This is a genomic window from Halorubrum sp. C191 (genome assembly GCF_002727095.1).
Taxonomy (GTDB): Archaea; Halobacteriota; Halobacteria; order Halobacteriales; family Haloferacaceae; genus Halorubrum; species Halorubrum ezzemoulense.
In genome coordinates this window covers 1-55,286 of record NZ_NHNZ01000110.1, presented here as the reverse complement: position 1 = coordinate 55,286, position 55,286 = coordinate 1, and the positions used below count along the sequence as shown (strand labels likewise).

Here is a 55,286-nt window from a genome sequence, read left to right as displayed (position 1 = left end):
CTTCGCGGCGACCAGTATCGGGTCCCACACCGGACTGAACGGCGGCGCGTACGCGAGGTCGAGGCGCTCTACCTCGGGAACGGTCATGTCCGCCTCGATCGCGGTCGCGAGCGTGTCGATCCGGATCGCCGCGCGGTCGGTGCCGACGACGCTCCCGCCGAGGAGTCGCCCCGTGTCGCGGTCGGCGACGAGCGTCACCTCGGTCTCGGCCGCACCGGGGTAGTAGCCGGAGCGCGACCCCGCGGTCACCGTCTCGCTGACCGGGTCGAACCCGGCCGCCTCGGCCGCCTCGGGGTCGAGGATCCCGACCCGGGCCCCCTCGGTGTCGAACGCCTTCACCGCCGCCGTGCCCGCGATGTCCCCGACCGGCGCGGGATCCCCCGCGACCGTCGCACCGATCGCGCGACCGGCGCGGTTCGCGGTGAGTCCGAGGGGCATCCAGTCGGGCTCGCCCGTCACCGCGTGGCGCGCGGTCGCGCAGTCGCCCGCCGCGTACACGTCCGGGAGGCTAGTCCGGCCGTGGTCGTCCACCCGGACCGCGCCGCCCGGTCCGAGGTCGACCCCGGTGCCGTCGAGCAGTTCGGTGTTCGGTCGAATCCCGACCCCGACGACGGCCATGTCGACCGGAACGCGGTCGCCGCCGACGTCGATCGCCTCGATCCGCTCGTCGCCGACGAGCGCCTCGACCGGGGCGTCGGTGCGAACGCTGACGCCCTCGGCCTCGAGCGCGGTTTCGACGCGGTTCCCGACCGCCTCGCCGAACGGCGAGAGGAGGTGCCCGGACCGGTGGAAGACGCGGACGTCGACCCCGCGCTCCGAGAGCGCCTCGGCGACCTCGACGCCGACGTACCCGCCGCCGACGACCGCGGCGGTCTCGGGGGCCGGCATCGCCGCGTTGCGCTCGACGCGGTCGCGGTCGACCGCGCTCACGTCGACGCGGTCCGAGTCGTAGTCGTCGGGGTCCGCGACGTACGCGTCGATGGCGGCCGCCGCGTCCATGTCGTGAAGCGTGAACGCGCCGTCGAGGCCGCGCACGTCGAAGGGGCCGGAGTCGGCGCGCGCGCCGGTGGCGACGAGGAGGTCGCCGTACGCCTGCTCGACTCGATCACCGTCGGCCGTCTCGACCGTGACGCGCTTCGCGTCGGGGTCGACGGCGACCACCTCCCGGCCGCGTCGGAGGTCGATCCCCCGCTCGTCGACCTCGCTCGGCGACAGCGACAGGAGGTCCGACATGCGGTCGACGTAGCGGGCGATGAAGTACGGCATCCCGCAGTAGGCGTACGAGATCCAGCGACCCTTCTCGAAGACGACGACCTCTCGGTCGGGCGCCTCGCGACGGAACTTGCTGGCCGCGCTCAATCCAGCCGCGTCGGCGCCGACGACCACGAACGGATCGGTCATGACGTGACATCAACGGGACAGGTGAAAAAGTCACGCCGCGGGTGCGGCCGGGGCACGCGACCGGGAGAGCGCGGCTCGATCGCGCGGCCGTCGTCGATCAGTTGTCGCCGAGCAGTAGTCTGTCAGTCGTCGTCGGCCAGCCGCGAGAGCGTCTCGCGGGCGTTCGCGACTGCCTTCTCCTTCTTCGCCGGGTACGCCTCGACCTTCGTGCGGACGGTGAGACCCGGGCCGAGGCGGACCTCGTCGCGGAACGCCGCCTGTTTGTCGAGGCGGAGGAACAGCGCGCAGTTGTCGTCGACCCGCTCGTCAAGCTCGTCGAGGACGCGGTCGAGGTCCTCCAGCTCTGCGAGCCGGTCTAACACGTGTCGCATCTCGTCGGCCCGCTCGACCCGCGCCGAGAGCACGACGATGCGGTCCCCGTGGTGCCCCACGTTCTCGACGCGGTCGAGTTCGACCTCGTCGGGGAGGAGGGAGTACAGCGCCTGCTCGACCCGTTTGACGTCTTCGGTGGCGTACGAGAACGCGCGGAGGTCGACGTAGTGGAAGGGGACTTTCGGCATGCGGGACGGGTGGGGGCGGCGTTACTCCTCGCTCTCGACGGCGTCGAGCGCGTCCTCGGGGACGCCCGTCTCCTGGCCGTCCTCGAAGCTGACCGTGTACGTCGCGTCGCCGAACATGGTCTCCATCACCTGCGTGATCGTGCCCGACTCGCCGTCGTACTCGCTGTGTTTGTCGTGGAGCACGACCTCGTCTTCCTTCTCGAAGCTCATGGCGTCTCGTTCCGCCGGGACGGTTAAAAGCGCGCGGATCCCGACCGAGAGGACGCGGACCGCGCGCGGGGGAACGGGCGGGACGGCGACCCGCGTCGCCTCACGTCACCGCGAGCAGCACCGCGCCGAACGCGGTCATCAGCGCGACCCCCACCGCGAGCCAGACGACGGCGCTGTCGGCGGCGAGCGCGACTCCCACCGCGGCGACGACCGCGATCAGCCCGAACGCCGCGCCCGCGACCCCGCCGCGCCGAACGAGTCGGTCGAGCGCGTTCACCGCGCGCTGCCCGGGCGGCACCTCCGGGGTCTGCTCCGGGGGGGCGGAGAGCGTCTCGTCGACGGCGACGGGCTCGCTCGGGGAGTCGGGCGACGGATCGACCCGCACGTCGACGTAGCGCGTGTTCGACCCGTAGCCGGTGACGATCTTCAGCTTGCCGCGGACCCGCTCGTCGACGTCGGCGGTCGACACGTGGACGTGACGGGTGGCCTCGTCGGCGACGAAGTGGTTCCCCTCGTCGAGCGTCGCCACCCGGTCCAGCTCGTCGTCGAAGTGAAGGTGGACGTGCGTCGAGCGGCCGCTGTTCTCGAGCACGACCGGGAACGGCCCGTCGGTGACGAACGAGTCCGGCGCGTCGATGTCGTGGACCGCCTCCCCGTTCAGTTCGACGTCGAGTGTCGGCACGGGTGGAACCACGACCCCGCACTAAAAAAAGATTCACACGAGCGAGGAGTTCGGGCGGCGGCGTCGACCGCCGGAGGCCGTCGCCGCGGTCGGCGCCTCGGGGCGGATCCGCTCCCGCCGCTCCGGAGCGGAACCCCCTACGCAGCCGCCTCCTCGCGCATGTCCGGCGGGAGGAGGTTCGGGATCCCGTCTTCGATGGGGTACGTCTCGCCGCACTCCGTACAGGTGAGCGTCCCGGCGAGGACCTCCTCGTCGTCCGCGTCGTCGACGTCGAGTTCGAGAGTCGCCTTGTCGAGCGGACAGCAGATCACGTCCATCAGGGATTCTTTCATATCACTCGGTTGGGTCGGACCGATAAAAAAGCGTGCGGGTCCCGGCCGGCGCCCCGCGTCCGGAGCGTCGGCACGGTCCGGGCGGCCGCCCCGCCCGACCCGGATAACAACCTCTTTGACGCCGCGCGCCGCCCTCGGTGACATGGGCATCCCGGCGGAGCGGATCGAGCGGCTGTTCGCGCTCGCTCGCGAGGCCGTCGTCGACGACGAGTACGATCGCGCCCGCGAGTACGTCGCCCGCGCCCGCCGGATCGCCGAGCGCAACCGCTGCGGCGTTCCCGCCGAGCTCTCACGGCGCGCCTGCGACGACTGCGCCGTCTACCTCCGCCCCGGCAAGACGAGCCGCGTCCGGACGCGACCCGGGCGCGTGGTCGTCCGGTGTACGGAATGCGGGTCGACGGCGCGGTACCCGTACGGTGAGGAGTGATCGCAGCGGTCGCTGGCCGACGACGCCACCCTCTCGACGCGGCCGCCGTGTGGCCGGTCGAACCGGGACACCGAAACGACTAATCCGAATTTCGGGAAACACGGAGACGTGACCGGATACGACGCGGTTCTCTTCGACAACGACGGCGTCTTGGTCGAGCCGCCGGCCCACGAGACGGCGGTCGAAGCGACGCGGGAAGCGTTCGAAGCGGTAGGCGTCCGAGACCCGGACCAAGCGCACGTCGACGACGTCGTACGCGGGACGACCGTCGAGAGACTGCGTGAGATGTGCGCGGTCTACGACGTGGACGTGGAGGCGTTCTGGCGAGCCCGAGAGCGGCTCGACGAACGGTCTCAGTTCGAGAAGTTCGAGTCGGGGTCACGGGCGCTCTACGACGACGTTCAGAGCGTCACGAACCTCGATCGACCCCGTGGCGTCGTGAGCAACAACCACCACAGCACGGTCGCGTTCGTGTTGGACTTCTTCGGCCTGCGGCACGCGTTCGACACCTATCACGGCCGAGAGAAGAGTGTCGAGAGCCTGGACCTGAAGAAGCCGAACACGCACTATCTCGACCGGGCGCTCGCGGAGCTCGGCGCCGAGTCGGCGCTCTACGTCGGCGACAGCGAGAGTGACGTGAGAGCGGCCCACCGGGCCGGGCTGGACTCGGCGTTCGTCCGACGGCCACATTGCCGGGACACGACCCTCTCCGTCGCGCCCACCCACGAAATCGACTCGCTCCGCGAACTCGCGGCCGTGACGGACGCGTGAGCGGAGACCGACCCCGAGGGCGATGCCCCCGAATCGAACTGATGACCCGTACGCGTCCCCCGGAGTCGCCGGGACGAGCTGAGCAGAGCGGACGCGCTCCGCCGCCGGATACGGACTACTCGGCGCGCTCGCGCAGCCGTTCGAGCACCGAGACCGTCCCGTTCATGTACCCGTCGTCCACCACCTCGTCGGCGGCATTGCGGGCGGCGGCGTCGGCGTTGGCGACCGCGTACGACTCGCCGGCGACGCCGAACGTCGACGCGTCGTTCTCGCTGTCGCCGATCGCGACGAACGCGGCGGGGTCGACGCCGAGCGCCTCGGCGACGACGCGGAGCGCGCGACCCTTGCTGACCCCCACCGATTTTACGTGGTAGGCGTAGCCGGTGTCGACGATCTCCACGTCGTCGCCCGCGGCCGCGGCGACCTCGCGGAGCAGCCCCGCGTCGACGTCGGGTCCGAGCGCGACCTCCGTCTCGCGCCAGCGGTTCACCGTGTCGCCGTCGCCCCAGCCGATCGCTCCGCCGCGCTCGCGGAACGCCTCGACGACGGCCCACGCCGCGTCCGGGTCGCCGACGAGCGTCGTCTCGCCGCCGACGTACGCGACGCCGCCGTTCTCCGCGATCACGGTCTCGTCGCGGCCGAGGAAGTGCGCGAGCGCCACCGGGTACGGGAACGCCTTGCCGGTGGCGAACACGACCGGCGCGTCCCACCCGGGCAACAACTCGAAGACTCGCGGATCGATCCGGCCGCTCGGCGTCGTCAGCGTACCGTCGATGTCGAGCGCGAGGGGCGGAACCATACCATCGGGTCGGCGGCACGGCGACAACTGTCTTCCGTTCGAACGGAGGCAGGGCGGACCGGACGGCGGCCGCCCGCGCGGCGCCTACCCGGAGCGGGTGCGACGGTCGAACAGCTCGCTGAAGACGACCGTCGGGAACAGCGGGACGAGCCGGCTCGGCGGTCGGCCCTTACCGTCGGTCTCGCGGACGGTGACTCGTTCGAGCAGGCCGGCGTCGGCCAGCTCGTAGAGCACGCGCCTGACCGTCGACGCCGAGAGGTCGACGCCCGAGCGCGCCGCGATGGTCTCCGTCGCCACGCCGACGGTCGAGCGCTCGTCCTCGGAGAGCCCGGCGAGCTCGTAGAGGAGCCGCTGGCGGCTCTCGGGGAGCGCGAGCACACGCCCCAGCGCCACGCAGGGCCGGGGAACGCCGTCGACGCCGGCGTCGACGTCGCCGGATCGGATCGTCGACGCCCCCGACCGCTCCGCGTTGACCGCCGCGCCCATCACGGCCGCGAGGGCGTCGTGGGCGTCGCCCGCGGCCCACTCGACGACCTCGCGGATCTGGTCGTGGCTGAGCGCGTCTCGGCCGAGCCCCGTCGAGCACCGGCTCGTCAGCAGCTCGACGAGCACGTGTCGGCGGTACTTCGCGAACTCGACGGTCGTCTCCGGCTCCCAGCCGATCGCGTCCGGCGGATCGCGGCCGAGGAACGCGGGGACGAGCCGCTCGCCCACGTCGTTCAGCCAGTCGATCAGCGTCGCCGCCGTCGGCGTCTCGGCCTCGTTCGCGTGGTCGACAGCGACGACGAGGTCCGGACCGGTGCGCATCGCGTCGCGCAGGGAGGCGGCCAGCTCCTCGGTCCCGATCCCGTGGTCGGGAACGGAGTCGTCGCTCATGGCGGCCAGCATCGCGTGGTACAGTCGGAAGCGGGTCGACGCCCGCCGGGCGTCGACGTAGACGAACCCGGGGATCGTCGGTTCGACCGCCCGCGTCGTCGTCTGGATGGCCCGACGGGGGCCGCTGTGCGCCGCGAGCCGGTCGAACAGCGAGGAGACGACGGCGGACTTCCCGCTCCCCTTCGGGCCGTACACGTAGACGCTCGGCGGGAGCGACCCGGAGAACGCGGGCTCGAACACGTCGAGCAGGCGCTCGATAGCCGGGCCGCGGCCGACCGGCGAGTCGACGTGGGTGACCGGGGAGACGGCCTCGAAGTCGGCGAGAACGCTCATGCCCGCGTCGTAGCCGAGCCGTCGCTCGATCCGGTCGTCGATGTTCACGGGCCCCCCTCCGTGATCGCCGAACAAAACTGTCGCGACTCGCGGAGCGCGCGCGGCGGCGCGGTCGGGCGGGTTCGGCGCGCCGACCGGCCCGTTACCAGTGTTCGGGTTTGTATCGGTTGATGAGCGCCGTGGAGACGACAAAGACGACTCCGCTGATGAGGCCGGCTATCACGCCGACGACGAGCCGAACGGAGATCGTTCCCGCCGAGACCACCGCCGTCACGGCCGCGACGACTGCCATCACGACGAGGAGGTTCCGCCGATCCCGCCGGTCGAGCCCGAGCCGGTCCAACATACCACCACCTCCTCGGCGCGGTGATTAAATACCCCACGTTCGCTCCGTGGCGAGGGCTCACCGGACGCGCGCCCTCGACGGCGCCGACCGCGGTCGCGGGAGCGAGCGCGGGACTCGCCCGATGGAAACCTATACCAGCGTCGGGCGAACTACGACTGGTATGTCGAACGACCCGGGCGTGGAGGCGCTCCACACGGTCGACGACCGGAGCAAAGTTGTCGCCGTCCTGACGACCGTGGCCGCGTTCGGTGCCGGCATGTTCACCGTCGGCGACATCGAGTTCGTCTCGATCGCCGCCGCCGCGATCGGGATCGGCGCCCGGTTCGGCTCGGTGTGGTGGGGCGCCCGGATCTTCGTCGACCGCGACTCGGCGGCGGTCGCCGACCAGCCGACTGCGGGGCGCTACCACCACGGCGCGGTCGGAGTCGCGCTCGTTCTGGCGGGCGCGCTCGCCCTGGTCGCCCGGTACCTCGGCGTCGAGGTGACGACGGTCGCCGTCGCCGCGTCCGCGGTCGCCGCCGGCGCGTTCCTCGCCTTCTCCGCGTTGCTCCCGGACTGACGGTCGCACCGGGGCGCCGTCACCGAGACACCGGTCGCTGTCCGGGCGATTCCGACCGACCGCGGATGAGCGATGTGCCATAATAAAAGACCCCTGCCGAAAGTGAGGACGCGTTAGATCCCCGTGCCGGGGATCCAGACGGCCCAGTTGAGCAGTCCGGCGATGACGAGCAGGCCGAGCGTCAGCGACCAGACCACGATGGCGGCCGCCGGCGGGTCGAAGTGCGTGTCGGAGTGCGCGTAGAACACGCGCTGCGACGCCTCACCGACGACCGCGGCGAACACGCCGAACAGCGCGCCGAACAGCAGCGCGGGCGCGGCGCCGAACGCCAGCGGCGCGGTCAGGTCGGCCGCCGAGAGGTCCGTGAGCGTCGTGATGCCTCCCTGCCACACGGAGAGGAAGGCGGTCGACCCCGCCAGCGTCATGTGGTGGGTGACCGGGATCCGGTCGACGCCGAGGTTCAGGAACAGCAGCGACCCGGCACTGATCCCGAAGCCGGCGAACACGGCGATGAGGCCGTGCCCGCCGGTGATCATGTTGTACGTGATGACGGCCGAGGCGAGACCGGCGAAGAAGCCGATCGCCGCGACGTGCGACCACTTGTACATGTTCGGCAGCCACGGCTCGACGGCGAGGCGGTCCTCGCTGGCCTTGCCGCCGTCGCCCACCACTTCGCCGGGCTCGCGCATCTGCTCGCGCTCGAACGGCCCCATGTCGAAGTAGCCGTTCGCTTTGTCGCTCACCTTGCCGACGATGCTGTATCCGAACACCGCCCGAACGACGAGGGCGCTGATGACGATGCTCACCGGGATCGGGTCGACCGGGATCGCCAGCTGCCGGGAGAGCTGCTCGATGAGGACGCCGAAGACGCCGAAGACGGCCCCCACGGCGAGGATGTCGGGTTTACTCCCCAGCGCGAAGCCGATGTCCTTCGCGTTGTGGTAGTCGAATCCGGACTCCATATAGCCCTTGTTGGCAGCGTAACCGGCGGCCGCGACACCTCCCGCGAAGGAGATATGCGGGCCGAAGACGGGACCGAACCCGACGTCCACGCCGAATCCACCGCCGCCGAGCGACCCGCCGATCACGAGGAAGCCCGTGAAGATGAACGCCGGCAGGGCGCCGAGCGCCGCCCCGAAGGCGCCGCCCGCGAGCGCCCCGAGAAGGATCGCTGGATTGGTCAGGCTCTGGATCACGTCGGTCGGCGCGCCCGGGTCGTAGCCGACCTGTAGCACGGTGTCGGCCGTGACGGCCAGTTCCGGCAGCAGTTCGACGCTCATCTATTCGTCCTCCTCGTCGATCGCCCAGTTCTTCGAGCGCTCGACCGCGTCGTCCCAGCGGCCGTAGAGTTTGTCGACATCGGCCTGGTCCTTCTCGGGCGTGAACTCGCGGTCGATCTGCCAGTTGTCGCGCAGCTCGTCGACGTTGTCCCAGTAGCCGACCGCGAGCCCGGCGGCGTACGCCGAGCCGAGCGCGGTGGTCTCGTCGACCTCGGGCCGCGCGATGTCGGTCTGGATGATGTCGGACTGGAGCTGACAGAGGAAGTTGTTCTTCACCGCGCCGCCGTCGACGCGGAGCGTCGTGGTCTCCACGCCGGAGTCGGCCTCCATGGCCTCGGCGATGTCGCGGGTCTGGTAGGCGATCGATTCGAGCGTCGCCCGGACGATGTGCTCCTTGCTCGTGCCGCGGGTCATCCCGACGATGGTCCCGCGTGCGCGGCCGTCCCAGTGCGGCGCGCCGAGTCCCGTGAACGCCGGGACCATGTAGACGCCGTCGGTCGAGTCGACCGAGCGCGCCAGCTCCGCGGTCTGTGCCGCGTTGTTGATCAGGTCGACGTCCTCGAGCCACTCGATGGCGGCGCCGGTGATGAAGATGGACCCTTCGAGCGCGTACTGGACGGGCTCGCCTGACATCTGGAACCCGATCGTCGTCAGCAGTCCGTGGTCGGACTCGACGGCGTCGGTCCCGGTGTTCATCAGGTAGAACGAGCCGGTGCCGTAGGTGTTCTTCGCGTCGCCCTCGTCGAAGCAGGTCTGGCCGAACAGCGCGGCCTGCTGGTCACCGAGCGCGCCGGCAACCGGGACCTCCTCGCCGAGGAAGCCGTCGGCGTCCGTGTGGCCGTAGTAGTCCTCGTCGGAGGAGGGGCGTACCTCGGGCACCATCTCCTTGGGCACGTCGAACTCGTCTAAGAGCTCGTCGTCCCACTCCAGTTCCCGGATGTTGTACAGCATCGTCCGGGAGGCGTTCGTGACGTCCGTGATGTGGTTGCCCGTCAGGTTGTAGATGAGCCACGAGTCGATGGTGCCCATCACGAGTTCGCCTGCGCGAGCGCGGTCGCGGAGGTCGCCGCCGCGCGAGCTCTGCATCTTGAGCGGCTCCGCGTTGTCGAGGATCCACTCGGTCTTGGTCGCCGAGAAGTACGCGTCGGCCTCGAGGCCGGTCTTCTCGCGGATCTCCTCGACCTTCTCGTCCTCTTGTAGCTCCTCGACGCGGTCGGTCGTCCGACGGTCCTGCCACACCAGCGCGTTGTGGACCGGCCGTCCGGAGTCTTTGTCCCAGACGATGGTCGTCTCGCGCTGATTGGTGATGCCGATGGCCTCGAGCTGATCGGCGTCGAGCCCGGCCTCGGCGAGCCCGTCGAGGACGACTTCTTGGGTGTTCTCCCAGATCTCGATCGGGTCGTGTTCGACCCAGCCCGGGTTCGGGTAGATCTGTTCGTGCTGTTCGTAGGCGTTCGCGACGACCTGGCCCTCATGGTCGAACACCATGAATCGAGTCCCGGTCGTCCCCTGGTCTATCGCACCGACGTACTGTGTCATGTTGTGGATCCCTCCTGTGGCGCTGGTCCGCGTGCGTCGGCGACCGGCTCGGCCTCGTCGTCGAGGGCGCATCCGGGGTCGCGTTCGCCGTCACGGCGTCCGACCGTCGAGGCCGACCCGTCCGGAGCCGGACCGAAACGGCCGGAAGACGCACCGCCGCCGCCGCGACATATCTTCACGGAAGCTACCACGCCGATCGTGAACATAATGTACTACCATAATAATCTTCCTGTTGAAATCCGGACATCGGCGCGAATGAAAAAGTCTAGTATATAAATAAATCGGCGCTGGCAGGGATTACACTACTTGAATATCCGTGATAGTTATGGGTGGGGCACCTCGGGAGGTAAAGTAAAGTGGTCGGGGTCCAAGTGGCTCGCATGGACAGACAAGTGGACGTCGTCGTCGTCGGTGGGGGCTCGACGGGGTGCGGCGTCGTCAGGGACCTGGCGCGACGGGGGCTCGACGCGGTCCTCGTCGAGAAGGGGAACCTGACGCACGGCACGACCGGACGGATGCACGGGCTCCTCCACAGCGGGGGCCGCTACGCGGTCTCGGACCAGAAGAGCGCGGAGGAGTGTATCGAGGAGAACCGAGTTCTCCGCGACATCGCGGCCCACTGCGTCGAGGAGACGGGGGGAATGTTCGTCAAGCGACCCGAGGACTCCGAGGAGTACTTCCAGGAGAAGCTGGAGGGATGTAAGGCGTGTAACATTCCCGCCGAGGTGATCGACGGCGAGGAGGCGCGCCGTCGCGAGCCGTACCTCGCGCGCGACGTCGAGAAGGCGATCGCCTTACCAGACGGCGCGATCGACCCGTTCCGGCTCTGCGTGTCGAACGCCGCGGACGCCCGCGAGCATGGCGCGCGAATCGAGACCCACGCACCGGTGACCGACGTGCTCGTCGAGGACGGCGAGGTCGTCGGCGTCGAGATCGAACACGAGACGGGACCGGGGAAGCGCGTCCACCGCGAGCCGGGGACGACCGAGGAGATCCGCGCGCGGCACGTCGTCAACGCGACCGGCGCGTGGGCGGGGAACGTCGGCGAGATGGCCGGCGTCGACGTGGAGGTGCGCCCCTCGAAGGGCGTGATGACAGTGATGAACACCCGGCAGGTCGACACCGTGATCAACCGCTGTCGGCCGAAGGGCGACGCCGACATCATCGTCCCCCACGAGACCGCCTGTATCCTCGGCACGACCGACGAGGAGGTCGACGACCCCGAGGACTACCCCGAGGAGGACTGGGAGGTCGACCTGATGATCGAGACGCTCTCGGAGCTCGTGCCGGCGCTCGAAGACGCCCGCACGCTCCGCTCGTTCTGGGGGGTCCGCCCGCTGTACGAGCCCCCGGGGACCGGCACCGAGGACCCGACCGACATCACGCGCGACTACTTCCTCCTCGACCACGGCGACCGCGACGACCTTCCGGGGATGACGACCATCGTCGGCGGGAAGCTCACCACCTACCGGATGATGGCCGAGTCCATCTCCGACCACGTCTGCGAGACGCTCGGCCACGAGGCGACCTGCGACACCGCCGAGGCGCCGCTGCCGGGCTCCGAAGACCCGGCGCGCATGGAGGAGCTGATGGACGAGTTCGGGCTCCGGTCGCCCGTCGCGCGGCGCTCGGGCCAGCGGCTCGGCTCCCGGGCCGACGACGTGCTCGACGAGTACGACCCGAACCCGATCGTCTGTAACTGCGAGAGCGTGACCCGCGCGGAGGTCCAGGACGCTGTCGACGACGCCGGCTCCGACCTCAACGCGGTCCGGCTGCGGACCCGCGCCTCGATGGGGAACTGCCAGGGCGGCTTCTGTACGCACCGCATCGCGTCGGAGCTCGCCGAGGAGTACCCCGAGCCGGTCGTCCGCGACGCGGAAGACGAGCTGTACCAGGAGCGCTGGAAGGGCCAGCGCCACGCGCTGTGGGGCGAACAGCTCTCGCAGGCGATGCTGAACCACCTGCTCCACGCGACCACGATGAACCGCGACGGCGACCCCGCGAACCTCGACGGCGAGGTGGACTTCGGCGCGTTCGACGCGGGCGCCGACGCGCCGGGCGCCGACGGCTCCGGCGGCGACACAGGGACCGCGGCCGCGGACGGTGGCCGCGCAAGCGACGACGCGGCGACCGACGGGGGTCGCGCAAGCGACGACGCGGCGACCGACGGGGGCCGCGCAAGTGACGACGCGGCCACCGACGGAGGGCGCTGATGGCGATAAACAGCGACGTGCTCGTGATCGGCGGCGGCCTCGCCGCGATCACGGCCGCGGTTTCGGCCGCCCGCGAGGGCGCGGACGTGCGGCTCGTCTCGCACAAGTCGAGCACGCTGCGGCAGGCCTCCGGGCTGATCGACGCGCTCGGCTACGTCCCGGCGACCGAGCCCGCGAAGCCGCTCCGGGACGGGCCGCCGACCGCGGGCCGGAACCTCGACCGCGACGAGTGGCCGGACCCGGAGGGGCCGCTCGCCGACCCGTTCGAGGGGATCGACCGGCTCCCCGAGTCGCACCCGTATCGGGTCGTCGGGAGCGACGCGCTCCGGGAGGGGCTCGACCTCTTCGACGACCTCGCGGGCGACGCGTACCGCGGCGGCCACACCGACCGCAACGCCCTCGTCCCGACGTTCGGCGGCGCGGTGAAGCCGACGGCGCGCTACCCCGCGGCCGCCGAGGCGGGGCTCGCGAGCGACGACCGCCCGATGCTGGTCGTCGGGTTCCGGTCGCTCACGGAGTACGACGCGCGCGCCTTCGCGGGGCGGCTCGAGGCCGCGGGCGTGCCGTTCGACGCCGCGGGCGCGGAGGTCGAGTTCGCGGAGGCGTTCCGCGCCGACGCGAAGATCACCCGGCTCGCGAAGGCGCTCGACCACGACGAGGAGATAGACGGCGTCCCTGCCCGCGAGGCGCTCGCGAAGGCGGTCGCGCCGCACCTCCACGACGTGGTCGACGAGGCAGGCGGCGTCGACCGCGTCGAGCGGGTCGGCTTCCCCGCGTTCCTGGGCGACGACCGGGGCGAGGAGGTCCGCGAAGAACTCGCTGACCGGCTCGGCGCCGACGTGTTCGAGATCCCGATGGGCCCGCCGAGCCTCCCCGGCCTGCGGCTCGAAGACCGCCTGTTCGACGCGCTCGACGCCGAGGGCGTCCGGTTCGAGACCGGGAACCCCGTCGTGGGCGTCGAGTCCGCGACCGACGGTCGCGTGGAGACGGTCGCGGTCGATCGGAAGGGTCGCACGGCGCCGTACGGCGCCGACGCGTTCGTGCTAGCGACCGGCGGGCTCGTCGGGAAGGGGCTCGACTCCGACCGGGAGGGGGTCCGGGAGCCCGTCCTCGACCTCCACGTCGACCAGCCGGACGACCGGTACGAGTGGTTCGTCGACGACGCGTTCGGCGACCAGCCGTACGCGCGGTTCGGGGTCCGGCCCGACGAGCGGTGTCGCCCCACGGACGCCGAGGGAACGGTACAGTACGAGAACGTGTTCGCGGCCGGCGGCGTCGTCGGCGGCGCGGACGCGGCGCGGGAGAAGTCCGCGAGCGGGGTGTCGCTTGCGACCGGCCTCGCGGCCGGGCGACAGGCGGCGACGGAGGCGAACCAATGACACGACACACGGACGACGACGGAGACGCGGGGGAGTCGAACGAGGCGACCGAGTCGAGCGACGGCGGCTACGAGGGGCCGACGCCGGGCGTCCCGGAGTCCGGCCGCGACGAGCAGCCGTCGGTGTTCGTCCCCGACGAGGGGGAAGTCGCGGAGACGGACGCGACCGCGGGCGACCGCGCCGCAACCGACGGCGGCGTCGAAAGCGCCTCGGCCGGAGCGGATTCGACCGAGCTCGACCCGGACGCGTACGACCCGGTCGACGTGTTCCCCGGCGGCGACCTCGACCTCCGCGAGGGGGCCGACTCCTGTTACAAGTGTACGAGCTGCGATACCTCCTGCCCGGTGGCTGAGGTCGACGACGAGTTCCCCGGGCCGAAGTTCCAGGGCCCCGAGCAGTGGCGGCTCAAACGGAAGGACGACCACGACATCGACGAGTCGATCACCTCCTGTTCGAACTGTATGCGCTGTGACGACGCCTGCCCCTCGGGAGTGCCGCTCTCCCAGATGCACAACGAGGCCCGCGGGCAGTTCGTCGAGCGCCAGATGGAGAAGCTCTCCGTCGAGTACATCCGGAATCGGGTGTTAGCGAACTACCGCACCTCGGCGAGCCTCGCGAGTATGTTCCCCCGGACCGCATCGTTCGCGATGAACTTCGGCCCCGCGCGGTGGGCGATGGAGAAGGTTATGGGGATCCCGAAGGAGCGCGACTTCCCCGAGTTCGCCACGGAGACGTTCCGCGAGTGGTGGAAGGCGCGCGGCGGCGCACAGGTGGAGAACCCCGACAAGCGCGTGGCGTACTTCCACGGCTGCTACTCCAACTACAACACGCCCGAGGTCGGCAAGGCGTTGGTCTCAGTCTACGAGCACTTCGGCTACGAGGTGATGGTCCCGCCCCAGAAGTGCTCGGGCACGCCGATGTTCGCGAACGGGATGCTGAAGGACGCCCGCCGCCACGCGGAGACGAACGTCGAGAACCTCGTCGAGGCCATCGCCGACGGCGCGGACGTGATCGCCTCCTGTACCTCCTGTTCGCTGTCGCTGCGCCAGGAGTACCCCGAGCTGTTCGACCTCCACGGGATCGACGACGTCGCCGAGCACACCTTCGAGGCGCTGGAGTACCTCCGCATCCACGAGGACCTAGAGGAGGCGCTCGACGAGGCCGGCGGGCTCGACGACGAGCGCGCCTTCGCGTATCACGCGCCGTGTCACGCCCGGAATCAGGGGCTCTCCCGGCAGGCAGTCGAGACGTTCCGCGACGTCGACGGCGTGAAGATGGAGGACGTCGGCGACTCCTGTTCCGGCATCTCCGGCACCTACGGCTGGAAGGAGGAGAAGTACGAGAAGTCGATGGAGATCGGCGCGGAGATGTTCGAGCACATGGAGGACGCCGAGGGCGAGGTCGGGATGACCGAGTGCCCGACCTGCGCGATGCAGATGGAACACGGGACCGGCTACGAGATCGAACACCCGCTCCAGCTGCTCGAGGACGCGCTGGGAGCGTAAGGTCCCGTCGCTCCGCCCCCGCGCCGGACCCGACTCGGCACGTCGCGGTTTCCCCGCTCACCGGTGGTTATCGGACGCGATAACTGTGCGAGAATCCTTATGAGGAGGACACGCCCACACCGGTACACGTGACACTCGAACAGTTTCTCGATCGCTTCGACGGCCCCGAGCGCTCCGTCGTCATCGTCAACCGGACCGACCCGGACCCCGTGCTGAACATGCTCGTGGACACGTTCGGCGACGACGCGGTGGGAGTGGTCGACGGCCGCGTGATCACCGGCTCGGGCGATCGACGAGTCACCGACGGCGCGGGGCCAGCCGGAGCCGCGAGCGGCGAGCGGACGCACGGTCTCACCGCCCGAGAACTGGCGACGACCGGCGTGCTCGACGATGACACCGGGACCGTCCCCTCCCTCGATGTCGAGGTGCTTCGCCGCCACGACGACGTTCCGTTCGACGGCGGCGACCCCGACGAGATCGAGAACCTCGTGCTGCTCATGGAGGGCGGCGAGGTGGTCGCCGGCTCGACGCTCGCCGAACTCGGCGACGCGGTGCTCTTCGTCAACTCGGACCTGTACGTCACCGGCAGCCGGTCCCTCGGCGACGTCGATCTCCCGTCGGTGATAAGCGGCCTCGGCGACGCGACGTTCACGCTCCGCGGGTATCCCGAATCGAACCGACAGAAGCTGCTCCTCATCACCATCTCGCGGTTCATCGAGCGCGCGGCGTGGGCCGCCGGCGACGGCACCCTGCGCTCGTCGTTCCAGCGGCTCTCGCGGATCGACGACGAGGTCGGCACGCGGAACGTCTACGAGCGCGTCACCGAGACCGCCGTCGACACGCACCTCTACGGGGTCCCCGACAGGCTCCCGGCGGACCTCGACGCCGTGATCCACGCCGGGAACGACCCGGACTTCACAGATAGCTGGTTCGTGGTGTACCGGCCGCCGGAGGGACCGCACTCGGCCGCGAGCGACCCGAGTAGCGACCTCAAGCGCGGTGTCGAGGGCGGCGTCGGACTCCTCGCGGTCGAGACGGAGCCGCGAGTCTGGCGCGGGCTATGGACGTTCGACGCCGACCGGATATCGCGGGTGAACCGGTACATCGAGCGGAACCTATAGCCTCGGTTACCATTTCTCACCGCGGGAGCCGCTCGTATCCAACCCGTGCGTTCATATTCTCGGAGCGGTGACGGGCGGCCATGTTCACGGAGCGGTCCGGTCTCCTCGACGACGGACGCCCGATGCGCGGATACGGGGTCGCGGTGACGCCCGGCCGCGACGGACCGCTCGTCTTCGTCGCCGGCTACGGCGAGCCGAATCGGCTGTACGCCCGGAAGGACGGCCGCTACGTCGACACCGCCTGCGGGATCGTCGCCGACGGGACGCGCCACGGGATGGGCGTGTGCGCGGCCGACCTCGACGCCGACGGCTGCGAGGAGGTGTACGTTCACAACTGCGCGCGCGGCGTCGACGGCGGCGACCCCGACCTCCTCTTGAGCCGACTGGAGGCCGACCGGTACCGCTGGACCGACGTGTTCGCGCGGGAGGTGAACGCCGACCGCCTCGACGTCCGCGCGGGCCGGTCGGTCGCGGCGCTCGACCGACTGGGGACCGGCCGGTACGGCGTCGCGGTCTCGGGCTACGCCGCCCCGCTCGCGTTCTACGAGCTCGGCGACGACGGCGAGGTGACCGACATGGCCGAGGCGGTCGGGCTGGAGGTCGACGGCGGCTGTCGGTCGCTGCTCGCGGTCCCGTACCGCTCCCGCGAGGGCGACCTGTTCGCGGGCGTCGAGGGGGGACCGAACCGGCTGTTCAGCAACCGCGACGGCCACTACGACCGCACGGACGGCGGTCCCGCCCTCTCCGATCCCAGCGGCGACACCCGCGGCGCGGCGGTCGTCGACGAGGGCGGGACGTTCGCGCTCGCGGTCGGCAACGAGGCCGCGCCCAGCCGCCTCCTGCGCTGTTCGCCGGCGGGCGGCTACGACGACGTGGCCCCCGCCCCGCTCCGCGAGGTGGGCGCGGTCCGGACGGTCGTCGCCGCGGACTTCGACAACGACGGGCGCGAGGAGCTCTTCTTCAACGTCTGCGGCGCGGAGAACCGGCTGTTCGAGCGCGTCGACCGCCCGGGCGAGCCGCCGGGGTGGGAGCCCGTCCCGCCCGGGCCGGCCGCGGAGCCGGACGGGTTCGGCACCGGCGCGGTCGCGGCCGACGTCGACGGCGACGGGGCCCTCGAACTCCTCGTCGTCCACGGCGAGGTCGCCGCGCAGCCGGTGACGGTGTACGGCGCCACGGACGCGCCCGACGCCGGCTGGCTCCGCGTGCGCCCGACGACGCGGCAGGGCGCGCCGGCGCGCGGCGCGGTCGTCACGCTGGAGACTGCCGACGGCGTCCAGCGGCGGGCGATCGACGCGGGCGGCGGCTGCCTCTGTCAGACGGAGCCGGTCGCGCACTTCGGGCTCGGCGGCGCGAAGCCGCTGCGCGTGGACGTGCGGTGGCCCGACGGCCGCGAGCGGACCGTCGTCGGGCCGAGCCCCGACCGAGAGATCACCGTCGAACACCCGTCGCGCAGGGCGACCGACCGCGACGCGCGAACGAGGCGGTAGCTGCCGGACCCGTCCCGCCGAGGGTCGGGCGTCGTCGTGGCCAGAACTGCCGCCCTTCGCGGGTTCAAGTGCCCCCGGACGTACGGGGAGGTATGGTAGATCCGACCTCGGACCTCGAGGAGGACGTCGACGAGGAGTCCGCGCCCGGGTGCGCCACGTGCGGCCAGCCGGCGCTGGGGAGCGGTCGTCGAACGATCACGTGGGTCGACGGCGACGACATCGTCCACCGACACTTCTGCTCGGAGTCGTGCCGCGAGGAGTGGGACGACGAGCGGCCGTCTGCGGGAGGGTAGCCGGGTCGGCGCGGGGGCGCCGCGACCGGACGCCGCGGTTCATTGCGGCGAAGACGGCGGCGGGAGGCTTTTTGCCCGCGGGGGTGGTAGCGTCCGGTATGATATCGCTCGACGAGGCCGTGACGGCCCGACTGGAGTCACACGGGGAGCGCTTCGAGGTCCTGATCGACCCCGACGCCGCGCTCGCGATCAAGCGCGGCGAGTTCGACGGTGACTTAGAGGAGGTCATCGCCGCGGAGGACGTCTTCGAGAACGCCTCGCGGGGCGACCGACCGGCAGAGGAGGATTTAGAGACCGTCTTCGGCACCACTGATCCGCTCTCGATCATTCCGGAGGTCGTCGAGCGCGGGGAGATACAGATCACCGCCGAGCAGCGCGCGGAGATGCAAGAGCGGAAGCACAATCAGCTGGTGACCACCATCACGCGCAACGCCGTGAACCCGCAGATGGACGACTCGCCGCACCCGCCCGAGCGGATCGAGCGCGCGCTGGATGAGGCCGGGTTCCAGATCGACCCGATGGAAGCGGTAGAGAACCAGGTCGACGACGCGCTCGACGCGCTGCGACCGGTGATCCCGATCCGGTTCGAGGAGGTGACGATGGCGGTCCAGCTCCCGGCCGACTACGCGGGGTCCGGACAGGCGCAGATCCGGGAGTTCGGCGACCTTGAGCGCGAGGAGTGGCAGAACGACGGCTCCTGGGTTGGGGTACTCACCTTCCCGGCCGGGCTCCAGAACGACCTCTACGACCTCGTCAACGAGATCACCTCGGGCGAGGGCGACGCCCGCGTGATCAAGGACAAAGACGAACTCCGGACCCGGTAACGGGTCCTGACGGCCCGGCGACGGCGACCGCGCCCGGAGAGCGACCGCAACGCCGACCGCGCTCGCGACACCGACCACGACGCGGACCGCGACTCTGCCCGTCGCCGCAGTTTCACCGCCTCCGAGAGGTTGATGTCCGCGGGGCGCGGTCTCGTATCGCATGCACCCACGCGCGGCGGAGTTCGAACGGCGGGCTCGGGAGCGGTACGGCGTCGAAATCGACGTGCTGGAGTTCGACGCCGGCACGGAGACGGCGGCCGCGGCGGCCGACGCGCTCGACCGCGAGACGGGCGCGATCGCGTCGACGATCGTCGTCTCGCTCTCCGGCGGCGACCGAGACGGAAGCCTCGTCGCCGCGATCACGAGCGGCGCGAACCGGCTTGACCTCGACGCCGTCGCCGACCACTTCGACGCCGACGACGCCGAGATGGGCGACCCGGGGCGCATCCGCGAGGTCGTCGGCTGGAGCATCGGCGGCGTGCCGCCGATCGGCCACGAAGCCGCGCTCCCGACGGTGTTCGACCCGACGCTCGCCGAGTACGACACCGTGTACGGCGCCGCCGGGACACCGAGCGCGGTGTTCGCGGTCGACCCCGAGACGCTCGCCGACCTCGCGGACGCCGCGGTCGTCGACCTCACCGAATGAGGCGGCGTCGCGCCGGGCCCGACGCCGCTCCGACTCCGGCGTTGTTAATCGACGGTCGGTTTCGGGGGCGAGATTATTAAGACTGGGTTATGAAATAATAACTTTTTCCTATTAATCTACGCTACAGATCGGTATGACTCACTCACGGCGGTCGGTGCTGCGGCGCGGTGCCGGGTTGGCGGTCGCGGGAACGGCGGCGTCGCTCGCGGGGTGTGCCGGGAACGGTGGCGGCGGCTCCGAGGGGTTCGAGTCCGGGTACGCCGCGTTCTTCACGCTCAACGACTGGGCCAACGAGGTCGCGGGCGACAACGCGAGCTTCGAGGACCCGGTCGACGTGGGCCAGCTCGGCCACGGGTGGACGCCCGACGGGACCCTCGCGGCGGACGTCGCGGCGACGGACGCGTTCGTCTACCTCGACAGTCCGGAGTTCGCGTGGGCGCAAGACCTGGCGGCGACGCTGGAGAGCGACTACGACACGGTCGCCACGGTCGACGTGCTTGACGGGCTCGAAGGCGATCTGCTCGAGTGGAACCACTCTCACGGGGAGAGCCACGACGGGGAGAGCCACGACGAGGAGGGCCACGACGAGGGGGACCACGACGGGCAGGGCCACGATGAGGGAGACCACGACAACGGGACCCGGTACGACCCCCACGTCTGGACGGACCCGGTCCTCGCGGCCGAGATGGTCGACACGATCGCGACCGGGCTGGGCGAGGCGGACCCGGACAACGCCGAGGCGTACGCCGCCAACGCCGAGGCGTACGCCGCGGATCTGGACGCGATCGACGACGCCCTCCGGTCGATCGCCGAGGACGCCGCGCGCGACGTGGCGGTGTTGGCGGGCCACAACTCTTTCCAGTACCTGGAGGCGCGCTACGGGTTCCGGCTCCGCTCGCCGGTGGGCGTCTCACCGCAGAACGAGCCGACCCAGTCGGAGATCGCCGACACGATCGACCTCGTCGACGCGGAGGGGATCGACGTGGTGCTGTACGACCGGTTCCAGTCGCCGCGGCTCGCCGAGTCGATCGTCGAGAACAGCGGCGCGGCGGAGGCGGTTCCCGTCACGCCGGCCGGGGGGACGACGCGGGAGTGGAACGACGCCGGGTACGGCTACCTCGAACAGATGACCGAGATCAACGTCCCGGCCTTCGAGCGGGCGTTCGGGGCGCAGTGACCGGCACGGTCGCCGGCGCGCCGAGCGACGCCCCGACCCGGCGGCGCGGCGACGGAGTAAAAGAGCTAAACGTGCGGCCGGTCCAGATGGGGCACACGAAGTGACCGCGATCGTCGACCTCGACGGCGTGACGTTCTCCTACGGCGACACCGTCGCCGTGAGAGACGTCTCTCTCACCGTCGAGGAGGCCGACTTCCTCGGGCTCGTCGGACCGAACGGCTCCGGGAAGACGACGCTGCTCCACCTCATGCTCGGCCTCCACGAGCCCGACGAGGGGTCCGTCGAGCTGTTCGGCCGGCCGGTCGACGAGTTCGACGACGGCGGCCGGATCGGCTACGTCTCCCAGAAGGCGACGAGCCGCGGCGGCGCGATGCCCGTCACCGTCCGTGAGTGCGTCACGATGGGGCGGTTCGCGCACGCCGGGCGAGGGCGGCTCTCCGCGGCCGACCGCGCAGCCGTCGCGGACGCCATCGAGACGGTCGGGGTCGGGGACCTGGCCGACCGGCTCGTCTCGGAGCTGTCCGGCGGGCAGAAGCAGCGAGCGTACATCGCTCGCGCCCTCGCGAGCGACGCGGACCTGCTCGCGCTCGACGAGCCGACGGTCGGCGTCGACGCCGAGTCGCGCGACGCGTTCTACGCCCTCCTCGACGAGCTCAACGAAGACGGGATTACGATCATCCTCATCGAACACGACATCGGCGTCGTCACCGACCGCGCGGACCGCATCGCCTGTATCAACACCGAGCTGTACCACCACGGGGACACGGAGTCGTTCGTCGATAGCGACGCCCTCGCGGAGGCGTACGGCGCGACCGGACAGGTCGTCCACCACCACCACTGATGACCGGGGAGACACCGGCCGACCGGGAGCGGGAGCGTCCGCGTCCGGACCGGACCGGCCGCGAACGAGGACTCCGCCGGACCGCGGAGCTCGCCGGGATCGGGCTCACGGGCGTCGTCGCGGCGGTCATGCTCTCGTTCCTCCTCCTCTACTGGACGCAGGACCTGCCGGTGGCGAGCGAGCTGTACGCCGCGTTCCGCTCGATGGGGCGCGCGATGGACGCCGCGTTCGGGACGAACGTCTTCCGACACCCGATCATGTGGCAGTCGATGGCGGTTGGCGTGCTCGTCGGGGTGGTCGCCCCGCTCGTCGGCTCCTTCCTCGTCCACCGCGAGATGGCGCTGATCGGCGAGACGCTCGCGCACACCGCGTTCGCCGGGGTCGCCGTCGGGATCCTCGTCACCTCCTCGACGGGGTGGAACGGCTCGCTGCTGCTCGTCGCGCTCGCGGTCGGCATCCTCGGGGCGCTCGGGGTCCAGTGGCTCACCGAGCGCACCGACGCGTACGGCGACGTACCCATCGCGATCATGCTCAGCGGGAGCTTCGCGGTCGGGACCCTGATCATCAGCTACGGCGACGGGCTCACCGGCGTGAACATCCAGGGGTACCTGTTCGGGAACCTCGCGGTCGTCACGCCGGAGGGCGCGCGCCTCATGGGAGCGCTCTCGCTGATCGTCGTCGCAGGCGTTGCGCTGACGTACAAGCAGCTCCTCTTCATCACCTTCGACGAGCAGGCCGCGCGGGTCGCCCAGCTGAACGTCACCGGCTACAATACCCTGCTCGTCGTGCTGACCGCGGTCGTCGTCGTCGGCGCGATGCAGGTGCTCGGCGTCATCCTCGTGGCGGCGATGCTCGTCGTCCCCGTCGCGGCCGCCTCGCAGGTGGCCCGGAGCTTCCGCGAGACGATGTACCTCGCCGTCATCTTCGGCCAGCTGTCGGTGATCGGCGGCTTCGCCGTTTCGATCGGACTCGGCCTCCCCTCCGGGGGGTCGATCGTCGTCACGGCCATCGCGGTGTACCTCGGCAGCATCGTCGGCTCCGGCTCCTCGGTGAAGGCGATCTCGTCGCACGGTTGACGGGTCGGACCGGCGGCCTCGGAGGCCGCAGGCGGCGGTCGTGCGCGGCTCGCGTCCGGTTTCCACAGACCCTTATGTCGCGGCCGCGACCGACGGATATGGGAGAGACAGAAACCTACACGGTCACCGGTCCCGACGGTGACGAGGAGTCGTTCGAACTGCCCGCCGGCCTCGTCGACGTGCTCAGCGAGCAGGGCGAGGCCGCGACCGCCGTGGTCTCAGACGTCGTCGTCCAGGCGATGGCCCAGCAGGCGCACGTCATCGTCCACCACAGCGAGGGCGACGTGCCCGAGGACATCGCGGAGATGAACGAGACGGCCGCGGAGCTGTTCGAGGAGCGGTTCGGGCAGTCGCTCGAAGACGCGCTCGGCCACTCGCACTGAGCGGGTCCGACGCGCCCCGGCACCCGAACGAGTTCGTCCGACCGGCCGCTTAAGCCGGTCGAGTCCCTACGTTTTCGCATGTCTACTGACCCGGACGGCGCGGACGCGCCGGTGTTGATCTTCGACGGCGACTGCCCGTACTGCTCGGTCGCCGCGGTCGCGCTCCGCCGGCTCGAGGGCGTCGTCGCGGTCCCGTGGGAGGCCGACCCGGTCGGCCCGTTCCTCGACGCGCAGTTCGGCTCGCGCCCGTTCGCGATGGTGCTCGTCGACCCGGTCGAGCGGCGGGTGTACGCGGGGCGGTCGGCCGCCGAGGAGCTGGCCGACCGCGCGGGAACGCCGGGCATCGTCGGCGGGCTCGTGCGCGACAACTACGACCGCATCGCCGACGTCGTCGGGACGCTGTCCGGCCGGGGCCGCGACCCTGCGGACGTCCACGACACCTACCGACTGGACGACGACGCGGGCGAGATGGTCGGGTCGCTCCGGGCGGCCGCCGACGAGGCGCCGACCGCGCTGTCGTGAGCGCGACCGGGACCGGGTCGCGGCCGGCGGGGGACGGATGACCGACGCCGACGGCGGCAGCTACACCCTCATCGTCGCCCTCGCGGCCGACGCCACGCTGTCGGCGGGCGCGCTCGGCGAACACCGTCTCCCGGCCGGCGCGTACGCGTACACGGGCAGCGCGCTCGGCGCCGGCGGGTTCTCGCGGGTCGACAGGCACCGGCGGACGGCGCGGGGCGACCACGACGTCCGCCACTGGCACGTCGACTACCTGCTCGGTCACCCGGCCGCGCGGATCGACCGCGTCGTGCGGAGCCTCGGCGTCGACGTCGAGTGTCCGGTCGCGGAGCGCCTACCCGCCGGCCCGGTAGACGGGTTCGGCGCCTCCGACTGCGACTGTCCGAGTCACCTCGCGGCAGGCGACGGGTCCGAGGCGGCCGAGGTGAGCGGACCCGACCGCGACGCGCTCAACGGCCTCGCGGAGCGCGCGCTGGCGGCGCACGAGGCCGCGGTCGCGGCCGCCGCCGACCCGGACGCGACCGTCGAGGTCGTCGCGGGCTCCGGAGAGTAACGGGCCGTGCGGTCGGCGGTCGTGCCGGTTCACGGGGCTGGAGGTCGTGTCGGTCTGCGCGGTCAGAGGTCGTACCGGTTCACGACCTGTCGCAGCTGCTCCTCGCGCCCGTTCATAGCGTCCTCGCGGAGCGCTTCCTCGTCGGCGGTCGGACAGTCGAGGTCGGGGACCGGCGTGGGGCGCCCGTCGTCGTCGAGCGCGACGAAGGTGAAGTAGGAGGTGGTGGTCCGGCGCGTCTCGTCCGTGCGGGGATTCTCCGCGCGCACGTCGACCTTCACGTCGACGCTCGTCCGGCCGGTGTTGAACACGTATCCCTCGACGATCGCGACCTCGCCCATCTCGATCGGGGAGATGAAGTCGACGTGGTCCATCGACGCGGTGACCACCTGTCGGTTCGAGAACCGCATGCCGGCGATGGCGCCGCAGATGTCCATCCAGTGGAGCACGGCGCCCCCGAGCGCCCGGCCGAGGTTGTTCGTGTCGTTCGGGAGGAGCATCTCCGTCATCTCCGTGTGCGAGGAGGCGAGCGTCGCGGTCTCGTCCATGCCCGTGGTGGGAGATGCGGCAACTTGAACGACGGGCTTCGGCGCGGGCCCGCCGCCCGCCGAGTCCGGGGCCCCGGGCTCAGCGCTCCTCCGATGGGTCGCCGTCGCCGCTAAACTGGACCGAGTCGGGCGGTCGCCCCGCTTCGTCTATCACCTCGTCGGTGACGACGATCGGACAGTCGAGGCGCACGGCGAGCGCGAGCGCGTCGGAGGGACGGGCGTCGAAGACGAACCGCTCCGGCTCGCCCTCCTCGTAGCGCTCGGCGTCGACCTTCGCGTAGAAGGTGCCGTCGCGGAGGTCGTCGACGCGGACGCGGTCGATGGCGCCGCCGAACTCCGTGAGGATGTCAACGAGCAGGTCGTGCGTGAGCGGTCGGTCGAACGGTTCGCCCTCCAGCGCCATACCGATCGATCGGGCCTGGTCGCCGCTGACGAATATCGGGACGTACTCGTCGCGCGCGGAGAGGATCACCGCCGGGACGTCGCCGCTCGGCGCAGACCCCGCACCGACCCCGACGACCTCGGCTTCGTGTTCCATATCGGAACGTGGTGACGGCCGCTTGAATAGCTGTCCCACGCGCGTCCCGTTCGGTCCGCGACCCCCGCCGCCCTAGCTCGACGCTCGGTACCAGTACGCCCACGCCAGCGTGAAGACGAGCGCGGCGGCGACGAAGAAGACGACCCCCGGCTCGACGAGCGAGACCGCGTACTCCGCGAGCGGGCGGCCGACGAGGTCGACCGCACTGTCGGCGCCGTCGGCGGCGGTGTTCTGGTCGGGGACGCTCTCTATCGAGGGGCCGTCGGTGCTGGCCGTCCCAACGTCGTCACCGCCCGAGGCGCTCGTCCGCGGGTCCGCGAGCGAGCCGACCGCGAGGAGCCGCTGGGCGGCGACCGCGGCGAGTCCGATGATCCCGTACCCGCCGAGCAGACGCATGAGCGCGGTCTTGATCCCCGTCGACTCCTCGGAGCCGCCAGCGAACAGCACGAGCGGCTCGTCCGCTGCGGCGTACACGTCCATCTCGCGGCCCTTCTCGGAGTAGGCGGTGTCGACCACCTCCACGAGGTCGGCCTCGTCGAGCCGGGAGAGGTGGTACTGGACGTTCTGGAGCGAGGTGTCGACCTCGTCGGCGATCTCCGACTTCGTCGCCGGGCGGTCGTGGAGCGTCGAGAGGATCGCGCGCGCCGTCTCGGAGCCGAGGGCCGCGATGAGGTCGTCGGCCTCGTCGTCGTCGACGCCGACGACCCGGGGCTCGCGCTCCTCTGGCGTCGCGTCCGGCAGGGAGGGCAACAGCCGGGACATACGACATCCTGTGGCGCGTGAGGATACAAACTTGTTGGATCGTTGGGGACGGGGTCGACCCTGCCCGAGCGGGAGCCGGGACCGACGCACAAACCCTAAACGCGGTGACCGAGTACGTCGGGTGATGACAGAGACGTCACGGGGGACCGACGACGAGGCACCCCCGTCGACCGACAGACCGCCGCGCACCGACGGCGGCGACCTCGACCGGAATCCGGGCCGCGGACCCGCCGCCGACGGCGAGGGGAGCGTGACGGTCGTCGGGACCGCACACGTGTCGGAGCGCTCCGTCGACGAGGTCGAGGAGACGATAGAGCGGGAACGCCCCGACGTCGTCGCGGTCGAGCTCGACGAGGGGCGCTACCGCCAGATGAACGGCGAGACGCCCGACGACCTCGACGCCGGCGACCTGCTCAGGGGGAACACGGTGTTCCAGTTTCTGGCGTACTGGATGCTCTCGTACGTCCAGACCCAGCTCGGCGAGCGGTTCGATATCGAGCCGGGCGCCGATATGAAGGCCGCCGTTGACATCGCCGAGTCGCTCGGCATCGACGTCGCCTTGGTCGACCGCGACATCCAGACCACGATCCAACGCTTCTGGGCCCGCATGACGATCACGGAGAAGCTCCGGCTCGTCGGCGGGCTCGCGTTCGGCGTCAGCGACCCGCGGGTCGCCGGCGCGATCGGCGGGCTCCTGGTCGGGATCCTCGCCGGGCCGGCCATCGGCCTCTTCGGCGGCGCCGTCGGGATCACCGACGCGATCCTGACGAGCGTCGCCGCGGGCGTCCTCGTCGCGCTCGGCGTCGGGATCGCCGTCGACCAGGTCGGCTCGCTCGCGCTCTCTCCGGACCAGCGGCTCTACGCCGCGGTCGGCACCGGGCTCTCGACCGGCGTCGCCGCCGGGGTCACCGGGGCCGCGAACGGACCCGTCTCGGCGTACCTCGGCGGGTTCCCCGTTGCGGCGATCGGGGGCTTCGGGATCGGGATCGGCCTCGGTCTCGTCGTCGGCGCCGTCCTCGCGATCGCGGTCAGCGGGTTCGGCGGCGGCGAGGTGGACCCGGAGGCCGGGGGTATCGAGGAGCTGGACGCCGCGGACCTCACCGACACGGACGTGGTGACGATGATGATGGAGGAGTTCCGGCAGTTCTCCCCGGGCGGCGCGGAGGCGCTCATCGACGAGCGCGACGCGTTCATCGCCCACCGGCTCGTCGCGCTCCGCGAGGCCGGGCACGACGTGGTCGCCGTCGTCGGCGCGGGCCACCAGGCGGGGATCGAGCGGTACCTCGCCGAGCCCGCGACCCTCCCGGCGATGGACGACTTGGTCGGCGAGGAATCGGGACGCGGGCTCCCCTGGAAGAAGGCGATCGGCTACGCGATCACCGTCAGCTTCGTCGGCTTCTTCCTCCTGCTGGCGCTCGGCGGCGCCGGCAACGCGTTCCTGCTCCGGCTGTTCGGCGCGTGGTTCCTGATCAACGGCGTCTTCGCCTTCGCCTTCGCGAAGGTCGCCGGCGCACGCTGGCTCTCGGCGGGCGTCGGCGGCGCCGTCGCGTGGATGACCTCGATCAACCCGCTGCTCGCGCCCGGCTGGTTCACCGGCTACGTCGAACTGCGGAGCCTGACCGTGAACGTGGCGGACATCGGCGCGCTCAACGACCTGCTCGGCGACGAGACGCGGTCGGTCGGCGAGTTAGTCTCCGCGATGCTCGACGTGCCGCTGTTCCGGCTCATCGTCGTCGTCGCGATGACGAACGTCGGTAGCATCGTCGCGAGCTTCCTCTTCGCGGCGTACGTCATCCCGGCGATGTTCGGCGCCGAGGTCGGCGGCGTCGACGAGGTCGGGCGGCTGCTCGTCGAGGGCGCGGTCAACGGCGCCGACCTCGTGCGCGGCGCCGTGGGGGGGATCGCATGAGCGGCGGCGCGACGTTCTCGGGGCGGCGAATCGCGGGGCTCTACTTCAGCGGCGCGGAGCTCCGCGACCTGCTCGTCGCGTGGCTCGCCTTGGGCGTGGCGTTCACCCTGTTCTTCGTCGGCGGCTCGGCCGGGATCGGTCGCATCCTCGCCGCGGGCGTGATCCCGCCGCTGTTCGTCGGGCTCGCGACCGCTGGGGTCGCCTTCCTCCTCCACGAGGTCGCGCACAAGGTCGTCGCGGTCCACTACGACCAAGTCGCGGAGTTCCGCGCGGACAACAGCATGTTGTTCCTTGCCGTGATGAGCTCGCTCCTCGGGTTCATCTTCGCCGCGCCCGGCGCCGTCCACCACCGCGGGCGGCTGACGCCGCGGGAGCACGGGCATATCGCGCTCGCCGGCCCGGCCGTGAACCTCGGGCTGATGGCCGTGTTCTTCCCGCTGTTCGCGCTCGGCGGGCTCCTCGGCAGCGAACTCGTGACGATCCTCGGCGCGCGCGGCATCGCGATCAACGCGTTTCTCGCGGCGTTCAACCTCGTCCCGTATGGCCCGCTCGATGGGAAGACGGTGCTGTCGTGGAGCAAGCCGGTCTGGGCGGCCGTCTTCGTCCCCTCGGTCCTGCTCGCCGTCGGGCTCGTCTTCGTCGTCGGGCTCGGCTTCGGCGGCCCGTTCTGAGCCGCGGTCGGGCGACCGCCGCGCGTCCGGCGGCTTCGCCCGGAACGGTGCGTTTTTGCTCCGCCGGCGTGCCTCCACACACATGACCGAGGGCGACGGGAGCGGCGGCGGGGGACCGGACGGCGACGACGAACTCACCTACGCGGACGCGGGCGTCGATATCGACGCGAGCGAGGCCGCCACCGCCGCGCTGATCGGCGCGGTCGGCTCGGACTCCGACGCGGACGGCTCGGGGAGCGACTACGCGGGCCTCCTCGATATCGGCGACCGCTACCTCGCGCTCGCGACCGACGGCGTCGGGACGAAGCTCCTCGTCGCGGAGGCGCTCGGCGACTACTCCACGGTCGGCATCGACTGTATCGCGATGAACGTCAACGACCTCGTCGCGGCCGGGGTCCGCCCCGTCGCGTTCGTCGACTACCTCGCCGTCGACGAGCCGGACGAGCGGTTCGCCGAGCAGGTCGGCGAGGGGCTCGCTCGCGGCGCCGAGCTGGCGGACATCGAACTCGTCGGCGGCGAAACGGCCGTGATGCCGGATGTCGTCCGCGGGCTCGACCTGGCCGGTACGTGCGCGGGCCTCGCCGCGAAGGACGGCGTGTTCGACGGCCGCGCGGAGCCGGGCGACGCGCTCGTCGGCTGGCAGTCGTCGGGGATCCACTCGAACGGGCTCACGCTGGCCCGAGAGGCCGTCACGCGCGACCACGCCTACACGGATCCCTGCCCGTTCGGCGACTACGAGACGCTCGGCAACGCGCTGCTCGAACCGACCGCGATATACACCGACCTGCTCGACCCGATGCGCGACCACGGCGTCCGCGGCGCCGCCCACGTGACGGGCGGCGGCTGGACGAACCTCGACCGCCTCGGCGATCACCGCTACGTCGTCGACGACGCGTTCGACCCGCAGCCCGTCTTCGAGTTCGTCCGGTCCGAGGGGAACGTCTCCGACGAGGAGATGTACCGCACGTTCAACATGGGGACGGGGTTCGTCGCCGCGGTCGACGCCGACGCCGCGGACGCGCTGGCCGACGCGACCGACGGTCGCGTGATCGGCCGCGTCGAGGACGGCGCGGCGGACGCCGGAGGCGACGACGGGGCGAGCGTCGCGATCCGCGGGCTGGAGCTGTGAGCGGTCGCGTCCGAGGTACCGGCGATCGTTGCGGCCGCCGCGGAGCGGCGGCGGGGCGTGCCGCCGACTGACCCGTTATGACCGGCCACCGCGTAGGCCGAGTCAATGACGGACGGGGCCGTATCGGAGGAAGAGAGCGGGACCGAAGCCGACGGCTCCGAGGACGACGGGGACGGACGGGCCGAAGAGTCGGCGCACGTCGAGGACGTGCCGGACGGCGCGGGGTGTACGGAGATCTGGGAGCGACTGTCGGAGCGGCGCGAGGAGTGAGCTACTGCGACAACTGCGCCGCAATGTCCGCCTCCGTGATGATTCCGACCGTCTCCCCGCCGTCGGTGACCATCACCGCCTTGTAGTGGTCGAGGAGGTTCCGGACCTCGTCGACGGTCGCCGACGGCGCGACCGTCGGGAACGACTCGCTCATCACCTCGCTGACCGGGTGATCGCCGACGTTCTCGCCGGCGTGGACCACGTCGCCCTGGCTGATCGACCCGACGGGCACGCCGTTCTGGAGAACGGGGAGCTGCGAGTACGCCTCGGCCTCCATCAGATCGACCGCCTCGCCCACGGCGTCGTCGGGCGCGACGCTGATCACGGTCTCGTTCATCAGGTCGGCCGCGCGCACGACCTCGCCCTCCGCCTCTTGGAGGGCGTTGACGATCCGGCGCAGCGTCGAGAGCCGCGGGTCGACGTCGCCGCCCTCGATCCGCGCGATGAGTGGCTGGGAGACGTCCGCGGCGTCGGCGAGTTCGCTCTGGGTCAGCTCCAGCGCGGTCCGGCGCTCGCGGAGGTCCTGTGGCGTCGGCAGTTCCATGCCGGCTAATTACTTAGGGTTATTAGAAAAGCTTTCGGCACCGACCGGGCACCGGGATCGCTCCCGGCAGATCCGTCCGACGCCCCGCGTCCGTGCCTATCGCTCCGGCTCTTCGTCCTCGTCCGCGTCGGTCTCGAAGACGTCGATGACTTCGAGGGGAACGTCGCGGAGGGCGCCGCCGACCTCGCTTTTCGCGATCCGTTCCGCGTGCTCCTCGCTGTCGGCGTTGAACACGTCGATCTCTAGGAGCAGCCCTACGAGGGCCGTGTTCGCCGCGAGGAACGCGGCGTCGAACGGCTCGCCGCAGGCCGGACAGCCGGTGACGCCGGGCTCGACCTCGACGTACTGCTTGTCCGTCTCGTTGAGTCGCTTGCCGGCTTCGCTGACCGCGACGCCGATGGCGTCGTCGGTCTCCTCGACGTCACGGACCAACCAGGCGGCTTCCATCGCGACTTCGTAGTTGCTCATACGCGGTCGGAGGAGCCGCAGGGTTTCTTGTCTTGTGGTTTGGCCGCGGTCGAAAACGAGCCGTCGATCACGCGGAACCGGCGGCGAGACGCGCCCTACAGGCGGTCGACGATCGCCGCGGTGACCTCGTCGGTCGTCGCCGAGCCGCCGAGGTCGCCGGTGCGCGGGCCGTCGGAGAGGACGCCCTCGACCGCGTCGCGGACCCGCTGCCCCGCCTCGACGTGGCCGAGGTACTCGAGCAGCATGGCCGCCGAGAGGACCGCCGCGGTCGGGTTGGCGACCCCCTCGCCCGCGATGTCCGGGGCCGTGCCGTGGACCGGCTCGAACAGCGCGTTGTCGTGGCCGATGTTCGCCGACGGGAGCAGACCGAGGCCGCCGACGAGCCCGGCCGCGAGGTCGGAGAGCACGTCGCCCGCGAGGTTCGGGCAGACGATCACGCCGTACTGGCCCGGGTCGAGCGGGAGCTTCGTCGCGAACGCGTCCATCAGCTCCTCGTCGGCGTCGACGCCGCGCTCGTCTGCGACCGCCGCGACCTCGTCGCGGAACCGGCCGTCCGTCTCGCGCATCACGTTCGCCTTGTGGGCGACGGTGAACCCCTCCTCTGGGTCCCCGGCGGGGCCGCGCCCGTCCTCGACAAAGTCACAGGCGTACTCGGCCAGCTCGCGCGAGGCCGACGACGTGACGACGCGTGTCAGCGTCGAGAGGTCCTCCGAGAGGCGGTCCTCGTGGCCCGCGTAGACGCCCTCGGTGTTCTCGCGGAGGAACACCACGTCCGTCTCCGGCCGGAGCGCGTCGACGCCCGGGAGCGCCTTCGCGGGCCGGACGTTGACGAACGAGTCCACCGCCTCGCGCAGCGGGAGGATCACGTCGGCGGCCGTCTCGCCCGCCGCGCCGAACAGCGTCGCGTCCGCGTCGGCCACCAGGTCGTACGTCTCGTCGGGGAGCGCCTCGCCGGTCGCGTCCCGGGTCGCGTCGCCCGCGTCCCCGCGGACGAACTCGAAGTCGGGGTCGAGCGCGTCCAACACCTCGACGGCGGCCGGCACGACCTCGCGGCCGATGCCGTCGCCCTCGATGACGACGATCTCGTCGGTCATCCGGCTCAGTCGTCCCCCTCGACGTACGGCAGGTCGGCGACGGTCTCGTCGACCTTGCTCCGGTTCGAGTACATCAGCGCGGTCGTGTCCCAGATCCCTTCGACCAAGGCCTCGCGCATCGCGTCGTCGACCTCGACGTCGATGACGGTGTCGCCATAAGTGACAGTCTCCCCTTCCACGTCGACCTCGATGTCGCCGTCGGGGTTCGCCTCGATCCACTCCTGGAGCTCGACCACGGTCTCGTGGTCGGCGGTGACCGCGGGGATGCCGAGCGACTTACAGTTGTCGCGGAAGATCTCGGCGTAGGACTCGCCGACGACGCCGTCGACGCCCCACCGCATCATCGCCTGCGGCGCGTGCTCCCGGGAGGAGCCGCAGCCGAAGTTGGAGTTAACGACCGCGATCGACGCGCCCTCGAAGCGGTTGAGCGGGTGGTCGTTGAACTCCCCGTCCTCGTCGCGCCGGGCGTCATAGAAGAGGTAGTCCGCCATGTTGTCGAACGTGACCTCCTTCATGAACTGCGCCGGCAGGATCTGGTCGGTGTCGACGTCGTCGCCGGGGATCGGGACGCCCGTACCCGAGACCTCGGTGATGTGTTGGTCGTCGCCCGCGTTGGCGTCGGGGGCCATCAGTCGGCCACCTCCTCGACGCCGCCCGCGCCGCCGGTCGGCCCGTCGTCCAGGTAGTCGCGCGCGTCGACGACCTCGCCCTCGACGGCCGCGGCCGCGACCATCGCGGGGCTCATCAGCACCGTCCGCCCCTCCTTCGAGCCCTGCCGGCCGACGAAGTTGCGGTTCGACGATGACGCACACACCTCGCCGGCGCCGAGCTGGTCGTCGTTCATCGCGAGGCACATCGAGCAGCCGGCGCGTCGCCACTGGAAGCCGGCCTCGATGAACGTCTGGTCGATGCCGCGCTCCTCGCACTGGGCGCGGACCGTCTCCGAGCCGGGTACGGCGAGCGCGCGCACGTCCTCGTCGACGCTGTGGTCCTCTAGGATCCGCGCCGCTTCCTTGAAGTCCGAAAGGCGGCCGTTCGTACAGGTGCCGAGGAACGCCACGTCGACGTCGTACCCGAGCATCGACTGCCCGGGCTCGACCTCCATGTGGTCGATCGCCTTCTCGGCGGCCTCCCGGTCGGTCCGCTCCTCGAAGTCGTCCGGGTGCGGCACCGGCTCGTCGATCCCGACCACCTGCCCGGGGTTGATCCCCCACGTGACCAGCGGGTCGAGTCCGTCGGCGTCGACCGTGACCACGTCGTCGTACTCGGCGTCGTCGTCGGAGGCGATCGATTCCCAGTACCGCTTCCGCTCCTCGAACGCCTCGCCCTCGGGGACGTACTCGCGGCCCCGCAGGTACTCGTAGGTGGTCTCGTCGGGGTTGATGTACCCCGCGCGGGCGCCGCCCTCGATGGACATGTTACAGACGGCGAGCCGTCCCTCCATGTCGAGCGCCTCGATTGCGGGGCCGCCGTACTCGTACACGTGGCCGACGCCGCCGTCGACGCCGAGGTCCTTGATCACTTTCATGATCACGTCCTTGGCGTAGACGCCCTCGCCGAGCTCGCCCTCGACTTCGATCCGGCGGACCTTCTGCTTGTCCGCGGCGATACAGCCGGTCGCGAGCACGTCGCGGATCTGGCTGGTCCCGATGCCGACGCCGATGGAGCCGAACGCGCCGTGGGTCGCCGTGTGGCTGTCGCCGCACGCGACCGTCATCCCCGGCTGCGAGAGGCCGAGTTCGGGGGCGACGACGTGCGTGATCCCCTGCTTCCCGGAGTCGAATCCGAAGAAGGTGATCCCGCTCTCGCTCGTGTTGCGTTCGAGCGCCGAGAGCATCTCCTCGGCCTGGTCGTCGGCCAGCGGGCGCTCGCGCTTGTCCGCCTCCGTCGGCGCGATGTGGTCGGTGGTCGCGAACGTCCGCTCCGGGTACGCCACGTCGAGGTCGCGCTCGCGCAGCATCCCGAACGCCTGCGGGCTCGTCACCTCGTGGACGAGGTGGAGCCCGACGAACAGCTGGTCCTGCCCGTTCGGCAGCTCCGTCACCTTGTGGCGCTCCCACACCTTGTCGTACAGCGTTCCCTCGCTCATCGGGCGTCACCCCGGACCGCCGCGCAGTCGGAGGACCGACCGCTCACCGCTACGCCCATCAGGCGGTCACCTCGGCGCTCTCCTCCTCCTCGTCGCCCTCGGCCGACTCCTCCCACGCGAACAGGCCGCGCAGCTCCTCGCCGACGGCCTCGATCTCGTGGGTCTTCTCCGCCTCGCGGAGCTGGGTGTAGGAGGGGCGGCCCGCCTGGTTCTCCGCGATCCACTCGCGGGCGAACTGGCCGTTCTGGACCTTCTCCAAGACCTCTTCCATGTTCTCGCGGGCGTGCTCGTCGACGACCACGTCGCCCTGCGTGAGGCCGCCGTACTCGGCGGTGTCGGAGACGGAGTCCCACATCCCGCCGAGCCCGTCCTCGTACATCAGGTCGACGATGAGTTTGAGTTCGTTGAGGCACTCGAAGTACGCCATCTCGGGGGAGTACCCGGCGTCGACGAGCGTCTCGTACCCCTGTTTCACCAGCGAGGTGACGCCGCCGCAGAGCACCGCCTGCTCGCCGAACAGGTCGGTCTCCGTCTCCTCGCGGAACGACGTCTCGACGACGCCGGCGCGGGTACAGCCGATCGCGGCCGCGTACGCGAGCCCCTCGTCGTGGGCGTCGCCGGTGGCGTCCTGGTACACCGCCAGCAGGCCGGGCGTCCCCTGGTCATTCTCGTAGTTGCGGCGCACGAGGTGGCCCGGCGACTTCGGCGCGACCATCGTCACGTCGACGTCCTCGGGCGGTTGGATCTGGTTGTAGTGGATGTTGAACCCGTGCGCGAACTGGAGCGTGTCGCCCGCGTCCAGGTTCGGTTCGATCGCGTTCTCGTACACGTCCGGCTGAACCGTGTCGGGGACGAGGACGCTCACCACGTCGGCCGCGGCGACGGCGTCCGCGGGGGCCTCCACGCGGAGCCCGTCGCCTTCGGCGGCGGCCCGGGAGGAGCTGCTCTCGCGGAGGCCGACGATCACGTCGACCCCGCTGTCGGCGAGGTTCTGCGCGTGCGCGTGGCCCTGCGAGCCGTAGCCGAGGACGGCCACCGTCTTGTGCGCGATCGCCTCCTCGTCGGCGTCTTCGTCGTAGTATACTGTCGAGTCGAACGTCTGCGTGTCGTCTTCGGTCATGTGTATCGTTGTGAGTTCCTGTGTGGTCGCGTGTCAGTCGTCGTGCGTGGTCGGTTCGGCGGCCGTGCCGGGCTTCTCGCCGGGCGCCGTGGGGGTGTTACCGCGAGCGAGGGCTGTCGGCCCCGTCCGCGCGATCTCGACGATACCGAACCGGTCGAACGCGCCGATCGCGTTGTCGATGCTCGCCTTGTCGCCGGTGAGTTCGACGGTGATCGTCTCGGGGCCGGCGTCGACCGTCCGGCCGTCGTACATCTCGGCGACCGCGTGGACCGCCGCGGGGTCGTCGGCCTCGACCTTCAGCAGGACGAGCTCCGAGGTGACCGCGTCGCCGGCGACCTCGCCGACCGAGATGACCGGCTTCAGCTTCGACATCTGCTTTTCGATCTGGTCGATCCCGGGGTCCGTCTCCTCGACGACCATGGTGATCCGCGAGTGACCGTCGACGGTCGTCGGCCCCACGGTGAGGCTCTCGATGTTGAACTGGCGGCGGGAGACGAGGCCGGAGACGCGCGCCAGCACGCCGGGCTCGTCCTCGACGAGTGCCGAGATGACGGCGCGGTGCGACTCGTGTTCGGCCTCGACGACGGGGTCGATCCGGATCCCCTCGAGGTTCCGGCGCCCCTCCGGGTGGTCGCGCTCGTTCGGACCGGGCTGTTCGCCCGGGAGCGGCCGGGAGTCGGCGCCGGGCGCGACGGGCGATCCGCCGTCGGCCGCCGCGGACGCCTCATCGCGCCCGGTGTGCGGCTCCCCGTCGGACGCCGCGGTGTCGTCGCTCATAGCTGGTCCTCCGCGGCCGCGAACTTCCCGTTCGCACCGCCGCTCGGCACCATCGGCAGGACGTTCTCCGCGGGGTCGACGTGGAAGTCGACCACGGCCGGCCCGTCATAGTCGAGGGCTTCCTCGACCGCGGGCGCGACCTCGTCGTAGTCGTCGACGCGGAGACCGAGCGCGCCGAACGCCTCCGCGAGCTTGTCGAACTCGGGCATCCACGTGTAGTCGGAGGCCATGTGTCGGCCCTCGTAGAACGCGTCCTGCCACTGGCGAACCATCCCGATGTACTCGTTGTTGAGCACGGCGATCGTGATGTCGAGCTCCTCGCGGACCGCGACCGACAGCTCCTGCATCGTCATCAGGAAGGAGCCGTCGCCGTCGAAACACACCACGTCGCGGTCCTCCTCGCCCATCGTGTCGGCCGCGACCCGCGCGCCGACCGCGGCGGGCACGCCGTACCCCATGGTCCCCAGCCCGTGGGAGGAGACCCACGTCCGCGGCTCCGTGTACGTCCAGAACTGCGAGGCCCACATCTGATGCTGGCCGACGCCGGTCGTGACGATCGTGTCATCGTCGGTCGCCTCGTCGAACGCCTCGACGACGAACTGGGGCTTCAGCGGCTCGTCCTCGGGCGTCGCGTACGTGAGCGGGTACGTCTCCCGCCACTCGTCGCACCGGTCGCGCCACGCCTCGGCGTCGGGCGCGTCGCGGACCGCGGCGGTCAGTTGGTCGAGGACGCGCCCGGCGTCGCCGATCAGCGGGTAGTCGGCGTGGACGTTCTTCGAGATCTCCGCGGGGTCGATGTCGACGTGGATCACCTCGGCCTCGGGCGCGAACGTGTCGATCCCGCCCGTGAGCCGGTCGTCGAACCGAGTGCCGACCGCGATCAGGCAGTCGGTGTGGGTGATCGCCAGGTTCGCGTAGCCGGTTCCGTGCATCCCCGCCCACGAGAGGCAGAGATCGTCGTCCTCGGGGAACGAGCCGATCCCCGGCATCGTCGTCGTCACCGGGATCCCGTAGCTCCGGGCGAACGTCCGCGCCTCGTCGCTCGCGTCCGCCTTGATGACGCCGCCGCCGAACAGACAGACGGGGCGCTCGGCGGCCTCGATGGCGCGCGCTGCCTCCTCGACCGACTCCGCGTCGGCGTTCGGGTCGGGGTCGGTCCCCGCGGGCGGCGTCGCCGGACCGGGCGTCCGGTCGGTCTCGTCCTGCGTGACGTCCTTCGGGAGGTCGACGAGCGTCGGCCCGGGGCGCCCCGCGCGCGACAGCTCGAACGCCTCGCCGACAGTGTCGCCGACGGTGTCGGCCCCGCTCGCGAAGTAGTTGTGCTTCGTGATCGGGCGCGTGACGCCGACCGTGTCGGTCTCCTGGAACGCGTCGTTGCCGACGAACTCCGTGGGCACCTGCCCGGTCAGCGCCAACATCGCGTCGGAGTCCATGTCGGCGTCGGCGATGCCGGTGACGAGGTTCGTCGCGCCGGGGCCGGACGTGGCCATACAGAGCCCGGGTTCGCCCGCGACGACGCCGTACGCGTCGGCGGCGTGCGCGGCGCCCTGCTCGTGGGCCATCGTCACGTGCCGGACGGAGGAGTCGTACAGGGCGTCGTAGACAGGCATGATCGCGCCGCCCTGAACGCCGAAGGCGGTCTTCGCGCCCGCGGCCTCGAGGGCGGCGACGACCGACTCGGCGCCCGTCGAGACGGGCCCCGCCGTCTGGTGTTCGTCCGGTTCGGTCGGCTCCTCGGTCGCGGCCGCCGTCGAGCCGTCGTCCGACTCGTCCGCGTCGGATCGCGGCTGTGCTGCTGTGTCGCTCATTGTCGTGGTTGGTGTGGCATCTGGTGGGTCGTCGTGTGGGTCGCTGCGAACGCGCGACGGGCGGGCCCGCGCCGCGTCCCTCGGGGGCGCGGCTTCGCGCGTCGAGAACGGCTCGGCCGCCGACGTTCGGCGGCGCGTCGCGTCGGTGAGGAAGGGGTAATGTAGGGGCTTATACCCCTACAATGATCGGCGCGACGGCTCCGAACGCGGTAGCGCGTTCCGCGAGCGCGGTGTGCCGTCGCATCTCGCCCGAAGCAACGCGGCCGGGGTATAAATTCCTGTCGGGCGTCCGGAACGGAACGCCGTCGGGACTGCTCCCGCGACCGCCCTCGCGGTCGCTCGGGGGGCGCTCCGGTCGGGGAGTGGGTCATCAGACCCGGACCTCCTCCTCGCGCGTGACGTTCGCCTCCTCGGCGAACCGCTCGACGTCGCCCGCGGTCACCTGCCGCTTGCCGGCGCCGTACTCCTTGACCCGCTTCGTGATCGTCCGGACCTCGGAGTCGGTCGGGTCGAAGCCGGCCTCCACCAAGTGCTTGCGCACGCTGTGGGTGCCGGTGTGTTTGCCCAGCACGAACTCGCGCTCGGCGCCCACCATCTCCGGAGTCATCACGCCGGTCTCGAACGTGTCGGCGTTCTCGATGACGCCCGCGGCGTGGATGCCGGACTCGTGGGCGAACGCGTTCCGGCCGGTGATCGGCTTGTTCGCGGGCACCGGGATGTCCGAGGCCTCCTCGACGATCCGGGCCAGCTTGGTGATCTGGGTCGTGTCGATGCCGGTGTCGACGCCGTACACCGACTCGACGGCCATGACGACCTCCTCATAGGCGGCGTTGCCGGCGCGCTCGCCGATGCCGTTGACCGACACCTGCGCCTGCTCCGCGCCGTTCTCGAAGCCCGCGACGGCGTTGGCCGCGGCCATCCCGAAGTCGTCGTGGGTGTGGACATCGACGCGGGCGTCGGTGGCCTCGACGACGGCGTTCACCGTCTCGCCGAAGCTGGTCGGCATCCCGACGCCGCAGGTGTCGGGGATGTTGATCCAGTCGGTGCCGGCGTCGGAGACGGCCTCGACGATGTCGATCAGGTAGTCCGGGTCCGTTCGAGTGGCGTCCATCGGCGAGAACATACACTCGACGCCGGCGTCTTTCACCTTCTCGACCGCGTCGACCGCGCGCCCCTTCGCCTCCTCGCGGGTCGCGTGCATCGAGTCCTCCAGCTGGACGTCGCTGGTGGAGACGAACACGTGGACCATCTCGACGCCGGAGTCGATGGCGGCGTCGATGTCGCCGTCGACGACCCGGGCCAGTCCGCAGACGGTGGTGTCCGTCGCGGCGGCGATGTCGCTGACGGCCTCGAACTCCGCGTCCGAGTTGACCGGGAACCCCGCCTCGATGACGTGGGTGTCCATGTCGTCCAGCGTCGCCGCTATGCGGCGTTTCTCGTCGTAGCTGAACGATGTCCGTGGTGACTGTTCTCCGTCTCGCAGGGTCGTGTCGAAGATCCTGACAGGACCGATATCGACGTTAGAAGCTATCGTGCCCTGGAAGAACTCGATCCGCCGGGGTGTCCGACGAAGCCTCCGTGATGTCTATCATCGATTCACGACAAGACGGTCGAGTACTTAATCGTTTGGACAATCGCAAAATCGGTGCGGACCGGCAGTTCGGAGCCGAAGAGCCGAAGAGCAGTAGATCGCATGACTGCGGCGGTGTCAATACACCTTAAGGAGGTAATACACACACCGAGGATCCGGCACGTATTCCGATTCGGAAGTCAGTTAATAAGTGGTCTCGACGTTCGTTTCGTTCGTACTGCGGGCGGCCGGCGGTTCACGCGCGAGACGAGTCAGCGAGTCTCACGGCGCTATCTCCACCGTGATCGGCGGTCGGTCCGCACCGATATCCGGGTCGACCGGCGGACGCGCCGCTACCGACCGAGCGCGTCGGTCACCTCGCGCCGGAGCGCGACGAGGTCGGGGTCCGCCCGCTCGCGGGGCCGGTCGATTTCGACATCGACGACCGACGCCACCCTCCCGGGCTGCCCGCCGAGCACGACGACGCGGTCCGCGAGGTAGACGGCCTCCTCCACGTCGTGCGTGACGAGGACGACGGTCGTCCCGCGCGCGTCCCAGACGTCGAGCAGGTGGTCCTGCTGGTCCGCCTTCGTCAGCCGGTCGAGCGCGGAGAACGGCTCGTCGAGCAGCAGCACGGCGGGGTCGTAGGCGAGCCCCCTCGCGAGCGACACGCGCTGAGCCATCCCGCCGGAGAGCTCGTCCGGGCGGCTCCCGGCGAACCCGTCGAGCCCGACCGTCTCGATCAGGTCGTCGACGCGCTCGCGAGCCGCCGGGGTGTCCGGGTCGACGTCGGCCGGGAGTCCGACGGCGACGTTCTCCCGGACGTCCGCCCAGTCGAGCAGCCGCGGTTCCTGGAACACCATCCCGACGGCGTCGCTGCCCCCCTCCCTGACGTCCGCGCCGTCGACGGCGACGCGCCCGGCGAACTCGGCTTCGAGTCCGGAGAGCACGCGGAGCAGCGTCGACTTCCCGCACCCGGAGGGGCCGACGACCGCGACGAACTCGCCGTCCGCGACCGCGAGGTCGACGCCGTCGAGCGCGACCGTGTCCCCGTACCGCTTCCGGAGGTCGTCCACCACGAGGACGGGGTCAGCGTCCGACGACACGGTCTCTCACCTCTCTGACCGCGACATCCGAGCAGTTGCCGAGGAACGCGAACAGCAGGATCGACCCCACGATGATGTCGGGCCGCGCGAGGGTCCGCCCGTCGCTCAGCAGGAATCCGATGCCCTGACTCGCCGCGATCAGCTCGGCGGCGACGACGAACATCCACGCCAGTCCGACGCCGCCGCGGATCCCAACGAGCAGGTCCGGGAGCGCGGCCGGGAACACGACCCGGCGCAGCGACTCGACGCGCCCGAGGTCGTACACCTCGGCGACCTCCAACAGCTCCTCGTCGACCGCGGCGATGCCGGTCGAGAGGTTGAGGTACACCGGGAAGAACGCGCCGACAGCGATGAGCAGCACCTTCGCGCTTTCGCCGATGCCGAACCAGAGGAGGAACAGCGGCACCCACGCCAGCGACGGGATGTTCTTCAGGCTCTGGAGGAGCGGGTCGAGGAGGTCGCTCGCGGTCCGCGAGAGCCCGGTGGCGGTCCCGAAGACGGTTCCGACGACGATGCCGAGGCCGGCACCGAGAACGACGCGCTGGACCGTGATCGCGACGTGGCCCCACAGCTCGCCGGTGGCGGCCATCCCGTAGAGCGTCTCCGCCACGCGCAGCGGGGTCGGCAGCTGGTACGCCGCGATGATCCCGGTCGCGACGACGAGGTGCCAGACGACGACGAGCGCGGCGGGGACGAGCAGCCCGAGCAGGGGCCGGAACCGGCTGGCGGCGGGGAGGGGAACCGGGCCGAGGCTGCGAGACTCGGCGCCGCCGGCCGACTCGCCGGCCGTCGACCCACGGCCGGAGTCGGAGTCGCGGGACACCCCGGACTCCCGGCGGGTGTCGGCGGCCATCTCAGACGACCTCGCTCGCGAACTCGGAGTCGATCAGGTCGTCGACGTTGCCGGCGGGGTCGGCGTCGTCGGTCACGAGCCCCTCGCGTTCGAGAATCGGCGAGAGGTCCGCGAGCAGTTCGCGGTGGGGCTCGCCCGGGATCGGCTCCGAGAGGTCGTTCCGCTGGGTGAACACGCGCTCCGCGACCGGCTCGGACATCTCGGAGGCGTCGGCGAGGATCCCGGCGGTCGCCGTCGGGTTCCCGATCGCCCACTCGCGGCCCCGCTCGTAGGCCTCGATCACGCGACGCGCGTCCTCGGGCCGGTCGGCGAGGAACCCGTCGAGGAAGTTCAGGAACCCGTACGTGTTGTACCGCGGCTCGCGGAAGAACAGCTCCGCGCCGTCGTGTTCGAGCTCCAACTCGGCCATGTGCGGGTCGAGTCCGGCCCACGCGTCGACCTCTCCCCGGACGAGAGCGGACTGTCCCTCGGGGTGCTGGAGGTTGACGACCTCGACGTCCTCCTCGCTCAGCCCGGCGTCGTCGAGCGCCTGAAGCAGGAAGAAGTACGGGTCCGTCCCGCGGGTGGCGGCGACGCGGCTCCCTTCGAGGTCTTCGACCGATTCGATCCCGGTCTCCTCGAACGTGACGAGCGCCGTCCACTCCGGCTCCGAATAGACGTACGGCGTCGTTATCGGCACGCCGTTCGTGCGGGCCATCAGCGCCGCGATTCCGGCGGTCGAGGAGACGTCGGCCTCGCCGCTCTGGGCGTACTCGTTCGCTTGGTTGCTCCCGAGGCTCAACACCCACTCGACGTCGGTTCCGGTGTCGGCGAACGCCGCTTCGAGCCACCCCTTCTCGCGCAACACGAGACTGACCGGGTTGTAGTACGCGTAATCGACCGTCACTGTGCCCGAGTCGCCGCCTCCGCCCGCGCAGCCGGCGAGCAGCGAACCGCCGATCGCCGCGCCGGTGCCGCGGAGGAACTTTCTTCGCTCCATCGTACCTCCGCATACCGGTGCCACTCATAAGCCAATATGGCTATGGAGAATATTCAATCGCATCTATGATGTTTCTTAGTTATTCGTTACCGGGTCGTGCGTCGTGGTGGCACGGACGTCGACGGTCGCGACACGGATGTTGACGGGCGGACGGGCGCTTTCGACAGATGGGCGATCGGGAACGGAGCCGCTCGTCTCGCGTTCCGGGTCCCGGATCATGCTGCCGGTTGCTCGCGCTGTCCGCTCGGGGGAGATCAGAGAACGACGGCGGCGGCGTGCCGAGAGAGCCGGCGTTCCGGCTACATCCCCATATCGGCGGCGGCGTCCGGCACCGGGAGGTCTGGGACGGCGGCGCCGAGCAGCTCGGCCGCGTGGTCGAGCGCCATGTCGAACCCGTAGTAGCGCTCCAGTTCGTCGCCGTCCGGGCCGGTCCGGACCTTCAACATCGCGTATCCGTCGGCGTTCTGCGCGACGGTCGCCTCCCGACCGTCCCGCGAGAAGGTGAGCCGTCGCTCGCCGTCGGTCTCCTCGTACCGCGCCTCGATGCCGTTCGCCGACGCGGCCTCCGTGTCGGTCATACAGGCGTTACGGGCCGGTCCCTGTCGAACCTGTCGGTCGCCGAGACCGGGCGATCGGTCGCGAGCCGTCCGGTGCCGTGGCCCCGGTGCCGGGCGGCCTGCGGCCGCGGAGCTAGCGCGGGTCCCACCCGTTGAACTCGCTCCCCGACTCCAGTTCGGGGTCGAACGCGTCGATGACGCCGCCGAGCGTGTCGTACCCTCGGCGACCGCGGCGATGTCGACGATCGCTTCGTCGTCGGTCCCGACCCCGCGGGCGATGGTACCGCGTTGGTGCTACTCGTACCGGTTGCCGATCTCGCTCGATACCGCCAAGATGACCAGTTCACGCTCCCGTTCGGTGAGCCGGCTGTCGGTCCACAGCGACTCGGGGAACGACCAGAGGCCGGCGAGCACCGCGGGGTTGTTGCCGAGCGACCGGCACACGTGAAGCGGTTCCCCTGAAGCGACGACCCCGAGAGCTCCCCGTACTCGTCCGGCACGTCAGACGCCTCTGCGTAGGGAACGCGGGCCATGGCGAAGGGCTCGCACCCGCGAGGCATAGGTGTACGCCACTCGGTACCGTTCGCCGCGACCGGTTCGGGCCGGTCCGCAGGGATCCGCGATAGCAAGCTTAAGGGACGCCACGCGCCAATCGGCGGCAATGAGTACCGAGGTGACCCGTCGGCGCGCGTGGGTTATCGCCGCTCGGCCGCAGACGCTCCCTGCCGCGGCCGCGCCGGTGATCGTCGGCGTCGGGCTCGCGCTCGCCGACGGGGTGTTCGCCCCGCTGCCCGCGCTCGCGGCGCTCGTCGGCGCGGCGCTGATCCAGGTCGGCACGAACTTCGCGAACGACTACTACGACGCGATCCAAGGGGCGGACACCGACGACCGCGAGGGGTTCACGCGCGTCGTCGCCAGCGGCCTCATCGAGCCCGCCGAGGTGAAGCGGGCGATGTGGCTCACCTTCGCGGCCGCGATCCTCGTGGGGACCTACCTCGTCGCCGTCGGCGGCGTCCCCATCCTCGTGATCGGGCTCGCCTCCGTGGCGGCCGGGATCGCCTACACCGGCGGGCCGTACCCCCTCGGCTACCACGGGCTCGGCGACCTCTTCGTGTTCGTCTTCTTCGGCGTGATCGCGGTGACGGGGACCTACTACGTTCAGGCCGCCGCGCTGCTCGCAGGGTGGTTCCCGGCGGGGCCCCCGAAGGGCACCGTCGCGCTCGCGGCGGTGGTCGCGAGCCTCCCGATCGCCGCGCTGTCGACAAACATCCTCGTCGTCAACAACCTCCGCGACCGCGAGGAGGACGCCTCGACGGGCAAGCGCACCCTCGCCGTCCGGTTCGGCTACCGGTTCGCTCGCGCCGAGTACCTCGCGCTGCTCGCCGTCGCGTACCTCGTCCCCGTCTGGTTCGCCGCGCGCGGCGACGGGCTCGCGACGCTGCTCCCGCTCGTCACTCTCCCGCTCGCGGCGACCGTCGCGCGGACGGTGCTCACCGAGACCTCGGGCGAGGCGCTCAACCCCGCGTTAGAGTCGACCGGCAAACTGCTCGCGGCGTACGCCGTCGCGTTCGCCGTCGGGTTGGCGGTGTGACCGACGACGACCCTCGCGGCGAGGCCTCGGTCACGGTCGTGCGCCACCGCCCATTCGCGCTCGACCTGACCCGACCGCTCGGAACCGCACGCGGCGAGATCCGTCGCCGGGAAGGGTTCGTGATCACGGCTAGACGCGGCGGCGACGAGTCAGGCGCGGTCGGCCTCGGCGAGGCGACTCCGCTCCCAGGGTGGACGGAGTCGCGCGACGCCTGCGCGGCGGCGCTCGGCGACCTCGAAGCCGGGAACATGTCCGAACCGGTCCCGGGAGTGCCGGACGCGGAATCGACGCCAGCCGCGCGACACGGCGTCTCGCTCGCGCTCGCCGACGCCGCAGCTCGCGACGCGGGACGGCCGCTCGCGGAGCAACTCGCCGTCGAGGCCGGCGTGACCGCGACGCCCGCTGACGCCGTCCCGGTCAACGCGACCGTCGGGGACGGCGGGCCGGCGGAGACCGCCGCCGAGGCGACGCGTGCGGTCGAGGAGGGGTTCGACTGCCTGAAGCTGAAGGTCGGCGCCCGCGACGTCGACGCCGACGTCGAGCGCCTCCGCGCGGTCCGCGACGCGGTCGGCGACCGGGTCGCGCTCCGGGCCGACGCGAACGGAGCGTGGGACCGGGAGACGGCGCGTCACGCGCTCGGCGCGCTGGCGGCGTTCGACCTCGCGTACGTCGAGCAGCCGCTCCCGGCGGACGACCTCGGCGGGCTGGCGGAACTTCGCCGCGACGGTGGCGGCGAGCGGGTCCCGATCGCCGCCGACGAGTCGGTCGCGGTCCACGGGGTCGACGCCGTCCTCGAAGCGGACGCCGCCGACGCGGTCGTCCTCAAGCCGATGGCGCTCGGCGGCCCCGACCGCGCGCTGGCGGCCGCGCTACGGGCGCGGTCGGCCGGCGTCGACCCGGTGGTCACCACCACGATCGACGCGGTCGTCGCGCGGACGGCCGCCGTCCACGTGGCGGCCGCGGTCCCCGAGGTGTCGCCCTGCGGGCTCGCGACCGGGACGCTGCTCGACGAGGACCTCGCCCCCGATCCCTCTCCGGTCGCAGAGGGCGCGGTCGCCGTGCCGTTGGGACCCGGACTCGCGGGCGCCGCGTTCGACGATCTCCGGCGGTCGTGAGCGCGCCCCGTCGGCGTCCGCACCCTGACGCGAGGGGGACGGACTTTTCACCGCGACCGGCGAACGGAGTCGCATGAGCGAGTGGACCGACGCCATCGTCGGCGAGCGGATGACCGTCGACAACCAGTTCAACGAGCGCGTCGCCGCGTCGCGCTTCTCCAGCCAGGAGTGGGGCCTGATCATGACGGCCACCGATCTGGAGATCGAGAACGCCGACGACCCCGACGCCGCCCGCGTCGTCGCGGACACGTCGAACCTCCCCGCGATCATGCCGGAACTGGAGAACCTCCGGTCGCAGATGGCGGGGATGGGCGGCGCTCCCGGCGGCGACTCCGGCGGGTCCGGCGGGGGCGTGGTCGACTCGATTAAGGGCGCACTCGGGCTCGGCGGCGGGGGCGGATCCGGCGGTCCCTCGGACGAGGAGCTGGAGGCCGCCGAGCGGCTCGTTCAGGAGTACGCCGACGAGCTACAGGCGCACCTCGAAGAAGTCGGCAAGTGGGAACAGGTCCGCGTCGCGTACCAAGAGTAGCCGGCGGTCGCCGTCCGACCGGCGGGCGGACGCTCGCCCCGGCTCGTTACTCCACGTCGCTACCGCGGAACAGGGTGAGCTCCTCCGCCTCGTAGATGCTGATGAGCTCGCTGACGATCTCGTCGTACTCCTCGTCGTCGACCCGGAGCGCGTCCAGCCGCTCGACCGTCTCCTCGTCGAGGTGTATCTGGGGCATACGCGGCGGTTCGTCGTCCGGAGAATAAAAGATGTCGACGGAAACGAGGTCCCGAGAGTGCGGCCATTCACTCCTCTCTACCCGCTTCGCACGCGGCTTCGGTTGAGCTGACGTCTGACCGTCGGCTTCGGGCCATCGCTGCGATCTCATCCGCGGAGAGATCGTCGCTCCAGAGGACGAGTTCGTCCGAGAACTCGAGGACGGGTGACTTGTCGCTGTGGATATCGAGAATCCCCGAAGCGTCAGTGATCCCGGCTTTCACGCCCGTTCCGTTCAGGATCGATTTCCGGTCGCTGAAAACCCCGGTGAACCGGTACTCGCTCCCGATCAACACTTCGGTCGAGAGGAACGACCAACAGCCCACGCGATAGGTGTCGTTCGCCTGTGATCGGCAGGAATACAGCTGGGTCGTAAGTCCGCGGTCGACGGCGATCGCGGTCCCCGGGTCACCGACGTGTCGAGCGGTCACAGGTCCGTCGCGGAGACTCAGTCGAGTCGCCACTCTGAGCGGGGATCCGGCCGCGATCAAGCCGATCATGGTCCGGAGCCGCTCCGGGGACACGACGTCGCTGAGGTGAATCGCGCTCGACCCGCCGCGCTCGACGGCGTCGATGCCGGCGGCGGTGTCCCTCGTGCCTTCGAACACGGTCAGTTTCGGTGCCTCGGTCCTCCCGTCGAGAGGAATGGAACCGTCGGGTCCCACGGCGCCGGCGGTTACCGAAGCCCCGCAGAGTACGATGTCGAGTTCGGGGTCGGACAGCGTCTCGACGACCGCGTCGCGAGACGGCGAACCGATCACGTCCAACGACCCGATACCATCGAGTTCCGCAGGTTCGACCATCGACCCCCGAAGGGATCGGGCGCGTTCCTCGTCCTCGAAGAGGAACACGACCGAGAGGGTGCCGCGCTCTGGGATCTGTCTCCGAAGTCGGTTCTCGTACGCGTCGGGGGATATCACGGATGCGCCCGCAGGAATCGGGTCCGCGTCCGGAGACGGAACCCGACTCGAACGAGAGGGAGCCGTCTTTCCCGGTCCCGATGAGGTGTTCGAAGGGCCAAAGGCGGACAGATCCGCTGACGCCTGAGGCGATGTCGCAATCCCCACTGGCGCGTCCGACGCGGAGGAACCGGCGTCGCCCCGGACGCGGACCGGCGCGAGGACGTGAGCGAGGTGCGGCAGCAGTTCCGCGGACGCGGGAACCGGCCGGAGGACGGCCTCGGTCGGCCACGCCGGCAGATGAGGTTCGACCGTCTCGGGATCGACCTCTAGGTACTCCATCAGCCGCTCGCTCATGGATCGGTCGGCGAGGTTCGGAGGGTAAAACGGGAGATCGGGACCGACCGCGTCGTACTCGTACCGGTCCGACGGGACGTACCCCTCCGTCCGCGCGAGCGTGTCGAGGAAGAACCACGTTCGGAACAGTTCCGTGACCCGTTCCCCGAGGGCTTCCCCCTCCGTCGGGAGCCGTTCCTCGTACCCCGTGTCCAGTCGGATCGCCGGGGCGTCGCCCGTCACCATTCGAGCCCCGAGGTAGTACGACAGCGTCGAGAGGCGGTACACGTCGGCGTACGTCGGTCGGACGACGACCTCGACGCCCGTGTCGGGTACCGACAGCGGGCTCGGGACGTCGAGGGAGTCGCCGGGCTCGATCCGAGGCGGATAGCCGCGCAACGTCGGCCACGACCGCTCCGGGGTGAATTCTTTGACTGACGACCCGAGCAGCGACACGGCCTCGGTCAGCGCTGCCGGGTCGTCGGGGACGGTGATCGTCGCCTCGGGGCGCGTGTGGAACGAGCGCGCACCGACCGAGACGGTCCGGGGGCGGTCGAACGAGATAGTAACCGGGTCGGGACCTCCGCCACTGGTCGCCGAGACCTCAACGTCCGTCACGCGGATGAGTACCTTCGTCACCCCGTTCACTTCGATACAGTACGAGCCGCGTTCGAGCTCTATCGAATCGTTGTGTCTGGCGACGTGGTCACCGTTAACGTCCCGGAAGACGATCGACGCGTAGTCGAGTAGCACCAGCGATTCCGCTTCGAAGCTGACCGCGCGGTCCACCGGAGAGGGGAACAGCGCAGGCAGCGCCGGGCGGAGATCCGGCTCGCGGTCGACGCCGAGCCGCAGCTCCTCGCCCTCGATCACGTCTCGGACGGTGAGCGTCGTCCCGTCGACCTCGAACGCGATACGCCCCTCGGATGACCCGTCGTTCACTAGATTAGTCTGATTCGCCAACACGTATGAGGTTGTTGGTAATTATCTCGTTTCGGAGTTCTGAAGCGTGCTACCGTGGTTCTTGCTCGCTTTAGACCAGCCCTGACAACAATCTTAACATCGGCCGACTCGGACGAGCACGCATGGACGGGCCCGGATCGGAACCGATCGACCGCGCGCTCGCCGCGGCGTTTCCGGACCGCGAGGTCGACCGGCTGACCGGCGTCGGCCCCTCTTGGAACGGCGCCAACGAGACGGTCGGCGTCGCCTTCGCGGACGGCTCCTGGGCATTCCTCAAAGTCGCGCTCGCCGACGAGAGCCACCGGCTCACCCGGGAGCGCGCCGTGCTCCGATACGTCGGAGCGCACGGCCTCCTCCCGGTCCCCGAGGTGCTGGCGGCCGATCCGGACGGGGACCCGGCGTACCTCGCGACGGCGCCGGCCCCCGGCCGCGGGCTGCTGGAGGCCTACGAGGCCGCGAGCGACGACGAGCGCGAGCGACTGCTCCGCCGCGTCGGGGGCGCGCTCGCCGCGCTCCACGCCGACCGGTTCGCGAGCCACGGGGAGATCGTCGGCGCGGGGACGGAGCGCGGGAGCGCGGCGGAAGGAGCGGCGACCGCGGGACCCGACGCGCAGACCGGACTCGCGATCGAGTTCGCACCGTGGACGGACGTGCTGCTCGCGACGGTCGAGCGGACGCGCGAGATCGGCACCTCGGAGCGGCTCGCCGACCACTACGACGCCGTCGTCGACTGCGTGCGCGCGAACCGGGACCTGCTCGACGGCGCGCCGGCGGCGCTGCTCCACGGCGACATCACGAAGCCGAACCTCTTCGTGACGGCCGAAGGGGACGGGGCGGACGCTACCGACGGCCCGGGCGTCGCGGCGATCGACTGGGAGCTGTCCCACGTCGGCGACCCGGCTCGGGACCTGGTGCGCGCGGAGGACCAGCTGCTCAACGGGTTCGACTCGACCGGCTCGGAACGGTTCGCCGCGGCCCTCCGCGAGGGATACCGCGAGCGCGCCGGGGGGCTTCCCGAGGGGTTCGAACGGCGGCGCCCCGTCTACGAGGTCGTCAGAATGCTCGGACGCTCGGGATTCATCGATCAGTGGGTACCGTACCTCGACGAGCCCCTCGATGCCTTGGTCGATCGGGCGGACGCCGAGCTGCGGGCGCGGCTCGACGCGGTCTGATCGCGGTGTCAGCCGGCCGCCCCGTCAGCGGTTCCACGCCGCGTCGTCGGGGTCGATCTGACGTTCCCCCAGATCGAGCGCATCGATTTCATCGAGGTCCTCGTCGGGCAGGTCGACGTCGACTGCGCGCAGGTTCTCCCGCAGGTGGTCGCCTCGCCCCTTCGGGATCGGCACGATCCCGCGATCGAGCGCCCACGCGAGCGCGACGACCGCCGGCGAGAGGTCGTTTCGCTCGGCGATTTCGAGGATCGCCGGATCATCGAGGATCTCCCCGCGGCCGAGCGGGGAGTAGCCCACGAGCCGGTGGTCGAACTCGTCGGCGAGGGCGCGCAGTTCCGGCTGCCGGAACCGCGGGTGACACTCGACTTGGTGGGCCGCGATCGGCGCGTCGAGGATCTCGCGGGCCTCGCGCAGCAGATCGGGCGTGAAGTTCGAGACGCCGACGTGGTCGGTCACCCCCTCATCACGGAGTTCGTCGAACGCGGGCAGCGTGGTCTCCGCGTCGTACGCTCGGATCGGCCAGTGGACGTACAGGAGGTCGACGCGGTCGAGGCCGAGCCGATCCAGGCTCGCCCGCGCCGTCTCGCGGACGTCGTCGGGCGCGAGGTTCTCGGGGTGGACCTTCGTCGCGACGACCACGTCGTCGCGATCGACGTCGCTCGCGGCGATCCCCTCGCCGACCGCCGCCTCGTTGTCGTACATCTGCGCGGTGTCGACGTGACGGTAGCCGGCGTCCAGCGCCGCGGCGACGGTGTCGGTACAGGTCTCGGGGTCGTCGAGCCCGGACGTTCCGAGCCCGATCGACAGGTCGAGCGGTGGCACGCGTTCGCGTTCCGGCCGCCGGGTGAAAAAGGCGCGCGAGCCGGCACGTCACGATCCCGCAGTTCCGTGCGCGTCCCGTGCGCTTGTCGCGCCCCGCACCCTTAATCCGTCGCGACCGTAGGACGGGTCGATGGCGACCGGACCCGCGCTCCCCTCGACCCCGGATCCGCTCCCGCTGGGCGCGCTCTCCGACCCGATCCTCGTCGACCCCGGACCGCGACTGCTCCGCGCGGTCGTCGAGGCGTACCGGGAGGCCGCCCCGGTGCTCGTCGAGCCGAGCGTCGCGGAGCTTGCCGGTGAGGCGCACGGGGACGGCGGGGAGGGAGACCGCGACCCGTCCGGTCTCCCGCCGCTGAACGTGTTCGCAGGCGAGCCCGCGGTCGACGCCATGACCGCCGGGTTCCGGCCTGCGAGCCGGCTCGCGGCGCTCCTCGACGCCGACGCGATCGACCTCCGGGTCCTCGACACGCCGCAGCCGAACCCCGTGCTGGTGGGAGCGGAGACGGGGTTCGCGCTGATCGGAAGCGAACGCGACGGGGCGGGCGGGGAGACGAGCGAGGAGACGACCGGAGCGGTGAGTCGGTGGCACCGGATCGGCGACGACGCCACGCTCCGCGAGCGGTACGCGCCGCGGTTCGCGGCGGCCGAGCCGTACCGGCTCCGGACGCCGAGCCGACGGCGGGTGTACGAGGGGTTCGCGACGCGGTGTGACGAATCGGTCGCCGCGGCGGTGCTCCGCGCGCTCGATGCCGAGGTCGGCGCCGATTCGCGCGGAGCCGCGGGTCCAGACTCCGAGGAGACCCGCGTCCGCGCCTACGCGGTGGGCGCCCGCGAAGGCGCCCTCGACCGCACCCTCCGGCGGGCCTGCGAGGACGCGGGTCTCGGGAGCCCCTCGACGTTCACGCGGATAAAACGGCTCCTGCGGGAGGCCGAGCTGATCGAGACCGTCTCCGAGCCGCAACCGGTCGGGCGCCCGCGCGAGCGGCTCGCGGCGCGCGGCGCGCTCGCGGCGGCGGAGACGGCGGAAGAGACGGTCGCGGCGGTTCGCGGCGTAACAGGGTGAGAAGCGTTCGGACGCCCGTCACCGGGCGTCATTCCGGACGGATCAGTCGTCTTTCGTCTTGATGTCCGCCGAGAGGCCCTGCGCCATCTCGATCTCCTTCGAGTTGTTCAGGGTCCATGCGGTGCGGTCGGTGACGGCCTCGATCGCCTCCCGGGCGGAGGGGTAGCCGTTGCCGGACTTCTTCACGCCGCCGAAGGGGAGCTGGACCTCGGCGCCGATGCACGGGAGGTTGCCGTACGCCAGCCCCAGCTCGGCGCGGTCGCGGTAGTAGTTGATCTGTCGGTAGTCCTCGGAGATGATCGCGCCAGCCAGCCCGTAGTCGGTGTCGTTCTGGATCTCGACGGCCTCCTCGATGTCGCCGTCGTACTCCATGAGCGCGACGTGGGGTCCGAACACCTCCTCGTGAGTACACGTCAGGTCGGCGTGGGCGTCGGCCTCGTAGACGAACGGACCGACCCAGTAGCCGTCCTCGTGGCCGTCTGGGATCTCCTCGTCGTCGAGCTCGGTCCGGTCGACGAGCACGTTCACGCCCTCCTCGCGGGCCGCCTCGTTGTTTCGGGTGACCTTCTCGCGGTGTTCCTCCTCGATGAGCGGCCCCATGAAGGTGTCCTCGTCGAGGGGGTCACCGACCGCGACCGACTCCGCGACCTCGACGAACCGCTCCTTGAACTCGTCGTACACGTCCGTGTGGACGATCAGGCGCTCGGAGGAGACGCAGCGCTGACCGGTCGTCTTGAACGAGGACATCACCGCGGAGTGGACCGCGACGTCGAGGTCCGCCTCCTCGGTGACCACGATCCCGTTCTTGCCGCCCATCTCGCAGGCGGCGCGCTTGCCGGCGACGCCGCCGAGCTTCTCTTGGATGAGGTGGCCGACCTCGGCCGAACCGGTGAAGATGACGGTGTCGACGTCGTCGTTCTCGACGATCGCGTTGCCCGCGTCGCCGAACCCCTGTACCATGTTGAACACGCCGTCGGGGATGCCGGCGTCGTCGAACATCTCTGCGATGATCTGCGCGCACCACGGCGTCTGCTCGGCCGGCTTGAACACGACGGTGTTCCCCTCGACCAGCGCAATGGCCATGTGCCAGTAGGGGATCGCGACCGGGAAGTTCCACGGCGTGATACAGCCGGTGACGCCGCGCGGTTTCCGTCGCATGTACGCGTCCTTCGAGGGGATCTCCGAGGGGACGATGTCTCCCTTTGGATGCCGGGCGTCGCCAGCGGCCCACTCGACCATGTGCGCGGCCTCGACCACGTCCGCTTTCCCCTCGCTGATCTCTTTCCCGCACTCCTTGGTGACGATCTCCCCGAGCTCGTCGGTCCGGTCGCGGAGCTCGTGGTACACGTCCCAGAGGTACTCCGCGCGCTGGATCCGCGAGAGCTCGCGCCACTCCTCGAACGCCGCGTCCGCTGCGTCGGCCGCGCGGTCGACGTCCTCGGGGGTCCCCTGACGGAACTCTCCGAGCGTCTCTCCGGTCGCGGGGTTCTCGCTCTCGAAGGTCTCGGACCCGTCGCCGTCGACCCACTCGCCGTCGATGTAGTGCTGGTAGGGCTGCGCCATGTTCGAGACATCCGGTCGGCACGTCCAAATAACCCACCCTACCATGGTCGGTAAGGTCTTTGTGATGTAGTGCCAAACATGCGGTACCAATGGCGACAACCGAACCAGAAGGGGCGAGCGAGTGGGCCGGAACCCGGCTCACGCTCGACCTCTGGCATCCGAACTGCTGGGCGATCGAGGCGACGAAAAAGACCGGCGGCGGCGTCCTCGCACACGCGATCTACAACTCACCGATGGCCGAAAGCGACGCGCCGAACACGGTGAACGGCCTGTTCACGGCGTTCGGAGACACGAACGAGGAGGTCGAAGCGTTGCTCGACGCGATCCGCGAGTCCGACCGCGCGGGGAACCTCTTGGAGCTACAGGAGCGGTTCGGGCGCGCTCGGGACGCCCCGGGCAACGTCGTCCGCGAGTTCTTCCTGGAGTACGACCCGGGCGACATGGTGTGTCCGACGCTTTTGGAACACGGCTTCGTCCACAGCGCGCCGGTCCGGATCGAGGGCGGACGGGAGGAGTGGCAGGTGTGTTTCGTCGGCGAGCGCACCGAGATCCGGGAGTCGCTCGACGCGGTTCAGGAGGCGGCCGGCGCGGAGGTGACGGTGGAGTCGATGTCGTCGTCGGGTCACGCCGGGCGGACCCCCCGCGAGCAGCGGCTCGACACGCTGACCACGACACAGCGGAAGGTGTACGAACACGCCCGCGAAGCGGGCTACTACGAGTGGCCCCGAGAGGCGTCGACGCGCGAGCTCGCCGACGACATGGAGGTCTCGAAGACGACGCTGCTCGAACACCTGCGGAAGGCGGAGTCGAAGCTACTGGACCCGTGAACGGCAGTGTCGACTGCGGAGCGAGTGTTACAGCGCGTCGAGCGCGGTACGGTATTTAAATATCCGCGAGCGACAGCGCCGATTGGTTATGAATGAAGGCGGTGGCGCGCGCCTGCGAGCGGCCGCTATCGGCGGCCGCGAGTCAGCACGCGCGAGGGAGTCAGTCGCCGGAGCGAAGCGACGGCGACTGACGAGGTTGGGGAGGCGTGAGGCGCCGTGCGGTCGCGGTCGGGTAGGGACTCGAAGGGGCAGTCGCGAGGACGGCGCAGGTGACGTAAGGACCGCAAGGAGCGAGCGAAGCGAGCGACTGAGGACCGCAGCGAGCGTGCGCCGTCCTCGCGACTGGGGCCTTGGAACTGTTTGCCGCCGATCTGCTAGCGACCATTTATTACCGAGCGGCCGGGAATTTGGAGGCGTCCGTCGTCGGTCGTTCAATCGCTGATAAACGGCGGACGGAAAAATTACACGCCGATTGATAAATCGTAGCGCCCGATCGCCGGTCTTTGCCCCGGTTCGTTCAGTTCCCGACGATCGCGCGCAGCGCGAACAGGGCGTTCGACTTGCGCTCCCGGATCCGCCGGTAGAAGTAGGAGAACCACTTGGAGCCGTACGGGATGTACTGGTAGACTTTCACGTCGTCTTCGGCCGCGAGTTCGAACTGCGCCGACTCCCGGACGCCGGTCAGCATCTGGACCTCGTAGGGGGTCCCGTGGTCGGCGTACAGCTGCTTCGCGTAGTCGATCATCGCGGGGTCGTGGCTCCCGACGGCGACGCCGTCGTCGAACGCCTCGAACATGTATGCGAGGCAGTCGCGGTACGACTCGTCGACGCGCGCCTTCTTCTTGTAGGAGATCTCGGCCGGCTCGTCGTACGCGCCCTTGACGAGTCGGACCTTTCCCGGGAGGTCGGCGAGCCGTTCGAGGTCCTCGCGGGTCCGCTTCAAGTTCGCCTGCACGCAGACGCCGACGTTGCCGTCCGTCTCGACGGCGTGCCGTTCGAACGCGTCGAGCGTCACGTCGGTGGTCTCGTGGTCCTCCATGTCGATCCAGACGAAGGTGCCCGTCCCGTCCGGCCCGGTCGCGGACGGCGGGTTAGCCGCCTCGACGATGCGCGCCAGGTTCTCTTCGAAGACGTCGTCGGCGATGTCGAGGCCGATCTGGCTCGATTTGACCGAGACGCAGGCGTCGACGCCGCGCTCCGCGATCGCCTCGACGAGGTCGACGTACGCGTTGGCGTCGGCGTCGGCGGGGG

General features: G+C 70.6%; 59 protein-coding genes (1 of these 59 running past the window's edge). 27 read left to right on the top strand and 32 right to left on the bottom strand.

Going from position 1 to position 55,286, the window contains the following annotated elements:
• The 5 genes from Z052_RS11030 to Z052_RS11010 all read right to left on the bottom strand — a co-directional run.
• Window positions 1-1,401: the 5' portion of an FAD-dependent oxidoreductase gene (locus Z052_RS11030; protein ID WP_049929822.1), read on the bottom strand. Its footprint begins 27 nt before the window's first position; the window shows 1,401 of its 1,428 coding nt (coding positions 1-1,401); the start codon lies at window positions 1,399-1,401; its stop codon lies off the left edge, out of view.
• A gap of 122 nt (window positions 1,402-1,523) precedes the next feature.
• Window positions 1,524-1,961, bottom strand: a complete 438-nt coding sequence (locus tag Z052_RS11025) for an RNA-binding protein (RefSeq protein ID WP_086219220.1) — start codon at window positions 1,959-1,961, stop codon at window positions 1,524-1,526.
• 21 nt (window positions 1,962-1,982) lie between these two features.
• On the bottom strand, window positions 1,983-2,171 hold the full coding sequence (locus Z052_RS11020) for a hypothetical protein (protein WP_006113388.1): 189 nt from the start codon (window positions 2,169-2,171) through the stop codon (window positions 1,983-1,985).
• A 100-nt stretch (window positions 2,172-2,271) separates the two neighbouring features.
• Window positions 2,272-2,853 (bottom strand): hypothetical protein, encoded by a 582-nt coding sequence (locus Z052_RS11015; protein WP_176454919.1) that lies wholly within the window; start codon window positions 2,851-2,853, stop codon window positions 2,272-2,274.
• 137 nt (window positions 2,854-2,990) lie between these two features.
• Window positions 2,991-3,185, bottom strand: coding sequence for a methytransferase partner Trm112 (locus Z052_RS11010; protein ID WP_004596226.1), 195 nt, complete (start codon window positions 3,183-3,185; stop codon window positions 2,991-2,993).
• A 142-nt stretch (window positions 3,186-3,327) separates the two neighbouring features.
• Between Z052_RS11010 and Z052_RS11005 the strand changes: the two genes are divergently transcribed.
• Complete coding sequence (locus Z052_RS11005; RefSeq protein ID WP_049929827.1) at window positions 3,328-3,612, top strand: ribonuclease P protein component 4; 285 nt, start codon at window positions 3,328-3,330, stop codon at window positions 3,610-3,612.
• A 108-nt stretch (window positions 3,613-3,720) separates the two neighbouring features.
• Complete coding sequence (locus Z052_RS11000; protein ID WP_004596230.1) at window positions 3,721-4,383, top strand: HAD family hydrolase; 663 nt, start codon at window positions 3,721-3,723, stop codon at window positions 4,381-4,383.
• 115 nt (window positions 4,384-4,498) lie between these two features.
• Here Z052_RS11000 and Z052_RS10995 read toward each other — a convergent pair whose 3' ends face one another.
• The 3 genes from Z052_RS10995 to Z052_RS10985 form a co-directional block, all read right to left on the bottom strand.
• A complete protein-coding gene (locus Z052_RS10995) occupies window positions 4,499-5,182 on the bottom strand; it encodes an HAD-IIB family hydrolase (RefSeq protein WP_094519528.1) in 684 nt (227 codons plus the stop codon).
• 84 nt (window positions 5,183-5,266) lie between these two features.
• Entirely contained in the window at window positions 5,267-6,439 is a 1,173-nt protein-coding gene (locus tag Z052_RS10990; RefSeq protein ID WP_049929831.1) for a Cdc6/Cdc18 family protein, read from the bottom strand.
• A 94-nt stretch (window positions 6,440-6,533) separates the two neighbouring features.
• Window positions 6,534-6,737: a hypothetical protein gene (locus Z052_RS10985; protein WP_049929833.1), complete on the bottom strand. Its 204-nt coding sequence runs from the start codon at window positions 6,735-6,737 to the stop codon at window positions 6,534-6,536.
• Between the two features lie 160 nt (window positions 6,738-6,897).
• Between Z052_RS10985 and Z052_RS10980 the strand changes: the two genes are divergently transcribed.
• Window positions 6,898-7,296: a hypothetical protein gene (locus tag Z052_RS10980; RefSeq protein ID WP_094519529.1), complete on the top strand. Its 399-nt coding sequence runs from the start codon at window positions 6,898-6,900 to the stop codon at window positions 7,294-7,296.
• A gap of 113 nt (window positions 7,297-7,409) precedes the next feature.
• Here Z052_RS10980 and Z052_RS10975 read toward each other — a convergent pair whose 3' ends face one another.
• Both Z052_RS10975 and glpK read right to left on the bottom strand, forming a co-directional pair.
• Entirely contained in the window at window positions 7,410-8,576 is a 1,167-nt protein-coding gene (locus tag Z052_RS10975; protein ID WP_094519530.1) for a hypothetical protein, read from the bottom strand.
• On the bottom strand, window positions 8,577-10,115 hold the full coding sequence (glpK, locus tag Z052_RS10970) for a glycerol kinase GlpK (protein ID WP_049929837.1): 1,539 nt from the start codon (window positions 10,113-10,115) through the stop codon (window positions 8,577-8,579).
• A gap of 380 nt (window positions 10,116-10,495) precedes the next feature.
• On the opposite strand from glpK, the gene glpA reads away from it, so the two are divergent.
• From glpA to Z052_RS10900, 14 genes are all read left to right on the top strand, one after another.
• Window positions 10,496-12,328: an anaerobic glycerol-3-phosphate dehydrogenase subunit GlpA gene (gene glpA / locus Z052_RS10965; RefSeq protein WP_086215703.1), complete on the top strand. Its 1,833-nt coding sequence runs from the start codon at window positions 10,496-10,498 to the stop codon at window positions 12,326-12,328.
• The gene (gene glpB / locus Z052_RS10960; protein WP_094519531.1) at window positions 12,328-13,707 is read left to right on the top strand and encodes a glycerol-3-phosphate dehydrogenase subunit GlpB; all 1,380 of its coding nucleotides are present in this window, start codon (window positions 12,328-12,330) and stop codon (window positions 13,705-13,707) included. Before glpA ends, glpB begins: the two co-directional genes overlap by 1 nt.
• On the top strand, window positions 13,704-15,212 hold the full coding sequence (locus Z052_RS10955) for an anaerobic glycerol-3-phosphate dehydrogenase subunit C (protein ID WP_086215701.1): 1,509 nt from the start codon (window positions 13,704-13,706) through the stop codon (window positions 15,210-15,212). The genes glpB and Z052_RS10955 overlap by 4 nt, the downstream gene beginning before the upstream one ends.
• 128 nt (window positions 15,213-15,340) lie before the next feature.
• Window positions 15,341-16,333 carry a hypothetical protein gene (locus tag Z052_RS10950; RefSeq protein WP_049929843.1) on the top strand — a complete coding sequence of 331 codons (993 nt, stop codon included), beginning with the start codon at window positions 15,341-15,343 and terminating at the stop codon, window positions 16,331-16,333.
• 80 nt (window positions 16,334-16,413) lie between these two features.
• On the top strand, window positions 16,414-17,820 hold the full coding sequence (locus Z052_RS10945) for a CRTAC1 family protein (protein ID WP_094519532.1): 1,407 nt from the start codon (window positions 16,414-16,416) through the stop codon (window positions 17,818-17,820).
• Between the two features lie 92 nt (window positions 17,821-17,912).
• Window positions 17,913-18,113: a hypothetical protein gene (locus Z052_RS10940; RefSeq protein ID WP_049929846.1), complete on the top strand. Its 201-nt coding sequence runs from the start codon at window positions 17,913-17,915 to the stop codon at window positions 18,111-18,113.
• A 98-nt stretch (window positions 18,114-18,211) separates the two neighbouring features.
• Window positions 18,212-18,937, top strand: coding sequence for a ribosome assembly factor SBDS (locus tag Z052_RS10935; protein WP_094579642.1), 726 nt, complete (start codon window positions 18,212-18,214; stop codon window positions 18,935-18,937).
• Window positions 18,938-19,097: 160 nt separating this feature from the next.
• Entirely contained in the window at window positions 19,098-19,583 is a 486-nt protein-coding gene (locus Z052_RS10930; RefSeq protein WP_086220561.1) for an aminoacyl-tRNA deacylase, read from the top strand.
• Between the two features lie 133 nt (window positions 19,584-19,716).
• On the top strand, window positions 19,717-20,760 hold the full coding sequence (locus Z052_RS10925; protein ID WP_094519534.1) for a metal ABC transporter solute-binding protein, Zn/Mn family: 1,044 nt from the start codon (window positions 19,717-19,719) through the stop codon (window positions 20,758-20,760).
• Window positions 20,761-20,860: 100 nt separating this feature from the next.
• Window positions 20,861-21,601: a metal ABC transporter ATP-binding protein gene (locus Z052_RS10920; protein ID WP_094519535.1), complete on the top strand. Its 741-nt coding sequence runs from the start codon at window positions 20,861-20,863 to the stop codon at window positions 21,599-21,601.
• A complete protein-coding gene (locus Z052_RS10915; protein WP_049929856.1) occupies window positions 21,601-22,677 on the top strand; it encodes a metal ABC transporter permease in 1,077 nt (358 codons plus the stop codon). Before Z052_RS10920 ends, Z052_RS10915 begins: the two co-directional genes overlap by 1 nt.
• A gap of 98 nt (window positions 22,678-22,775) precedes the next feature.
• Complete coding sequence (locus Z052_RS10910) at window positions 22,776-23,060, top strand: hypothetical protein (protein ID WP_049929859.1); 285 nt, start codon at window positions 22,776-22,778, stop codon at window positions 23,058-23,060.
• A gap of 78 nt (window positions 23,061-23,138) precedes the next feature.
• A complete protein-coding gene (locus Z052_RS10905) occupies window positions 23,139-23,582 on the top strand; it encodes a hypothetical protein (protein ID WP_049929861.1) in 444 nt (147 codons plus the stop codon).
• Between the two features lie 37 nt (window positions 23,583-23,619).
• Window positions 23,620-24,132 (top strand): DUF123 domain-containing protein, encoded by a 513-nt coding sequence (locus Z052_RS10900; RefSeq protein WP_086220563.1) that lies wholly within the window; start codon window positions 23,620-23,622, stop codon window positions 24,130-24,132.
• A 62-nt stretch (window positions 24,133-24,194) separates the two neighbouring features.
• On the opposite strand, the gene Z052_RS10895 is transcribed toward Z052_RS10900, so the two are convergent.
• The 3 genes from Z052_RS10895 to Z052_RS10885 all read right to left on the bottom strand — a co-directional run bounded on the left by Z052_RS10895 (window position 24,195) and on the right by Z052_RS10885 (window position 25,977).
• A complete protein-coding gene (locus Z052_RS10895) occupies window positions 24,195-24,677 on the bottom strand; it encodes an acyl-CoA thioesterase (RefSeq protein WP_049929865.1) in 483 nt (160 codons plus the stop codon).
• 79 nt (window positions 24,678-24,756) lie between these two features.
• On the bottom strand, window positions 24,757-25,215 hold the full coding sequence (locus Z052_RS10890; RefSeq protein ID WP_049929866.1) for a bifunctional nuclease family protein: 459 nt from the start codon (window positions 25,213-25,215) through the stop codon (window positions 24,757-24,759).
• A gap of 72 nt (window positions 25,216-25,287) precedes the next feature.
• Entirely contained in the window at window positions 25,288-25,977 is a 690-nt protein-coding gene (locus Z052_RS10885) for a winged helix-turn-helix domain-containing protein (RefSeq protein WP_049929867.1), read from the bottom strand.
• 124 nt (window positions 25,978-26,101) lie between these two features.
• On the opposite strand from Z052_RS10885, the gene Z052_RS10880 reads away from it, so the two are divergent.
• The 4 genes from Z052_RS10880 (at window position 26,102) to Z052_RS20515 (ending at window position 29,956) form a co-directional block, all read left to right on the top strand.
• On the top strand, window positions 26,102-27,886 hold the full coding sequence (locus Z052_RS10880) for a TraB/GumN family protein (RefSeq protein ID WP_094519536.1): 1,785 nt from the start codon (window positions 26,102-26,104) through the stop codon (window positions 27,884-27,886).
• Window positions 27,883-28,557 carry a metalloprotease gene (locus Z052_RS10875; RefSeq protein ID WP_086215691.1) on the top strand — a complete coding sequence of 225 codons (675 nt, stop codon included), beginning with the start codon at window positions 27,883-27,885 and terminating at the stop codon, window positions 28,555-28,557. The genes Z052_RS10880 and Z052_RS10875 overlap by 4 nt, the downstream gene beginning before the upstream one ends.
• Window positions 28,558-28,639: 82 nt before the next feature.
• Window positions 28,640-29,686 carry a phosphoribosylformylglycinamidine cyclo-ligase gene (purM, locus tag Z052_RS10870; protein WP_049929871.1) on the top strand — a complete coding sequence of 349 codons (1,047 nt, stop codon included), beginning with the start codon at window positions 28,640-28,642 and terminating at the stop codon, window positions 29,684-29,686.
• A 105-nt stretch (window positions 29,687-29,791) separates the two neighbouring features.
• Window positions 29,792-29,956, top strand: coding sequence for a hypothetical protein (locus Z052_RS20515; protein ID WP_169514826.1), 165 nt, complete (start codon window positions 29,792-29,794; stop codon window positions 29,954-29,956).
• 1 nt (window position 29,957) lies between these two features.
• Here Z052_RS20515 and Z052_RS10865 read toward each other — a convergent pair whose 3' ends face one another.
• The 14 genes from Z052_RS10865 to Z052_RS20980 all read right to left on the bottom strand — a co-directional run bounded on the left by Z052_RS10865 (window position 29,958) and on the right by Z052_RS20980 (window position 43,365).
• A complete protein-coding gene (locus tag Z052_RS10865) occupies window positions 29,958-30,500 on the bottom strand; it encodes a CBS domain-containing protein (protein WP_049929872.1) in 543 nt (180 codons plus the stop codon).
• Window positions 30,501-30,596: 96 nt separating this feature from the next.
• Entirely contained in the window at window positions 30,597-30,968 is a 372-nt protein-coding gene (locus Z052_RS10860) for a DUF555 domain-containing protein (RefSeq protein WP_006113355.1), read from the bottom strand.
• Between the two features lie 95 nt (window positions 30,969-31,063).
• Complete coding sequence (locus Z052_RS10855) at window positions 31,064-32,062, bottom strand: isocitrate/isopropylmalate family dehydrogenase (RefSeq protein WP_049929873.1); 999 nt, start codon at window positions 32,060-32,062, stop codon at window positions 31,064-31,066.
• A 5-nt stretch (window positions 32,063-32,067) separates the two neighbouring features.
• Complete coding sequence (leuD, locus tag Z052_RS10850; RefSeq protein WP_049929874.1) at window positions 32,068-32,691, bottom strand: 3-isopropylmalate dehydratase small subunit; 624 nt, start codon at window positions 32,689-32,691, stop codon at window positions 32,068-32,070.
• Window positions 32,691-34,151 carry a 3-isopropylmalate dehydratase large subunit gene (leuC, locus tag Z052_RS10845; RefSeq protein WP_094579646.1) on the bottom strand — a complete coding sequence of 487 codons (1,461 nt, stop codon included), beginning with the start codon at window positions 34,149-34,151 and terminating at the stop codon, window positions 32,691-32,693. The genes leuD and leuC overlap by 1 nt, the downstream gene beginning before the upstream one ends.
• A gap of 58 nt (window positions 34,152-34,209) precedes the next feature.
• On the bottom strand, window positions 34,210-35,271 hold the full coding sequence (ilvC, locus tag Z052_RS10840; protein WP_086215687.1) for a ketol-acid reductoisomerase: 1,062 nt from the start codon (window positions 35,269-35,271) through the stop codon (window positions 34,210-34,212).
• A gap of 33 nt (window positions 35,272-35,304) precedes the next feature.
• Complete coding sequence (gene ilvN, locus Z052_RS10835; RefSeq protein ID WP_094519538.1) at window positions 35,305-36,048, bottom strand: acetolactate synthase small subunit; 744 nt, start codon at window positions 36,046-36,048, stop codon at window positions 35,305-35,307.
• Window positions 36,045-37,856: a biosynthetic-type acetolactate synthase large subunit gene (gene ilvB / locus Z052_RS10830; protein WP_086215685.1), complete on the bottom strand. Its 1,812-nt coding sequence runs from the start codon at window positions 37,854-37,856 to the stop codon at window positions 36,045-36,047. Before ilvB ends, ilvN begins: the two co-directional genes overlap by 4 nt.
• 370 nt (window positions 37,857-38,226) lie before the next feature.
• Window positions 38,227-39,387, bottom strand: a complete 1,161-nt coding sequence (locus tag Z052_RS10825; RefSeq protein ID WP_179235213.1) for a LeuA family protein — start codon at window positions 39,385-39,387, stop codon at window positions 38,227-38,229.
• Window positions 39,388-39,779: 392 nt separating this feature from the next.
• A complete protein-coding gene (locus Z052_RS10820) occupies window positions 39,780-40,532 on the bottom strand; it encodes an ABC transporter ATP-binding protein (protein ID WP_094519540.1) in 753 nt (250 codons plus the stop codon).
• On the bottom strand, window positions 40,516-41,385 hold the full coding sequence (locus tag Z052_RS10815; RefSeq protein ID WP_086215682.1) for an ABC transporter permease: 870 nt from the start codon (window positions 41,383-41,385) through the stop codon (window positions 40,516-40,518). The genes Z052_RS10820 and Z052_RS10815 overlap by 17 nt, the downstream gene beginning before the upstream one ends.
• A 1-nt stretch (window position 41,386) precedes the next feature.
• Entirely contained in the window at window positions 41,387-42,364 is a 978-nt protein-coding gene (locus Z052_RS10810) for an aliphatic sulfonate ABC transporter substrate-binding protein (protein ID WP_094494947.1), read from the bottom strand.
• Between the two features lie 299 nt (window positions 42,365-42,663).
• Window positions 42,664-42,942 (bottom strand): hypothetical protein, encoded by a 279-nt coding sequence (locus Z052_RS10805; protein ID WP_086215681.1) that lies wholly within the window; start codon window positions 42,940-42,942, stop codon window positions 42,664-42,666.
• A gap of 273 nt (window positions 42,943-43,215) precedes the next feature.
• Entirely contained in the window at window positions 43,216-43,365 is a 150-nt protein-coding gene (locus Z052_RS20980) for a carboxymuconolactone decarboxylase family protein (protein ID WP_233125168.1), read from the bottom strand.
• Window positions 43,366-43,582: 217 nt separating this feature from the next.
• Between Z052_RS20980 and Z052_RS10795 the strand changes: the two genes are divergently transcribed.
• The 3 genes from Z052_RS10795 (at window position 43,583) to Z052_RS10785 (ending at window position 46,156) form a co-directional block, all read left to right on the top strand.
• On the top strand, window positions 43,583-44,512 hold the full coding sequence (locus Z052_RS10795) for a 1,4-dihydroxy-2-naphthoate polyprenyltransferase (RefSeq protein WP_094519541.1): 930 nt from the start codon (window positions 43,583-43,585) through the stop codon (window positions 44,510-44,512).
• Entirely contained in the window at window positions 44,509-45,627 is a 1,119-nt protein-coding gene (locus tag Z052_RS10790) for an o-succinylbenzoate synthase (protein WP_089307776.1), read from the top strand. Before Z052_RS10795 ends, Z052_RS10790 begins: the two co-directional genes overlap by 4 nt.
• 73 nt (window positions 45,628-45,700) lie before the next feature.
• Window positions 45,701-46,156, top strand: a complete 456-nt coding sequence (locus Z052_RS10785; protein WP_089307777.1) for a DUF5799 family protein — start codon at window positions 45,701-45,703, stop codon at window positions 46,154-46,156.
• A gap of 46 nt (window positions 46,157-46,202) precedes the next feature.
• On the opposite strand, the gene Z052_RS20510 is transcribed toward Z052_RS10785, so the two are convergent.
• A complete protein-coding gene (locus tag Z052_RS20510) occupies window positions 46,203-46,352 on the bottom strand; it encodes a hypothetical protein (RefSeq protein WP_017342927.1) in 150 nt (49 codons plus the stop codon).
• Window positions 46,353-46,419: 67 nt separating this feature from the next.
• Window positions 46,420-48,567 carry a hypothetical protein gene (locus Z052_RS10780; RefSeq protein WP_094519542.1) on the bottom strand — a complete coding sequence of 716 codons (2,148 nt, stop codon included), beginning with the start codon at window positions 48,565-48,567 and terminating at the stop codon, window positions 46,420-46,422.
• A gap of 143 nt (window positions 48,568-48,710) precedes the next feature.
• Between Z052_RS10780 and Z052_RS10775 the strand changes: the two genes are divergently transcribed.
• A complete protein-coding gene (locus tag Z052_RS10775) occupies window positions 48,711-49,760 on the top strand; it encodes a phosphotransferase family protein (RefSeq protein WP_089307779.1) in 1,050 nt (349 codons plus the stop codon).
• A 24-nt stretch (window positions 49,761-49,784) separates the two neighbouring features.
• Here the strand turns inward: Z052_RS10775 and Z052_RS10770 are convergent, their stop codons facing one another.
• On the bottom strand, window positions 49,785-50,582 hold the full coding sequence (locus tag Z052_RS10770; protein ID WP_094519543.1) for an aldo/keto reductase: 798 nt from the start codon (window positions 50,580-50,582) through the stop codon (window positions 49,785-49,787).
• A gap of 130 nt (window positions 50,583-50,712) precedes the next feature.
• On the opposite strand from Z052_RS10770, the gene Z052_RS10765 reads away from it, so the two are divergent.
• A complete protein-coding gene (locus Z052_RS10765; RefSeq protein WP_089307781.1) occupies window positions 50,713-51,645 on the top strand; it encodes a DUF5821 family protein in 933 nt (310 codons plus the stop codon).
• Window positions 51,646-51,687: 42 nt separating this feature from the next.
• Here Z052_RS10765 and Z052_RS10760 read toward each other — a convergent pair whose 3' ends face one another.
• A complete protein-coding gene (locus tag Z052_RS10760) occupies window positions 51,688-53,208 on the bottom strand; it encodes an aldehyde dehydrogenase family protein (protein WP_094519544.1) in 1,521 nt (506 codons plus the stop codon).
• An 89-nt stretch (window positions 53,209-53,297) separates the two neighbouring features.
• Here Z052_RS10760 and Z052_RS10755 point away from each other — a divergent pair, with 89 nt between their 5' ends.
• Window positions 53,298-54,035 (top strand): helix-turn-helix domain-containing protein, encoded by a 738-nt coding sequence (locus Z052_RS10755; RefSeq protein ID WP_049929895.1) that lies wholly within the window; start codon window positions 53,298-53,300, stop codon window positions 54,033-54,035.
• A gap of 517 nt (window positions 54,036-54,552) precedes the next feature.
• Here the strand turns inward: Z052_RS10755 and Z052_RS10750 are convergent.
• Window positions 54,553-55,286 (bottom strand): proline dehydrogenase family protein (locus tag Z052_RS10750; protein WP_099289017.1); only part of this gene is annotated, 734 nt, incomplete at its 5' end.

Excerpts from the sequence above, each read along its gene's own strand:
- Z052_RS11025 (WP_086219220.1), bottom strand. The coding sequence starts at position 1,961 with ATGCCGAAAGTCCCCTTCCACTACGTCGACCTCCGCGCGTTCTCGTAC.
- Z052_RS11020 (WP_006113388.1), bottom strand. The coding sequence starts at position 2,171 with ATGAGCTTCGAGAAGGAAGACGAGGTCGTGCTCCACGACAAACACAGC.
- Z052_RS11010 (WP_004596226.1), bottom strand. The coding sequence starts at position 3,185 with ATGAAAGAATCCCTGATGGACGTGATCTGCTGTCCGCTCGACAAGGCG.
- Z052_RS11005 (WP_049929827.1), top strand. The coding sequence starts at position 3,328 with ATGGGCATCCCGGCGGAGCGGATCGAGCGGCTGTTCGCGCTCGCTCGC.
- Z052_RS10995 (WP_094519528.1), bottom strand. The coding sequence starts at position 5,182 with ATGGTTCCGCCCCTCGCGCTCGACATCGACGGTACGCTGACGACGCCG.
- Z052_RS10985 (WP_049929833.1), bottom strand. The coding sequence starts at position 6,737 with ATGTTGGACCGGCTCGGGCTCGACCGGCGGGATCGGCGGAACCTCCTC.
- Z052_RS10980 (WP_094519529.1), top strand. The coding sequence starts at position 6,898 with ATGTCGAACGACCCGGGCGTGGAGGCGCTCCACACGGTCGACGACCGG.
- Z052_RS10975 (WP_094519530.1), bottom strand. The coding sequence starts at position 8,576 with ATGAGCGTCGAACTGCTGCCGGAACTGGCCGTCACGGCCGACACCGTG.
- glpK (WP_049929837.1), bottom strand. The coding sequence starts at position 10,115 with ATGACACAGTACGTCGGTGCGATAGACCAGGGGACGACCGGGACTCGA.
- glpA (WP_086215703.1), top strand. The coding sequence starts at position 10,496 with ATGGACAGACAAGTGGACGTCGTCGTCGTCGGTGGGGGCTCGACGGGG.
- glpB (WP_094519531.1), top strand. The coding sequence starts at position 12,328 with ATGGCGATAAACAGCGACGTGCTCGTGATCGGCGGCGGCCTCGCCGCG.
- Z052_RS10955 (WP_086215701.1), top strand. The coding sequence starts at position 13,704 with ATGACACGACACACGGACGACGACGGAGACGCGGGGGAGTCGAACGAG.
- Z052_RS10945 (WP_094519532.1), top strand. The coding sequence starts at position 16,414 with ATGTTCACGGAGCGGTCCGGTCTCCTCGACGACGGACGCCCGATGCGC.
- Z052_RS10940 (WP_049929846.1), top strand. The coding sequence starts at position 17,913 with ATGGTAGATCCGACCTCGGACCTCGAGGAGGACGTCGACGAGGAGTCC.
- Z052_RS10935 (WP_094579642.1), top strand. The coding sequence starts at position 18,212 with ATGATATCGCTCGACGAGGCCGTGACGGCCCGACTGGAGTCACACGGG.
- Z052_RS10930 (WP_086220561.1), top strand. The coding sequence starts at position 19,098 with ATGCACCCACGCGCGGCGGAGTTCGAACGGCGGGCTCGGGAGCGGTAC.
- Z052_RS10925 (WP_094519534.1), top strand. The coding sequence starts at position 19,717 with ATGACTCACTCACGGCGGTCGGTGCTGCGGCGCGGTGCCGGGTTGGCG.
- Z052_RS10915 (WP_049929856.1), top strand. The coding sequence starts at position 21,601 with ATGACCGGGGAGACACCGGCCGACCGGGAGCGGGAGCGTCCGCGTCCG.
- Z052_RS10910 (WP_049929859.1), top strand. The coding sequence starts at position 22,776 with ATGGGAGAGACAGAAACCTACACGGTCACCGGTCCCGACGGTGACGAG.
- Z052_RS10905 (WP_049929861.1), top strand. The coding sequence starts at position 23,139 with ATGTCTACTGACCCGGACGGCGCGGACGCGCCGGTGTTGATCTTCGAC.
- Z052_RS10900 (WP_086220563.1), top strand. The coding sequence starts at position 23,620 with ATGACCGACGCCGACGGCGGCAGCTACACCCTCATCGTCGCCCTCGCG.
- Z052_RS10895 (WP_049929865.1), bottom strand. The coding sequence starts at position 24,677 with ATGGACGAGACCGCGACGCTCGCCTCCTCGCACACGGAGATGACGGAG.
- Z052_RS10890 (WP_049929866.1), bottom strand. The coding sequence starts at position 25,215 with ATGGAACACGAAGCCGAGGTCGTCGGGGTCGGTGCGGGGTCTGCGCCG.
- Z052_RS10885 (WP_049929867.1), bottom strand. The coding sequence starts at position 25,977 with ATGTCCCGGCTGTTGCCCTCCCTGCCGGACGCGACGCCAGAGGAGCGC.
- Z052_RS10880 (WP_094519536.1), top strand. The coding sequence starts at position 26,102 with ATGACAGAGACGTCACGGGGGACCGACGACGAGGCACCCCCGTCGACC.
- Z052_RS10875 (WP_086215691.1), top strand. The coding sequence starts at position 27,883 with ATGAGCGGCGGCGCGACGTTCTCGGGGCGGCGAATCGCGGGGCTCTAC.
- purM (WP_049929871.1), top strand. The coding sequence starts at position 28,640 with ATGACCGAGGGCGACGGGAGCGGCGGCGGGGGACCGGACGGCGACGAC.
- Z052_RS20515 (WP_169514826.1), top strand. The coding sequence starts at position 29,792 with ATGACGGACGGGGCCGTATCGGAGGAAGAGAGCGGGACCGAAGCCGAC.
- Z052_RS10865 (WP_049929872.1), bottom strand. The coding sequence starts at position 30,500 with ATGGAACTGCCGACGCCACAGGACCTCCGCGAGCGCCGGACCGCGCTG.
- Z052_RS10860 (WP_006113355.1), bottom strand. The coding sequence starts at position 30,968 with ATGAGCAACTACGAAGTCGCGATGGAAGCCGCCTGGTTGGTCCGTGAC.
- Z052_RS10855 (WP_049929873.1), bottom strand. The coding sequence starts at position 32,062 with ATGACCGACGAGATCGTCGTCATCGAGGGCGACGGCATCGGCCGCGAG.
- leuD (WP_049929874.1), bottom strand. The coding sequence starts at position 32,691 with ATGGCCCCCGACGCCAACGCGGGCGACGACCAACACATCACCGAGGTC.
- leuC (WP_094579646.1), bottom strand. The coding sequence starts at position 34,151 with ATGAGCGAGGGAACGCTGTACGACAAGGTGTGGGAGCGCCACAAGGTG.
- ilvC (WP_086215687.1), bottom strand. The coding sequence starts at position 35,271 with ATGACCGAAGACGACACGCAGACGTTCGACTCGACAGTATACTACGAC.
- ilvN (WP_094519538.1), bottom strand. The coding sequence starts at position 36,048 with ATGAGCGACGACACCGCGGCGTCCGACGGGGAGCCGCACACCGGGCGC.
- ilvB (WP_086215685.1), bottom strand. The coding sequence starts at position 37,856 with ATGAGCGACACAGCAGCACAGCCGCGATCCGACGCGGACGAGTCGGAC.
- Z052_RS10815 (WP_086215682.1), bottom strand. The coding sequence starts at position 41,385 with ATGGCCGCCGACACCCGCCGGGAGTCCGGGGTGTCCCGCGACTCCGAC.
- Z052_RS10810 (WP_094494947.1), bottom strand. The coding sequence starts at position 42,364 with ATGGAGCGAAGAAAGTTCCTCCGCGGCACCGGCGCGGCGATCGGCGGT.
- Z052_RS10805 (WP_086215681.1), bottom strand. The coding sequence starts at position 42,942 with ATGACCGACACGGAGGCCGCGTCGGCGAACGGCATCGAGGCGCGGTAC.
- Z052_RS10795 (WP_094519541.1), top strand. The coding sequence starts at position 43,583 with ATGAGTACCGAGGTGACCCGTCGGCGCGCGTGGGTTATCGCCGCTCGG.
- Z052_RS10785 (WP_089307777.1), top strand. The coding sequence starts at position 45,701 with ATGAGCGAGTGGACCGACGCCATCGTCGGCGAGCGGATGACCGTCGAC.
- Z052_RS20510 (WP_017342927.1), bottom strand. The coding sequence starts at position 46,352 with ATGCCCCAGATACACCTCGACGAGGAGACGGTCGAGCGGCTGGACGCG.
- Z052_RS10775 (WP_089307779.1), top strand. The coding sequence starts at position 48,711 with ATGGACGGGCCCGGATCGGAACCGATCGACCGCGCGCTCGCCGCGGCG.
- Z052_RS10765 (WP_089307781.1), top strand. The coding sequence starts at position 50,713 with ATGGCGACCGGACCCGCGCTCCCCTCGACCCCGGATCCGCTCCCGCTG.
- Z052_RS10760 (WP_094519544.1), bottom strand. The coding sequence starts at position 53,208 with ATGGCGCAGCCCTACCAGCACTACATCGACGGCGAGTGGGTCGACGGC.
- Z052_RS10755 (WP_049929895.1), top strand. The coding sequence starts at position 53,298 with ATGGCGACAACCGAACCAGAAGGGGCGAGCGAGTGGGCCGGAACCCGG.